The organism is Pseudomonas sp. MWU12-2037 (genome assembly GCF_023242345.1).
GTDB lineage: Bacteria > Pseudomonadota > Gammaproteobacteria > Pseudomonadales > Pseudomonadaceae > Aquipseudomonas > Aquipseudomonas gingeri_D.
In genome coordinates, this window is sequence record NZ_JALLIZ010000030.1 from 1 (window position 1) to 49,676 (window position 49,676).

Below are 49,676 nucleotides of genomic sequence, written 5' to 3' on the forward strand. Positions count from 1 at the left end.
GCCGTCGGCGCCTTTCAAACCTTCGAGTTTGCCCTCGACCACCAGCACTTTCAGGTTGCCCGTGGACAGGTCCTGCTGCGGCAGGTAGGCGCGGCTGGTGACCAGGCCTTTCTCGATGTAGCGATCGGTGATGACCTTGAGCAACTCATTGAGCTGCGGCACGCCCAGGCACTGGCCAATGTAAGGCTTGAGCAGGCGTTCGCGCTCGCCCGCGGACAGGGCGTCGGCACCTTGCAGGTCAACGCTTTTGATCGGGAAACAGCGAGTATCGGCCGGGGCCGTTGGTGCTACCGGAGCCGCCGCTTTACCGGGCAGTTCCTTGAGTTCTTCGAGACGGCGCCGCTGCTCTTCCAGCAGACGGTCCTGGCGATCACGGATCAGGTCGGTGTCACCCGGAGTGGGTGCCGCATGGGCTGCGCCGAAAGTGCCCAGACAAAATACAGCGGACAGCAGACCACGCCTCGTCCTGAGCGCCAAACCCCACATCACAGATCCCTCTAAATGGCCTTATGCCATCAACGGGGCGCGATCATAGGGTGGCCATTTAATGGCGTCAATTAAATGTATCAAATCATTTCTATTTAGACACAAACAATCAGACCTTGGTGGTCGAGGCCCCAACTGGGTTGCATGTTCATGACCGGGCCTCCCGTAGAGAGCCCCCCCTCCCAACCCAACCCATTGGTAAAGCCCCACAAACACAAACCCCGCCTTTTCAGCGGGGTTCGTTGTTTTCAACCGGTTACCACATCAGATCGTCAGGAATCTGGTAGGCCGCGTACGGATCATCCTCGTCCGGCACCTGGGCTTCGCTCAGGATGTTGAGCTGGACGATACGCTCAGGGGCCCGCTCCTGGATCTTCAGCGCCGCTTCACGGGGGATCACCTCGTAACCGCCACCGTGATGGACGATCGCCAGGGAGCCGTTGCTCAGCTTGTTGCGCATCAAGGTGTTGACCGACAGGCGCTTGACCTTCTTGTCGTCGACGAAGTTGTAGTAGTCCTCGGTGGTCAGCTTGGGCAGGCGCGAGGTTTCGATCAATTGCTTGACCTGGGCCGCGCGGGCCTTGGCCTCGACCTTTTCCTGCTGCTGGCGGTTCAGCTCCTGGTCGCGCTTGACCTTCTCGGCCTGCGCTTCCTGGGCCAGGCGCGCCTGGGTGTCGTCAGCCTCGATCTGGCCCTTGTGGACCAGGCGCTGCTGCTTCTGTTTCTCTTTGCCGACCTGTTTGGCCTGCTTCTGGTTGACCAGTCCTGCTTTGAGCAACTGGTCGCGAAGGGAAAGACTCATGGTGCTTACTCACTTGGGCAACGGCTCAGCCGCAGCTGGGCCTATTCTTTTCCTGACGTTTGGCTTCGCCCCACAAGGCGTCCAACTCTTCGAGGGTGCAATCTTCCATGGGACGGTGGGTGTCGCGCAATGCCTGTTCGATAAAACGGAAACGTCTGTCGAATTTGCCATTGGCGCCCCGCAAGGCATTTTCCGGGTCGACCTTGAGGTGCCGGGCCAGGTTGACCACCGCAAACAGCAGGTCGCCGACTTCATCGGTGATCGCCGCCGGGTCGTTGTCGGCCATGGCTTCGAGCACTTCGTCGAGCTCTTCGCGAATCTTGTCCACCACCGGCAAGGCGTCCGACCAGTCGAAACCGACCGTGGCCGCGCGCTTCTGCAATTTCGCCGCCCGGGACAGCGCCGGCAAGGCAGCCGGGACATCGTCGAGCAGGGACAGTTGCTCGGGCGCGCGGTGGTTCTCCGCACGCTCCTGGGCCTTGATCTCGTCCCAGCGCAACTTGACCTGCTCCTCGCTCAAGCGCGGCAGGTCCACGGGTGCGTAGAGATCACCGGTGGGAAAGACGTGGGGGTGACGACGGATCAGCTTGCGGGTGATGCTGTCGACCACGCCGTCGAATTCGAAACGCCCTTCTTCCCGCGCCAGCTGGCTGTAATAGACCACCTGGAACAGCAAATCGCCCAGTTCACCCTGCAAGTGCTCGAAGTCGCTGCGCTCGATGGCGTCGGCGACTTCGTAGGCCTCTTCCAGGGTGTAGGGGACAATCGTCGCGTAGGTCTGCTTGATATCCCAGGGGCAGCCGTATTGCGGGTCGCGCAGACGGGCCATAAGGTGGAGCAGGTCTTGAAGGCTGTACATCAGTGATCTCGTTCGGTTCTGTCACGACCTGGGAAACACCGCGAACTTGTAGGAGCGGCCGGTCGACGCTCGATTGCCCGCGAAGCTTTTGGCGCCCTCAAGGACGCCTTCGCGGGCAAGCCCTGCTCCTACAGTTTTGCAGCGCATTCAAGGCCGCGGATGATCAAGGGGTGCGGTTACGCCGGGTTTCGATAATGTTCGGCAACTGGGAAATCCGCCCCAGCAACCGTCCCAATGCATCCAACCCCGGGATCTCGATGGTCAGGGACATCAACGCGGTGTTGTCTTCCTTGTTCGAGCGGGTATTGACCGCCAGGACGTTGATCCGCTCGTTGAGCAGCACCTGGGACACGTCACGCAGCAGGCCGGAACGGTCGTAGGCGCGGATGATGATATCCACCGGATACGTCAGCACCGGCACCGGCCCCCAGCTGACCTGGATGATCCGCTCCGGCTCGCGCCCAGCGAGTTGCAGCACCGCGGCACAGTCCTGGCGGTGAATGCTCACGCCACGGCCCTGGGTGATATAGCCGACGATGGCATCCCCCGGCAGCGGTTGGCAGCAGCCGGCCATCTGGGTCATCAGGTTGCCGACGCCCTGGATCTGGATATCGCCACGCTTGCCCGGCTTGTAGCCGGTGGCCTTGCGCGGAATCAGTTCCAGCTGTTCGTTGCCGCGCTCCGGCTCCACCAGTTGCTGGGCGGCATTGACCAGTTGCGCCAGGCGAAGATCACCCGCGCCGAGGGCGGCGAACATGTCCTCGGCGGTTTTCATGTTGGCCTTGTCGGCCAGCTTGTCGAAATCCACCTGTGGCAGGCCAAGGCGTGCCAACTCGCGTTCGAGCAGGGTCTTGCCGGCCGCGACGTTCTGGTCGCGGGCCTGCAACTTGAACCAGTGGACGATCTTCGCCCGTGCCCGGGACGTGGTGATGTAGCCCAGGTTCGGGTTCAGCCAGTCACGGCTCGGCGTACCGTGCTTGCTGGTGATGATCTCCACCTGCTCGCCGGTCTGCAGGCTGTAGTTGAGCGGCACGATCCGCCCGTTGATCTTCGCGCCCCGGCAGTTGTGGCCGATCTCGGTGTGCACCCGGTAGGCGAAGTCCAGCGGTGTCGCGCCCTTGGGCAAGTCGATGGCATGGCCGTCAGGGGTGAAGATATAGACCCGGTCCGGCTCGATATCGACCCGCAACTGCTCGGCCAACCCACCGATATCCCCCAGCTCTTCGTGCCACTCGAGGACCTGACGCAGCCAGGAGATTTTCTCTTCGTAGTGATTGGAGCCGGATTTGACGTCGGTGCCTTTGTACTTCCAGTGCGCGCAGACCCCCAGCTCAGCCTCTTCGTGCATGGCATGGGTGCGGATCTGCACTTCCAGGACCTTGCCTTCCGGACCGATCACCGCCGTGTGCAACGAGCGGTAGCCGTTCTCTTTCGGGTTGGCGATGTAGTCGTCGAACTCTTTCGGGATATGTCGCCACAAGGTGTGGACGATGCCGAGCGCGGTGTAGCAGTCGCGCATTTCCGGCACCAGCACACGGACCGCGCGCACGTCATAGATCTGGCTGAATTCCAGGCCCTTGCGCTGCATTTTGCGCCAGATCGAATAGATGTGCTTGGCCCGGCCGCTGATATCGGCCTTGACCCCGGTGGCCAGCAATTCGTTTTCCAGCTGGTTCATCACCTCGCTGATAAAACGCTCACGGTCCAGCCGCCGCTCGTGCAGCAACTTGGCGATCTGCTTGTACTGGTCGGGCTCCAGGTAACGGAACGACAGGTCTTCCAGTTCCCACTTGATATGGCCGATGCCCAGGCGGTGGGCCAGGGGCGCGTAGATATCGAAGACTTCGCGGGCGACACGGTTGCGCTTCTCGTCGTCGGCGGTCTTCACCGCACGGATCGCGCAGGTGCGCTCGGCCAGCTTGATCAAGGCCACGCGGACATCGTCGACCATGGCGACCAGCATCTTGCGCAGGTTTTCCACCTGGGTCTGGCTGCCCAGTACCTGGGACTGGCGTGGACTGAGGCTGGCACTGATGGCGGCCATGCGCAGCACGCCGTCGATCAGCTTGGCCACCACCGGGCCGAATTTCTGGCTGACCGCGGTCAGGGGAATCTGCCCCTCGCGCACGCAGCGATACAGCACCGCCGCCACCAGCGAATCCTGGTCCAGCTTGAGGTCGGCGAGGATCTCGGCGATCTCCAGGCCAGTGCTGAAACTGGAACCGCCTTCGGGCCAGAGGTTCTGCGCCGCGTTGGTCTGTTGTTCGGCAAGCCGTGCGTATTCGCAGGCTTGTTTCAAGGCCTCACGGTCCAACGCCAGATCGACGCTCACCGTATGATCGAGCCATGCCTCGAGATTGATACTGCCGTCGGTGTTGATCGGCTGGTGTGCTCTCACCTGTACCATCTTGCTTACCTTCCCTACGACGCAGATTCTATGCGTCAAAATCGCTGACCTGTTGTAGCCCCCGCAGTCTGGCTGGGCTGGCAGAATACGGCGGCAGTCAGTCGGACCAGACGAGCATCCTAGCTCGCTTCAAATAACGCCATGGCCTCGACATGCGCGGTCTGCGGAAACATGTCGAGGATCCCGGCACGTTTTAACCGGTAGCCCTGCTTGATCAATTCAACCGTGTCCCGCGCCAGCGTCGCCGGATTGCAGGACACGTACACCAACCGTTCGGCCCCCAGGGCGGCGAGCTTGCCCACCACCTCGAACGCACCGTCACGGGGTGGGTCCAAGAGTACCGCAGAAAAGCCGTCTTTGGCCCAACCGGCATCACTCAAAGGCTGGGACAAATCGGCCTGAAAAAAATGCGCGTTATGCAGATTATTGCTCAAGGCATTGGCGGCGGCCCGTTCGACCATGGTCGCCACGCCTTCCACCGCCACCACTTCGCGCACCTGACGAGCCAGGGGCAACGCAAAGTTGCCGAGCCCGCAGAACAGATCCAGGACCCGCTCATCGGCTGCCGGCTTCAACCAGTCCAGCGCCTGGGCGACCATGGCCTCGTTGACCCCGGCATTGACCTGGACGAAATCCCCCGGCCGATACGCCAACTCCAGGTCCCAGGTCTCCAGGCGATAGCCCAGGGACAACGACGGGTCCACCGGCTGCGGGCCGTCTTCGCCATGCAACCAGAGTTGCGCATCATGGGTGACACAGAAATCCTGAAGGACTTGCAGGTCCTGCTCCGACAACGGCGCCATATGCCGCAACAACACCGCCACCGCCGAACCGCTGAACAATTCCACATGGCCGAGGGCCTGGGGTTTGCTCAAGCGCCGCAGCATAGCTGGTAATTCGCGCATCAGCGGTTGCAAGGCCTGTACCAGCACCGGGCAGTCATCGATGGCGACGATATCCTGGCTGGAGGCGGCGCGAAAACCGACTTCAAGGGTCTTGCCCTTGGCGTCCCAACGCACGGCCACACGGGCCCGTCGCCGATAGCCGAATTCCGGACCGGTCAGGGGCGCCGCCCACTCCAGGGGTTCGACGCCCGCGACACGGGACAGTTGCTCGGCGAGCATGCCCTGTTTCAGGGCGAGTTGGTCGTCGTGGGGCATATGCTGCACGCTGCAACCGCCGCAACGGCCGGCATGGGCGCAGGGCGCAGGGCGACGCCGATCACTGGCGAGGAACACCCGTTCGGTGCGTGCCTCGACCACCTTGCCATGGGCAGCCAGCACCCGCGCTTCGACTTCTTCACCGGCGAGGGCACCGGCGACGAACCAGGTGCGGCCTTCAATAAAGGCAATGCCCCGGCCGTCGTTGGACAGCCGCTCGATGGTCAGGCGCTGCTTCTTGCCCGTCGGCACTTGTGGTGCCCGGCTACCGCCAGTGGGCTGGAAGCGCAGGCCGCGTTCATGCTTGGCCATCAGTTGAGCGCGTCGTAGATGCCGGTCGACAGGTAGCGGTCGCCTCGGTCACAGATGATTGCCACCATCACCGCGTTCTCGACTTCGCGGGACAGGCGCAACATCGCCGCCACCGCACCGCCCGAAGACACACCACAGAAGATCCCTTCTTCACGGGCGAGACGACGCATCACGTCCTCCGCCTCTTCCTGGCCCATGTCGACGATACGGTCGACACGGTCGGCCTGGAAAATCTTCGGCAGGTACTCATGGGGCCAGCGGCGGATGCCCGGAATCGAGGCGCCTTCCATCGGTTGCAGACCGACGATCTGCACCTCGGGGTTCTGCTCTTTCAGGTAGCGCGACACGCCCATGATGGTCCCGGTGGTGCCCATGGAACTGATGAAATGGGTGATGGTGCCCTGGGTCTGGCGCCAGATTTCCGGGCCGGTGCTGGTGTAGTGGGCCTCGGGGTTGTCGCCATTGGCGAACTGGTCGAGCACCTTGCCACGGCCTTCGACCTGCATGCGCTCGGCCAGGTCACGGGCCCCCTCCATGCCTTCCTCGCGGGTCACCAGGATCAGCTCGGCGCCATAGGCGGTCATCGCCGCCTTGCGTTCGGCGGTGGAGTTGTCCGGCATGATCAGGATCATCTTGTAACCCTTGATCGCGGCGGCCATGGCCAGGGCGATCCCGGTGTTGCCCGAGGTGGCTTCGATCAGGGTGTCGCCGGCCTGGATCTGCCCACGCAATTCGGCGCGGGTGATCATCGACAGTGCCGGACGATCCTTGACGGAGCCCGCTGGGTTGTTCCCTTCAAGCTTGAGCAGCAGGGTATTGCTGGTGGCGCCGGGCAGGCGCTGCAAGCGGACCAGGGGCGTGTTGCCGACGCAATCGGCGATGGTAGGGTACTGCAAGGTCATGGCGTATTCGCAATCCAGACTGCGGGGGCTGACATCATACCGACAAACGTCGACGCTCCATATCACGCAAAGTATTGTGCTTATGGCTTATAGGTATAAGCCATAAGCAGCCTGTCACCTTCGATTGCCAGAATACCCGGAGAACCATCGGCCACGGACTGTTCCCCGAAGACGCGCGGCCAGTGAGGTTCAGGAGAACTTTGCGAGATTTACCCCGCCGCAAATGGCTACACTGCGCAGGTGGAGCGGGCGCAGGATGCGCGCGCCGATAATCGAAGATGGGCGTATCTGCCGGACGCTGTATCTGACGGAGACTGTTGCGTGCTTAAAAACCTGGGCATCAAAGGCCGCGTACTGCTGCTCACCCTGCTGCCAACCACGCTGATGGCGTTGGTGCTGGGCGGCTATTTCACCTGGCTGCAACAGTCGGACCTGCAGACCCAACTGCTGCAACGCGGCGAGATGATCGCCGAACAGCTCGCGCCGCTGGTCGCGCCGGCCCTGGGCCATAACGATGTCGACCTGCTGGAGCGCATCGCCACCCAGTCCCTGGAACAGGCCGACGTGCGCGCCGTGTCCTTTCTCGGCGCCAACCGCGAGCAACTGGCCCATGCCGGCCCGAGCATGCTCAACCAGCCGCCCATCGGTAACAGCAGCCACCTGCTGCAACGCACCGGCAACGATGCCACCCGCTATCTATTGCCGGTCTTCGGCCGCCACCGCAATATTTCCGGCGACGTGATCCCGGAGGAAGCGGATCGCCTGCTGGGCTGGGTCGAGCTGGAACTGTCCCATAACAATATGTTGCTGCGCGGCTATCGCAGCCTGTTCGCCAGCCTGTTGCTGATTGCCACCGGCCTGCTCGGCACCGCCTTGCTGGCCCTGCGCATGAGCCGCACGATCAACGCGCCGCTCGGCAAGATCAAGCAAGCCGTGGCCCAGCTCAAGGAAGGCAATCTGGAAACCCGCCTGCCGCCACTTGGCAGCCAGGAGCTGGATCAATTGGCCTCGGGCATCAACCGCATGGCCGAGACCCTGCAGAATGCCCAGGAAGAATTGCAGCACAGCATCGACCAGGCCACCGAAGACGTACGGCAGAACCTGGAAACCATCGAGATCCAGAACATCGAGCTGGACCTGGCGCGCAAGGAGGCCCTGGAGGCCAGCCGGATCAAGTCCGAATTCCTCGCCAATATGAGCCACGAGATCCGCACCCCGCTCAATGGCATCCTCGGCTTCACCCACCTGTTGCAGAAAAGCGAACTGACCCCGCGCCAGCTCGACTACCTGGGCACCATCGAGAAGTCCGCCGACAGCCTGTTGGGGATCATCAACGAAATTCTCGACTTCTCGAAGATCGAGGCCGGCAAGCTGGTGCTCGACAGCATTCCGTTCAATCTGCGCGACCTGCTCCAGGACACCCTGACCATCCTCGCCCCGGCGGCCCATGCCAAGCAGCTGGAACTGGTCAGCCTGGTCTATCGCGATACCCCGCTGTCGCTGATCGGCGACCCGCTACGGCTCAAGCAGATCCTCACCAACCTGGTGAGCAACGCGATCAAGTTCACCCGCGAAGGCACCATCGTCGCCCGGGCCATGCTCGAGGAAGAACACGAAGACAGCGTGCAGTTGCGCATCAGCGTGCAGGACACCGGTATCGGTTTGTCGAGCCAGGATGTCCGGGCGCTGTTCCAGGCCTTCAGCCAGGCCGACAACTCGCTGTCGCGGCAACCCGGCGGCACCGGCCTGGGCCTGGTGATCTCCAAGCGCCTGATCGAACAGATGGGCGGCGAGATCGGCGTCGACAGCACCCCGGGCGAAGGCTCGGAATTCTGGATCAGCCTGAGCCTGCCCAAGACCCGCGACGATATCGAAGACCTGCCCGCCGCACCGTTGCTCGGGCGCCGCGTGGCGGTGCTGGAAAATCACGAGTTGTCACGTCAGGCTCTCCAGCACCAGCTGGAGGATTGCGGCCTGGAAGTGACCCCGTTCAACAGCCTGCAAAACCTCGCCAATGGGGTGACCGGGGCGCACCAGACCGACCAGGCCATCGACCTCGCGGTCCTCGGCGTCACCGCCCAGGAAATGCCGCCGGAACGCCTGAGCCAGCATATCTGGGACCTCGAACACCTCGGCTGCAAAGTGCTGGTGCTGTGCCCGACCACCGAGCAGACGCTGTTCCAGCTCTGCGTGCCCAACCCCCACGGCCAGCTCCAGGCCAAGCCGGCCTGTACGCGCAAACTGCGTCGGGCCCTGGCGGAACTGATCACCCCGCGCCCGGCACGCCTGGAGCCCGTCGAGCCCCTCGGCAGCCGGGCACCGCGAGTGCTTTGCGTCGACGACAACCCGGCCAACCTGCTGCTGGTGCAGACCCTGCTCGAAGACATGGGCGCCTGGGTGCTGGCGGTGGACAGCGGTTACGCGGCCATCGACGCCGTGCAACGCGAAGCCTTCGACCTGGTGTTGATGGATGTGCAGATGCCGGGCATGGATGGCCGGCAAAGCACCGAGGCGATTCGCCAATGGGAGCATGAGCGGCAAAGCACTCCGCTGCCCATCGTCGCCCTCACCGCCCACGCCATGGCCAACGAAAAACGCGCCCTGCTGCAAAGCGGCATGGACGACTACCTGACCAAGCCCATCAGCGAGCGGCAACTGGCCCAGGTGGTGCTCAAATGGACCGGCCTGGCCCTGCGCAACCAGGGGCCGGAACGGGCCGGCGAACAGGGCCGCGTCGGCAGCGAGCTGCTGGTGCTCGACCCGGACGAAGGCCTGCGCCTGGCCGCCGGCAAGCCCGATCTCGCCGCCGATATGCTGGCGATGCTGCTGGCCTCCCTGGAAGCCGACCGCGAAGCGATTCGCCAGGCCCGCAACGCCAACGACCACAACGCCCTGATCGAACGGGTGCACCGCCTCCACGGCGCCACCCGCTACTGTGGCGTGCCGCAATTGCGCGCGGCCTGCCAGCGCAGCGAAACCCTGCTCAAGCAAGACGCGCCCAATGCCCGCCAAGCCTTGGACGAACTGGACGTCGCCATCGCTCGCCTCGCCGCCGAGGCCCGTGTCAGTGCCTGATCCATGGCAAGGGCCGGGCACGGCCCGCGTACCATGATCGTCAGCGCCCCCCCGTCACCGGATCGAAGGTCATACACCCCTGCCATTTGCGCGGCGTCTGCGTGCTAGCATACCGGCCATAATTTGGAGGACCCATGGTCGAACACGATTTCCGCTACAGCCTGATGAACCCGCAGCACACCCTGACCGAATGCCGCGCCCTGGTGCCGGGACGCTATCAGGTCACCGGCAACGGTGGCTCGATCCGCGCCGACGATGTCCTGCTGGTGACCCTCAAGGGCAGCAAGGACCTGTCCATGCGCCTGACCGTGGACACCGTTCGCCATCTGATCAATCCGCCCGGCCAATGGGTCGCGGTCGCCAAGGGGCCGGTCTTCGGCGAACTGGCGATCCACCAGTGGCAGGTCAACTGCGACAGTTGCGCCAAGGAACTGAACTTCGAATTCGCGGTGGACGCCAAGCTCGGCACCCCCGCGCAAAAACCAGCCGCCACGGCGCGTATCGCCGAGCTGGGCTGGAAGACACAGGGCGAGAAACATCTGTGCCCGAGATGCCAGGAGGCAAAGTAATGAAACGTGTGGTGATTCTGGGAATGTTGGGCGCCGGCCTGTACGGCTGCGCCGGCGAACAGGTGCACTTGCAGCAGGATCACAGCTACGTGCTGGAGTGGATCGGCGAACGTCCGTTGATCGACAACAGCCATCTGACCGTCACCCTCGGCGACGATGGCCGGGCCTATGGCACCGGCGGCTGCAACCACTGGTTCGCGCCCTACACCCTGGAGGGCGGGAACCTGAGCTTCGGCAAAGTCGGCAGCACTCGCAAACTCTGCGCACCGGCGTTGATGGAGCAGGAAAAACGCTTCCTCCAGGCGCTGGAGAATGTCCAGCGCTGGGATATCTCGCCCATCGAGCAGGTGCGTTTCTGGCCGCAGGAAGGCCAGCCGCTGCGGCTGTGGTCGGAAGAAGGCTGAAGCTCAGCCGCGCAAGGCCTTGAGCTTGGCCAATACGCCTGCCGCGGTCTGCTCGCCCATCAACTGCTCGCGAACCTTGCCCTTGTCATCGATGATGTAGGTCACCGGCAAGGCTTCGCTGCGTGGCAGGTCGAAGAAGTCCGCCGGATCCTGGGCCAGCACCGTGAAACGGATGCCCAGGGTTTCGCCGGCCTTGCGCAGGTCTTCGCCCTGCAAACCGTCGAAGTTCACCCCGAACACTTCGGTCGCCTGGCCCTTGAGCTGCTCGGACAACTTGTTCAGCTCGGGGATTTCAGTGCGGCACGGGCCACACCATTCAGCCCAGTAGTTGACCACCTTCCACTGTTTGTCCAGGCGCTCGGACGCGACCTTCTGGCCGTTCTGGTCGACGCCGTAATCGTTGCCGCAACCGCTCAGCAGCAACGCCCCCATCATCGCCAATGCGGCGGCCAATCGCCTTGCCATGTGCACAATCCCCCATCAAATACGTTATCGACTGCGACCCTTTACCTCACAAGGTTCAGGAGCGCTCGCCAGGCAGGTAGAATACCCGCCACCTTACGCAAGATGCGACCCGCACATGACCGATCTGACGCTTTATCACAACCCGCGCTGCTCGAAATCCCGCGGTGCGCTGGAACTGCTCCAGGGCCGTGGCCTCACGCCCACCGTCGTGCACTACCTGGAAACCCCGCTGGACGCCGCGCAGCTCAAGGCGTTGCTGGGCAAGCTCGGCATCGGCGCGCGGCAATTGCTGCGCACCGGCGAGGATGAGTACAAGCAGTTGAGCCTGGCCGACAGCCAGCTCAGCGAAGAACAACTGATCGCCGCCATCGCCGCACACCCCAAGCTGATGGAGCGGCCGATCCTGGTGGTCGGTGACAAGACGGTCATCGGTCGTCCACCGGAGAATGTGCTGGAGATCCTGCCGTGAGTGCACCTTACGTTCTGGTGTTGTTCTACAGCCGTAACGGTTCCACCCGCGAAATGGCCCGGCAGATTGCCCGCGGCGTCGAGCAGGCCGGACTGGAAGCGCGCCTGCGCACCGTACCGGCGATTTCCAGCCAGTGCGAAGCCGTGGCGCCGGAGATTCCCGAGGAAGGCGCGCTGTATGCCAGCCTCGATGATCTGAAAAACTGCGCGGCCCTGGCCCTCGGCAGCCCGACCCGTTTCGGCAATATGGCGGCGCCGCTGAAGTACTTTATCGACGGCACCAGCAACCTGTGGCTGACCGGTGCCCTGGTGGGCAAGCCGGCCGGGGTCTTTACCTCGACGTCGAGCCTGCATGGCGGCCAGGAAAGCACCTTGTTGTCGATGCTGCTGCCGCTGTTGCACCACGGCATGCTGGTCACCGGCCTGCCCTACAGCGAGTCGGCCTTGCTCGACACCCGTGGTGGTGGCACACCCTATGGCGCCAGCCACCATACCGGCGTCGACGGCAAGCGCGCGTTGGACGAACATGAAATCGCCTTGTGCCGGGCACTCGGCCTGCGTCTGGCGAAGACCGCCCTGAGCCTGGAGAACGGCCGTGGCTAGGAAGCCCAAGGTGTTGCCGCCCCAGGCCTGGCTGGAGCCGCGCGTGCGTTGGAGCCGTGGCCTGGCGCTGGCGTGCTTTCTCGGCCTGATGGCCTTTCTGAGCATCTATTACCTGATGTTCGCCGACCTGCACGGTGCGCGGCCCTGGGTGATCCTGTTGATCGAACTGGTGCCGTTGTTACTCTTGCTGCCGGGCATGTTGCTGGGTAGCGCGCGTGGACATTCGTTCACCTGCTATGTGGTGAACCTGTACTTCATCAAGGGCGCGTTGGCGGCGTTCGATCCCAATCGACAACTGTTCGGGGTGCTGGAGATGGCCGCGAGCGTGGCGGTGTTCTGCAGCGCGATGGTCTATGTGCGCTGGTGTCATCAGTTGAATCGGCGGTTGGCCGGAGAAGGCCAGGCTCAAGCCGTGTAGCGCCTGGACTGACGTTTTCGCGGGCAAGCCCTGCTCCTACAGGATTGTGGTGGATACAAGATTTGTGTTCGACGCAGAACTGTAGGAGCAGGGCTTGCCCGCGAAGAACGATAACGCGGTCTATCGCCCGAACCGAAATCAATGTTCTTCAATGATTGGTGGTGTACGCCAACATCATCGACAGCTGGCACATCGGCCGGCCACTCTCGGCATGCCACTGGTTGAAGGCGTCCTGCACGATCGCCAGATCCCGCAGGCTGGTGGGCACCTTGTCGACGATCTTCTGCGCATTCAGCGCCGCCACCACGTCATAGGTCGGAACGAAGGTGTCCTTGCCGACCATCCGCAGAAAACGTGGCGCCGATAGCCCGCCCAACTGATGGCCGTGCTTGGCCAGGTACTTCCACAGCCCGGTGATTTCAGTGACCGGCCAATCGGCGATCAATGCACCGAAACTGCCCTTCTCCCTAGCCACGTCCAACACCATCTGCGCATTGCGCGGCACGCTCTTGAGCTTGCCCAGGTGACGAATGATTCGCGCATCCTGCATCAGGCGCTCCAGATGCTCGGCGCCCATCAACACCACTTTCTCCGGATCGAAGCCGAAAAACACCTGCTCGAACACCGGCCACTTGGCGTCCACCAGGCTGTGCTTGAGGCCGGCGCGAAAGACCCGCAAGGCGATCATCGACAGATAACGGTCGTCCGGCAGTTCACGCAGTTGCTGCGAACTGGCCGGCACCGGTAATTCAGCCTCCAGCGCGGCGGCCGAACCAAAGCGGTTCAGGCAGTACTCATGCAACCATTTGTAATCGCGCATTCAGAGGTTCACTACGTTGACGAAGCGTGATGCGGCGGTCTCATCGATTCGAAGGTGGGTAAAGTCGAACAGGTTGCGGTCGGCCAGCTGCGATGGCACGACATTCTGCAAACCACGGAAGATGCTTTCGGTACGCCCGGGAGTCTTGCGTTCCCACTCCTGGAGCATGTCCTTGACCACCTGGCGTTGCAGGTTTTCCTGGGAGCCGCAGAGGTTGCAGGGAATGATCGGGAATTGCTTGAGGTCCGAGTAGGCCTGGATGTCCTTCTCGCTGCAATAGGCCAGCGGCCGGATCACCACGTTACGCCCGTCGTCGGCCCGCAGCTTGGGCGGCATGGCCTTGAGCGAGCCGTTGTAGAACATATTGAGGAAAAAGGTTTCGACGATATCGTCGCGGTGATGCCCCAAGGCCATCTTGGTCGCGCCGATCTCGTCGGCGAAGGTGTACAGCGTGCCGCGACGCAGGCGCGAACACAGGGAGCAGGTGGTCTTGCCTTCGGGGATCAGTTCCTTGACCACCGAGTAGGTATCCTTCTCGACGATGTGATACTCCACGCCCAGCGCTTTCAGGTAGGCGGGCAGTACATGTTCGGGGAAACCGGGCTGCTTCTGGTCCATGTTCACGGCGACGATGTCGAACTTGATCGGCGCCACTTTCTGCAAGTGCATCAGAACGTCGAGCATGGTGTAGCTGTCCTTGCCGCCGGACAGGCAGACCATGACCTTGTCACCCTCTTCAATCATGTTGAAGTCGGCGATCGCCTCACCCGCTTGGCGGCGCAGGCGTTTCTGCAGTTTGTTCTGATTGACCGAAAGAGTGCCCATAGCTCTTGCCCTAACCCTTGAAATCCGCGCGAGGTGTGTCGAAAAGCCGATTATTTTACCTATAAACCGGCGTGGGGCGAAGATGGCGCAACAGCCTCTGTTCAAGCTGGGGGTTCACAACCAAATACGACAATGCGATTACAGTCCCGCCCGACAGTTCGATTTGCTCTAAAGCGTGCGGCTCGCCCTCCCTATACTGCGATATAAGGTCGCATATAAATCCAGACCTGACTTCGGCCACTTGGCCCGCAGGCGCTCCACCGGGGGGCGATGGCAATAACAAAAGGAGTGACTGGCATGATCCATCACGTAGTCGGACTGTTCACCCACCCTGATCAGGAATGGCGACAAATCCGTGGCGACGCAGAGGAAAGCATCGGCCATATGTACCTCACCCACACCCTGATCCTGGCCGCTATCCCGGCCATTTCGGCCTTTATCGGCACCACCCGGATCGGCTGGGTCATCGGCAACCGCGCGCCGGTGATGCTGACCCAGGACAGCGCCATCTGGATGACCCTCATGTCCTATATCGCCATGCTCGGCGGTGTGGCGGTGATGGGCGCATTTATCCACTGGATGGCCCGCACCTACGACGCCAATCCGAGCCTGGCCCGTTGCGTGGCCTTTGCCACCTACACCGCCACACCGCTGTTCATCGGCGGCCTGGCGGCGCTCTACCCGCATATGTGGCTGGGGATGATCGTCGGCACGGCGGCCATCTGCTACACCGTCTATCTGCTGTACGTCGGCCTGCCGACCTTTATGAACATCCCTTCGGACGAAGGCTTCCTGTTCTCCAGCTCCGTCCTGGCCGTCGGCCTAGTGGTGCTGGTGGCGATCATGGCCTTTACCGTGATCGTCTGGGGGCTGGGCGTCGGCCCGGTGTACACCAACTGAATAAAACAAAGCCATAACTGCCAACACAGGCCGCCGCAAGGCGGCCTTTTAACGCGCCACGACCATTCGGCGCCTGGCGGATTCGGAAATCCCCGGGTTTACGGCATACTCGACGCCTCTGGAGATCCGTACAGCATGCCCGAGCAACTCAAGACCCGCGTCGAAGACTGTTTCCAACAAGCCGAATCCTTTTTCAAACGACCTTTCAAGCGTCCTGTGGTCAGCCTCAAGCTGCGTGGCCAGAAGGCTGGCGTGGCGCATTTGCATGAAAACCTGCTGCGTTTCAATCCGCAGCTGTACCGGGAAAACAGCGAAGACTTCCTCAAGCAGACCGTGGCCCACGAGGTCGCGCACCTGATCGCCCACCAGCTGTTCGGCGAACGTATCCAGCCCCATGGCGAGGAATGGCAGTTAATCATGCGCGGGGTCTACGAACTGCCGCCCAATCGTTGCCACACCTATGAGGTCCAGCGCCGCCGGGTGACTCGGTATATCTACCGCTGCCCATGCGCTGAAAGCGACTTTGCGTTTTCGGCCCAGCGCCATCGGTTGGTGAGCGAGGGCCGGCGCTATCTGTGCCGGCGTTGTCAGCATACCCTGGTGTTCAGTGGTGAAATGCGGGTGGAGTAAGTTTTTTACGTGATGGTGGCCTTACCGGCCTCTTCGCGGGCAAGCCCTGCTCCTACAGTTCTGTGGGGAACGCAGGATTTGTGTTCGACACCGAACTGTAGGAGCAGGGCTTGCCCGCGAAAGCGATAGAACAGGCGCAACAGCATCAGGCCATGACACCAGCCTCTCGCAACACCGCTATCCGCTCTTCGCTGTACCCCAGTTCGCGTAACACCTCTTCGCCATGTTCACCCAACCGTGCGCCGATATGCCTCGGCGTCGGCAACCCCTGGGAAAATTTCAACGGACAGGCCATCTGCGCCTGCGTGCTGCCATCGCCGCGGGGCACCTGCACCACCACCTCCCGGGCCTGCAACTGCGGATGCCCGACCGCCTCGCCCAAGCTGAGCACCGGCTCGACGCAAGCATCCAGCCCGGCAAACAAAGCGCACAACTCATCGAAATCACGTTGTTCAAACTCGATCTGCAACGCCTGCTTCAACGCCTGTTGCACCTCAGGCTCGGACGACAGCCCTTGAACCGCCAACTCCGCTCGCCCCAATGCCACGCACAACTGCTGCATAAACGCCGGTTCCAGACTCCCCACGGCAAACCAGCGCCCTTCCCGACTACGGTAATAGTCGTAGAAGCTGCCGCCATTGAGCATCTGCCCCTCGGGCGCAGGCGCGACCCCGCAAGCGAGAAACCCCGCCCCAGCCATGGCATTCAGGCTGAAGGCACAGTCGGTCATGCTGACATCGACGTATTGCCCCAACCCCGTCTGCTGCCGGGCGATCACCGCCGCCAGCAAGCCGATCACTCCGTGCAACGAACCGCCCGCCACATCCGCCACCTGCATCGCCAGGGGCAGCGGCCCACCCTCCCGGCGCCCGGTGTAGCTGGCCAACCCCGACAACGCCAGGTAGTTGATGTCATGGCCGGCACGATCACGGTAAGGACCGGTCTGCCCGTAGCCGGTGATCGACACATAGATCAAGCGCGGATTGATCGCCTTCAGGGCTTCATAACCCAGCCCCAGCCGATCCATCACCCCGGGACGGAACTGCTCCAGGACGATGTCATGCTCGCGCACCAGGTCATGGATCACCGCCACCGCTCCGGCCTGCTTCAAATCCAGGGCCAGGCTGCGCTTGTTGCGATTGAGCCAAGCGTGGCTGGCGGAAATGTCACGGTCGTGGGGCGGCCATAGCCGCAGCAGGTCCAGGCGCGCGGGTGATTCGATGCGTAACACCTCGGCACCCATGTCCGCCAGCAACAACGAGGCGAACGGCCCCGGCAGCAATGTCGAGAAATCCAGCAGCTTGAGTGACGCCAACGGACCTTGCATGGGCTTTCCATTTTCCAGATCGACGGATCTCCAGACTAGGCAGCCCACCACTCGGCGGCAAGCACCACAACGCTCAGAAAACCTGACACAAACGCCCAGGCATAAAAAAACCCATCCGAAGATGGGTTTTCTCAACTTACCGCTGAAGCTTACTTGACGCTTGGCGCCGAGCCTTCGGCTACGCCCAGGTCGTCCAGTGCGCGTTCGTCTTCAATACCGCGACCACCGGAAGCCAGTTCCGTGTGCAGTTGGTCTTCGTCCAGTTCCTTGACCCACTTGGCCACCACCAGGGTCGCCACGGCGTTGCCCACCAGGTTGGTCAGGGCACGGGCTTCGGACATGAAGCGGTCGATACCGAGGATCAGTGCCAGGCCGGCCACCGGCAGGTGACCTACGGCCGACAGGGTCGCCGCCAGTACGATGAAACCACTACCGGTCACGCCCGCCGCACCCTTGGAGGACAGCAGCAGCACCAGCAACAGGGTGATCTGGTGGGTAATGTCCATGTGGGTGTCAGTCGCTTGAGCGATGAACACGGCCGCCATGGTCAGGTAGATCGAGGTACCGTCGAGGTTGAAGGAGTAGCCGGTCGGGATCACCAGGCCGACGACCGATTTCTTCGCGCCCAGGCGCTCCATCTTGACCAGCATGCGTGGCAGGGCCGATTCCGAAGAGGAAGTCCCCAGTACGATCAGCAGCTCTTCACGGATATAACGAATCAGCTTCAACACGCTGAAACCGTGTGCACGGCAGATGGCGCCCAGCACCACCACCACGAACAGGATGCAGGTGATGTAGAAGCAGATCATCAACTGGCCCAGTTGCACCAGGGAGCTCACACCGTAGGCACCGATGGTGAAGGCCATGGCACCCAGCGCACCCAGGGGCGCCAGCTTCATGATCATGTTGATGATGTTGAACATCACGTGGGCGAAACGATCGATGAACTCCAGCAGCGGCTTGCCATAGGCACCCAGGCGATGCAGGGCGAAACCGAAGATCACCGAGAACATCAGCACTTGCAGGATATCGCCGTTGGCGAAGGCACCGACGATGGTGTTCGGGATCACGTTGAGGATGAAGCCAACCACGCTCTGGTCTGCGCCAGCGGTGACGTAGGCCGCGACTTTCGAAGCGTCCAGGGTGGCCACGTCGATGTGCATGCCGTTACCCGGCTGGATCACGTTGACCACGACCAGGCCGATCAGCAGGGCGATGGTCGAAACCACTTCGAAGTACAGCAGCGCGTAGCCGCCGGTCTTGCCGACCGCTTTCATGCTCTGCATGCCGGCGATGCCGCTGACAACGGTGCAGAAGATGATCGGGGCAATGACCATTTTGATCAGCTTGATGAAGCCGTCACCCAGTGGCTTGAGGGCCACGGCGGTCTGTGGGTAGAAATGGCCGAGCAGGATGCCGATAGCGATAGCTACGACCACCTGGAAATACAGGGATTTGTACAGTGGCTGACGAGTCGTCATTGCAAAGTTCCTCAAGAGATCACACGCCCGTTATCCATCAGCGGCCATGGGACCTGAAGCACGAACCCTCCTGCACCGGAGGGATTTTTGTTTTTTGTCGAACTGCGTGGGCAGACCTCTTATCTCTTCGCAAAGCCCGTGCCACTTTTACAAAATCGCGGCAAAGCCTTTAGCCATCATCCCTTGCGGGGGTTATCGCGCTCCGCCCCTATAGCATAGATGGCGGATTTCCGCCCATCCACCCCAAAGCACCCGAGGTTTTGGCGGATATCCGCCTTGTCCCTGCGTCATTTCCATGACTAACATCGGCCACCCAATGGACGGAAGCGCCCCATGCGTGAACGCAGCATCGCCAGCCACTTCGCCCGCGCCGCCCTGGAAGGGGCACGTCGGCAGGGTCACGACTGCGCGCCGCTGCTGCAACGCCTGGGCATCGCCGCGCAGTGGCTCGACGAGCCGCGGGCGCGCCTGGCGCCGGAGCAGTTCACCCAGTTGCTGCAAGGGCTCTGGCTGGAGCTGGACGACGAATACCTGGGGTTCGGCCAGAGCCGCTGCCGACGCGGCACCTTCGCCATGATGATGCATGCGCTGATTCATTGTCCGACGTTGGAAAAGGCCCTGGACCGTGGCCTGCGGTTCTACGGCCTGTTCCCCGACGCCCCACGCCTGCAGCTCAGCCGCGAAGGCGACTGCACGCGCCTGAGCCTGGATGCCTCGAACCTGTGGGACCCGGATCACTTTCTCAGCGAATGCCTGCTGGTGGTCTGGCACCGCCTGGGCAGTTGGCTGATCGGCCAGCGTATTCGCCTGCTCGAGGCCGACTTCGGTTACCCGAGGCCCGACCACGCCAGTGAATACGACCTGTTGTTTCCCTGTCCCCTGACCTTCGACGCCGCCAGCAGCAGCCTGCTGTTCAGCAGCCGTTACCTGAGCCTGCCGTTGCAACAGGATGAACGCACGCTCAAGCAGTTCCTCGGTCGCGCCCCCGCCGACCTGCTGGCCCGTCCTGACGACGGCGACAGCCTGAGCAGCCAACTGCGGCGCCTGCTCAGTCGGGATGCCAGTCGCTGGCCGGACCTGGAGGCGGTCGCCCAGCACCTGCATATCAGCCCGCAAACCCTGCGGCGGCACCTGCGCGAGGAAGGCACGAGTTTTCAGGAACTCAAGGATCAACTGCGGCGGGACATCGCCATCTACCACCTGGGCCGCAGCGAACTGTCATTGCAACAGATCGCCGAACAGCTGGGTTTTTCCGAGCCCTCGGCCTTTCACCGGGCCTTCAAGAAATGGACCGGCCTGACCCCCGGGGCCTATCGCGCCCAGGAACTGTAGAGGCGCGCCCGGCGGTTATTGCGGCGGGAAATGAATGCGGAACGATGCGCCCCCCAGGGTCGAATCCCCCAGGGTCATCTCGGCGTCGTAGCTCTGGATGATGTCCTGGACCACCGCCAGGCCGATGCCCTGCCCCGGGTGCTGGCGGTCCAGGCGCTCGCCACGTTGCAGAACACGCGCCCGCTGGTCGGGTGGCACCCCCGGCCCGTCGTCCTCGACATACACCTCGATGCCCTGCAAACCTCGGCGCAGGCTGACCCGCACCTTGCCCAGACACAGGCGGTAGGCGTTCTCCAACAGGTTGCCCAACAGTTCCAGCAACGCCCCCTGCTCGATCGGCACATGACTGAACTGCGGCACATCGATGGCGACCACCACCTGTTTGTCGCGATAGACCTTGTCCAGGGTGCTGCACAGACTGTCGAGCACCGGGCGCAGTTCGACCTGATGCCGGACCAGACCGCTCTTGCGCAGGCTGGCGCGCTGCAACTGATAGCTGATCTGCTGGTTCATCCGTTCGATCTGGCTCTGCAGGACCCGGGCCTGATCGCGATCCTGGGGCCGCTGCGCCATCCCCTCGCTGACCCCTTGCAGAACCGCCAGGGGAGTTTTCAGGCTGTGGGCCAGATCGTCCAGGGAATCGCGATAACGGCTGCGCTGTTCGCGCTCGCTGCGCAACAAGCGGTTGAGGGAACCGGTCAGGCGCAGCAGTTCCCGCGGATGCTCCTCGCTGAGGCTTTCCAGTTCGCCGCTCTCGATCTGGTCCAGTTCCTGGCTCAACCGCCGCAACGCGCGCAGGCCCCAGGTCAGGCCGAGCCAGAGCAGGGCCAGCAGCACGGACAAGGCCGCGCCGAAGCCCAGGTAGAGTTTTTCCCGCAGGCCGGCCAGGGTCATGTTGTATTCGCGCATCGGCTGCAGGGCGACAAAGCTGTAGGCGGCGCTCTTGCCGCCGAGCAACTTGACCTCGACGTCGTAGACGAAGAACTCGTTGCCGTTGTCCTCGCGGATTTTCGCGAACTCGTTGCCGCGCCCGTCATACCGCGGACGGTAGTTGATATGCTCTTCCTGGGTTGCCCGCGAACGCCAGACCAGGCGCCCGTCGCGGTCGAAGATATAACCCAGCAGGCGGCTATCGGGCAGGTTGAATCGCTCGTCGGGGAGCAGATCGGGCATCTGCAGTTTCTGTTTTTCGATGCGCGCCGCGGAAATCAGCGTGGTCACATCAGAAGCCAGGCGTTGCTCGATGGAATCCTGCAGGGCCAGGCTGAACGCCCCCTGCATCGCCGGCAACAAGGCCAACATGAACAATATCGCCAGGATGGTGGCGGCCAGCATCAGCCGCACCCGTAGCGAACGAATCACCGGCAGCGCTCGTTGAACAGGTAGCCCAGGCCCCGCACGGTATCGATAGGTTTGAACCCGACCGGCCCTTCCAGCTTGCGCCGCAAGCGCCCGACCAGTACCTCGATCACATTCGGATCACGCTCGTCGTCGTCCGGGTACAACTGCTCCATCAGGCGATCCTTGGCCACCACCTGCTGGTGGTGACGCATCAGGTATTCGAGAATCCGGTATTCGTAGGCCGTCAGCGCCAGGGGCTGGTCGTCGAGGGAGGCCTGCTTGCGATTGAGGTCCAGCAGCAGGGGGCCGGCGGTGATGGTCGACTGGGTGAAACCGCTGGAGCGCCGCAGCAAGGCATTCATCCGCGCCTCCAGTTCCTCGAACTGGAAGGGCTTGACCAGATAGTCGTCGGCACCGGCGGCCAGGCCTTCGACCTTGTCCTGCCAGTTGCCACGCGCGGTGAGGATCAGGATCGGGAAAACCTTGCCGCGCGAGCGCAGTTGGCGGATCAGGTCCAGTCCGCCCATGCCCGGCAGGCCGAGATCGATCACCGCTAGGTCATGATGGAACTGCTCGGTCTGGTACAGCGCCTCTTCGGCATTGCCCACCGCCTCGACCACATGACCACTGTCGCTCAAGCGGGTCTGCAAGTGATGGCGCAACAACGCCTCGTCTTCTACCACCAGCAATTTCATAATGCTCTCCCAACGCTACCGGCATCGCTTCGCCCATAACGGTAACTCAGTTCAGCCAAAGTGTTTCATGAAAGACACGGCCGACCGGCCAGGAGCAGATTTGCGCATCATCATTGTTACAGAGTAAACAAGTGGCCCTGAACTCCCCCTGAACACATTTGGATGGACCAGGGAATCGGCTCTGGAAAGCACCGTTCCAACCCGGCAAAATGCCCACCATGAACAACCTCCCCGCCCTGCCCGTTTGCTGCACGCCCCTCGACGCCCATTGGCCGTTGCCCGAGGCTCTGGCCCATAGCGTCTTGCTCAGCACCCGATTCAACCCGTCGCAGCTCGCCGCGGACGACTTCCAGCGCAGCCGCATCGATCCGCCGGCCAGTATTCAGCGCTCGGTGGCCAAGCGCCAGGCCGAATTCCTCGCCGGGCGCCTCTGTGCCCGCGCCGCCCTGCGGCAGTTGGACGGTACCGACAGCGTTCCGGCCATCGGTGAGGACCGTGCGCCGATCTGGCCGGCCCATATCACCGGCTCCATCACCCATGGCACCGGCCGCGCCGCCGCCATCGTCGCGCCTAAATCCCACTGGCGGGGCCTGGGGATAGACCTGGAAGACCTGCTGAGCGCAGAACGAGCCGAGCGACTGGCCGGCGAAATCCTGATTCCGGCGGAAATGCAGCGCATGGCCGCAGGTTCCGCCGAGCAGATCGCCCTGCTGGTGACCCTGACCTTCTCGGTCAAGGAAAGCCTGTTCAAGGCGCTCTACCCGCTGGTGCACAAACGCTTTTACTTCGAGCACGCCGAAGTGCTGGAGTGGGATATCAGTGGGCAGGTGCGTTTGCGCCTGCTGACCGACCTGTCCAGTGAATGGTGCCATGGCACAGAGTTGCAGGCGCAGTTCGGCCTGCATGACGGGCAATTGCTGAGCCTGGTCGCCATCCCGGTGTGAACCGCCGCGTCAGGCCTTGTCCTGATAACGCGGCCAGCTCAGGCTGAAGCACGCGCCATCAAGCAACTGGCTCTTGCCGATCAGCGCCCGGCCGTCGTGCCAGTGGATGATCCGACGCACGATGGACAACCCCAGGCCATGCCCGCCCGAAGCCCGGGTCCGGCTGTCATCCAGGCGCATGAACGGCGTGAAGATCCGCTCCCAGGCACTTTCCGGCACGCCGGGGCCGTCATCCTCGACATCCACCCGACAACGCAAGGGCCCGACCTGGTAGCTGATGCAGACCTGCGACTGCGCATGGCGCATCGCGTTGCTGACCAGGTTCTGCAAGGCCCGGTGCAGGTAACGCGGCTCGGCCTCGACCCACACCTCGTCCCCGGCGGCCAACGGAAAGCACAGCCCGCGCGTCACCCGCACCTCCACCCGCAACGGTGCCAGCTCGCCGATCACCTGGTCGACCAGGGCACTGAGGTCGATCCGCTGGAAACTCAACGCCGGGGTGCCTTGCTCCAGCCGGGCGTAGGTCAGCATCTCGTCCACCAGCCGGTCGAGGTCCTGGATATCGCCGTCCATGCCTTCCATATACTTGTGCCGCGCCTCGGGCGTCTGCGCATCGCCAATCATTTCCAGGCCGAAACGCAGGCGCGCCACCGGCGTGCGCAGTTCGTGGGACACCGCTCGCACCAATTCGCGCTGGATCATCAGCGAGCGTTGCAAGTGCTCGGCCATGCCATTAAATGCCGCGGCCAGGCGTCCGATGGAGTCCGCGCCAGCGGCCGGCACGCGGGTTTCCAGATTGCCCTGGGCCAGCCGCGTGGCCGCCGACTCCACTGCGCGCAGGCGCCGTTCCAACTGTCGCACCAGCAGGTAGACGATCAGGCCGATCAGGCTCAAGCCGAGCACGGCAATCAACACCAGCCATTGCGCCGGATAGGGGTTCATCTGGTAAAGCGGACCGATTTCCAGGACCCAGGGCGTACCGGACAGTCCGGCAAACACCCGGATCGAATCGCCGCCCTTGCCCAGGGCCATGACCGTGTCGCCTTCGCTGATCCGCCGGCGCTGGTCTTCATCCATATCGGCCTGGTCCGGGGTGACCAGCTTCATGTCGAAACCAAAGCCCTTGTCACGTTTGAGCGCCGCCAGGCGTGCCGGCTGCTCGGCATCGGGGTAGCGCACCAGTTCGTCGGCCAACAGGTAGATGGTCGCCCGGGCCAACTGCTCGCTGATCTGCTGGACCTCGCCTGTTAATACCAACTGCTCCGAGTCACTGAGCAATCGATAGATCTTCGCCGCATAAGGCCCGGTCTGTTCCACCAGGGCCTGGCCGCGCAGCACCCGGGTGCGCTGGCCGAGATCCAGGTGCACATCGGCCAGCGGCTGCAAGGACAGTGGAATACCCAGCAGTCGCTCCCATATCGCCAGGGCCCGACGGCGCTCGATTTCGTCCATCGGCCGCAGGTTGTCGGCCATCAGCGAGAAGGTGCCATGGGCCAGGTGCTCGCGGTATTGCTCGCCGCGCACCTGGTTGAGCAGGTGCAGGGCCAGCACCCCGAGCAACGCCACCAGCACCAGGGCGGCACACATGCCACCGTAGATGCGCAGGAAGATCGAGTTCACGACGGCAGGTCTGCGAACGCTTCAGGGACAAATAGATAGCCTTTGCTGCGAACGGTCTTGATCAGCCGCGGGTGCTCGGGGTCATCGCCGATTTTCGGGCGGATGCGCGAAATACGCACATCGATGGAGCGGTCCTGGCCGTCATAACCGATGCCGCGCAAGGCGGTGAAGATTTCTTCCCGCGAGAGGATCCGCCCGGCATTCGCCACCAGCAGCCAGAGCAGATCGAACTCGGCACTGGTCAGCTCGATCCCCGCCCCGCTCAGCCAGGCCTCGCGCAAGGCGTTGTCGATCAGCAGCGGGCCGAACCGCAGGCGCCGGACCTTTTCCTCGGCCGCGCCCTGGAGCGGCTCGCCGCGCCGCAGCAGCGCGCGGATCCGTGCCAGCAACAGGCGCGGGCGCACCGGCTTGCAGACATAATCATCGGCCCCCAGGTCCAACCCCTGGATCTGGTCGAGGTCGTCGGTGCGCGCGGTCAGCATCAGGATCACCCCGTCGTAGCGCTCGCGCACCTTGCGGCAGATGCTCAGGCCATCCTCGCCGGGCAGCATCAGGTCGAGAATCACCAGGTCGGGCTGCTCGGCGATAATCCGCGCGGCGGCCCGGGCACCGTTGCCCTCGATGGAGACCCGCAAGCCGTTGCTCTCCAGATACTCGCGAGTCAACTCGGCCAGACGCTGGTCATCCTCGACTATCAATACCTGCCAGGCTTGCTCCACGGGCGACCTCTGCGTGCAAATGTTCAGCGTTGAAAGGCTCCGCCCGTCTTTTTGTCATGATTCAGGCGGATATAGAAAGGGTAAGGCCGGCCGATTGTAGCAACGACCGGGTCATCGCACACACGTCAGGATTCGCGCTCGGTCATGGGCTTTTTTTGTGATAGGGTTCGCGCCCGCAAAAATCCACGCACGTGGTCCGCAGCGGTAAAAAACAATGACAGGCGGCGTAATCCCGGCCTGCCGCGGCCTACGCGCGGTTTCAGGCTTTCATACACAAATTACGCACAGATTTATCCACAGGCAGTACATTGCAATCATCCCCCAAAACGCATTATCTTGTATCTCGGCAGCAAAAAAACCCAACATGTAGGGTTTTCGCCCAAAATCCCCAACCACATTTCGCGTCAGGAACTCAAGCTCTTTTCTTGCATCCGCGGGGTTGAACTAAACACCGATTTGAAAGCCCAAACCGCATACGCGGATGGCAGCCGTTCTTCCTTCTTGCGTGGGAAAACGGTACGGGTGTTGCAGGACAAAACTGTCACCCATCAGGAATACCGTTTCGGGTCAGCGACCCGCAGCGTTGCAAACTTCGGCAAGGAAGCGGCGCCCGAAAGCCCTCTTCCCCTGTCCCGAAGTGGTTATGCCCGACATCGTTCGGTTGTAGTGCTTCAGGACAGAACGGTGGGCACCTTCATGGTGCCCAAACAAACATAGAGAACGTGGAGACACCCATGCAAACCGACACAACTCGCGAGAACCCGCAAGGCACCGTGCCGCAGGCCGCCGATTCGAATCTGGATCTGTCCGCCACCGCGCCGGGCCAACTGCGCGTGATCAAGCGTAACGGCACTGTCGTTCCTTATACCGATGACAAGATCACCGTCGCCATCACCAAAGCGTTCCTCGCAGTTGAAGGCGGCACCGCCGCCGCCTCGTCGCGCATCCACGACACCGTTGCCCGCCTGACCGAACAGGTCACCGCGACCTTCAAACGGCGCATGCCTTCGGGCGGCACCATCCACATCGAAGAAATCCAGGACCAGGTCGAACTGGCCCTGATGCGTGCCGGCGAACAGAAAGTCGCCCGTGACTATGTGATCTACCGTGATTCGCGGGCCAAGGAACGCGCCATCCGCGCCCCTTCCGAAGAGCCGGTCAACGCTCACCCGTCGATCCGCATCACCCGCGCCGACGGCAGCGTCGCGCCACTGGACATGGGTCGCCTGAACACCATCGTCACTGAAGCCTGCGAAGGTCTGGAAGAAGTCGACGGCGACCTGATCCAGCGCGAAACCCTGAAGAACCTCTACGACGGCGTAGCCCTGAAAGACGTCAACACCGCCCTGGTGATGACCGCCCGGACCCTGGTGGAGCGCGAGCCGAACTACTCCTTCGTGACCGCTCGCCTGCTGATGGACACCCTGCGTGCCGAAGGCCTGAGCTTCCTCGAAGTCGCCGACAGCGCCACCCACCACGAAATGGCCGAGCTGTACGCCAAGGCCCTGCCGTCCTACATCGCCAAGGGTATCGAATTCGAACTGCTGAACCCGGTCCTGGCCGAGTTCGACCTGGAAAAGCTCGGCAAGGCGATCAACCACGAGCGCGACCAGCAGTTCACCTACCTGGGCCTGCAGACCCTGTACGACCGTTACTTCATCCACAAGGACGGCGTGCGTTTCGAACTGCCACAGATCTTCTTCATGCGCGTGGCCATGGGCCTGGCGATCGAAGAGAAACAACGTGAAGAGCGTGCCATCGAGTTCTACAACCTGTTGTCGTCCTTCGACTACATGGCATCGACCCCGACCCTGTTCAACGCCGGCACCCTGCGTCCACAGCTGTCGAGCTGCTACCTGACCACCGTGCCGGACGACCTGTCGGGCATCTACCACGCGATCCACGACAACGCCATGCTGTCGAAATTCGCCGGTGGCCTGGGCAACGACTGGACGCCGGTGCGCGCACTGGGTTCGTACATCAAGGGCACCAACGGCAAATCCCAGGGCGTCGTGCCGTTCCTCAAAGTGGTCAACGACACCGCCGTAGCGGTCAACCAGGGCGGCAAGCGCAAGGGCGCGGTCTGTGCCTACCTGGAAACCTGGCACATGGACATTGAAGAGTTCATCGAGCTGCGCAAGAACACCGGTGATGATCGTCGTCGTACCCACGACATGAACACCGCCAACTGGATCCCTGACCTGTTCATGAAGCGCGTCTTCGATGACGGCAAGTGGACCCTGTTCTCGCCATCGGAAGTGCCGGACCTGCACGACCTGACCGGCAAGGCTTTCGAAGAGCGCTACGAGTACTACGAAGCCCTGACCGAGTACAACAAGATCAAGTTGTTCAAGGTCGTCCAGGCCAAGGACCTGTGGCGCAAGATGCTGTCCATGTTGTTCGAAACCGGCCACCCATGGCTGACCTTCAAGGACCCGTGCAACCTGCGCAGCCCGCAGCAACACGTGGGCGTGGTGCACAGCTCGAACCTGTGCACCGAGATCACCTTGAACACCAACAAGGACGAGATCGCCGTCTGCAACCTGGGCTCGATCAACCTGCCGAACCACATCGTCAACGGCCAGCTGGACAAGGCCAAGCTGCAACGCACCGTGAACACCGCCGTGCGCATGCTCGACAACGTGATCGACATCAACTACTACTCGGTGCCGCAAGCGAAGAACTCCAACTTCAAGCACCGTCCGGTCGGCCTGGGCATCATGGGTTTCCAGGATGCGCTGTACCTGCAGCACATCCCTTACGGTTCGGATGCCGCCGTCGACTTCGCCGACAAGTCCATGGAAGCGGTCAGCTACTTCGCGATCCAGGCGTCCTGCGACCTGGCCGACGAGCGTGGCGCCTACGAGACGTTCCAGGGTTCGCTGTGGTCCAAGGGCGTCCTGCCGCTGGATTCGCAACAGATCCTGATCGAGTCCCGTGGCCAGAAGTACATCGATGTCGACCTGACCGAAAGCCTGGACTGGGCACCGGTTCGCGCCCGTGTACAGAAAGGCATTCGTAACTCCAACATCATGGCCATCGCACCGACCGCGACCATCGCCAACATCACTGGCGTTTCGCAGTCGATCGAACCGACCTACCAGAACCTGTATGTGAAATCGAACCTGTCGGGCGAATTCACCGTGATCAACCCGTACCTGGTTCGCGACCTGAAGGCTCGCGGTCTGTGGGACTCGGTCATGATCAACGACCTGAAGTACTACGACGGTTCCGTGCAGCAGATCGAACGCATTCCGCAAGAGCTCAAAGAGCTGTATGCGACCGCGTTCGAAGTGGAAACCAAGTGGATCGTCGATGCCGCCAGCCGTCGCCAGAAGTGGATCGACCAGGCGCAGTCGCTGAACCTGTACATCGCCGGTGCTTCGGGCAAGAAACTCGACGTGACCTACCGCATGGCCTGGTACCGTGGTCTGAAGACCACCTACTACCTCCGTGCCCTGGCCGCGACCAGCACCGAGAAGTCGACCATCAACACCGGCAAGCTGAACGCTGTTTCCAGCGGCGGCAACCACGGCGACGATTCGGTCCTGGCGGCACCTACCGCGCCAGCCGGCCCGGCGCCAGTGCCAAAGGCCTGTGCGATCGACGAGCCGGATTGCGAAGCTTGCCAATAAGCTGAGCCAGACCCGCGCCTTACCGCGCGGGTTGAGAAACCCCCGTCAGGCCCTGGGCCTGGCGGGGGTTTTCTTTTGTCTGCCTTTTTGTAGGAGCCAGCTTGCCGGCAATGGTGCCCTCACGGCCGCCAAAAGCTTTCACGGGCAAGATCGCAGGCACAAAAAAGCCCCATTCAAGGGGCTTTCTTGCCAAGCGTTTTCAGCTAAGCCGCATCACGCCATCTGGATAATGGTCTGCATGATGGAGCTCTGGGTGGAGATGGTCTTGGCGTTCGCCTGGTAGTAGCTCTGGCCCTTGATCAGGTCCACCAGCTCGCTGGTGAGGTTCACGTTCGAGGCTTCCAGGGAACCGGAAAGGATCGAACCGTTGGTGCCGACCGCACCGCCGTCAAAGGCTGGCTGGCCGGACGAGAACGTCTGTTTCCAACTGGTACCACCGACCGCCTGCAGACCTTGCTCATTGGTGAAGGTAGCCAGGGCCACCTGGCCGATCGCCTTGTGCTGCTGGTTACTGAAGTTGGCGGAGATCACACCAGAGGCATCGATGGTGACGTCGGTGATCTGGCCAGTGGCATAACCGTCGTTGGTGATGTTGTTACGAGCTGTATCAGCATTGAACTGGGTGGTTTTCGAAAAGTCGACGGCAATGCCGGCGGCATTGGCTGACGCACCGTTCGGTGTGAAGACGCCCGCGGTCACTGTGCCAGGCACCCAACCGGTCACCGTGATGCTGGTCGCGGTGGCGCTACCGCCGATGCTTGCCAACTTGCCCGAAGAGTCAAAGGTCACAGCCACCGGGACAGGGTCAGTTGCTGCCGGCGGAACGGTAGGCGGAACGGTTGCAATCGTCGGCGCCGTACCGTTCGGGTTGCGACCGTCGATCAACGAATAGACGTTCCAGGTATTGGCACCGGTCTTGACCGCATACTGGTCCAGGGAGTGGGAGTTACCCTGGGTGTCATAGATAGTGGTGCTGAACGGCTTGGTATAGGTCGAAGTCGTCGCGGGATCAAATGGTACGCTGATCACTGCCGACTTGGAGTCAAGGTTGATCGTCGAACCGATCTGGGTAGTGGTCTGCGGCGACAGGTTGGAGGTGTCGATCCGCAAGTTGGTCAGCACACCCGGAATGATGTTGCCGTTGGCATCGGCGGCAAAACCTTGCAGTTTCGCGGTGCCGTCGGTGTTGGTGACGTAGCCGTCCTTGTCGGTCTTGAAGGTACCGGCACGGGTGTAGCTCAGCGAGCCGTTGCTGCTCAGGACGAAGAAGCCGTTGCCCTGCACGCCCATGTCCAGCACGTTGCCGGTGCTGTCCATGCCGCCGTTGCCGAAGTTCTGCGAGACGTTGGCCAGGTTCACACCGTTACCGACGCTCTTGGAGCCCGTACCCAGCTTGGTCGCCGAGTACACGTCGGCAAATTCCGCACGGGACGACTTGAAGCCGGTGGTGTTGACGTTGGCAATGTTGTTGCCGGTGACGTCAAGTTGCTTGCTGGCCGCAGAGAGACCGCTCAAACCGATATTGAAAGACATGGTTCACTCCTTACTTCGTGTTGGTCGGCTCTTACAGGCCAATGGTCTGGACTTTGGACAGAGCAATACTGCCCAGGCCCGCCAGGTTGAGCATCATTTCGCCGCCGTTCTGACCCAGGGTCACGCTGCTGACCGTCGCCGGCAGGTTGGTCGTGAGCGCCGTGGCCGTGCCACTGATCGGCGCGGTGGCAGCAAAGGTGTAGGTACCGCTGGAGAGCAAGGTGCCGGAATCGTCCTTGCCGTCCCAGGCAAAGGCGGCATTACCGGCCGCCTGCGAGCCCATGTCGATGGTGCGGACCACTTTGCCAGTGGAATCGCTGATCTTCAGGGTCACATCGCTGACCGAGCTCGGAACTGTTGCCGTCCCCGTGAAGGTCTTGCTGGTATCGACCACCGCCTGGCTGGTCGGCACGATGACCGAACGCCCGACCATCGACGAGGCCTGCAGCGCCTGGGACGAGGTGAAGGAGCTGGCAATATTGTTCACGCTGGTGTTGAGCGTCTGGATACCTTCCAGGCTGCTGAACTGGGCCAACTGCGCGACGAAGGCGCTGTTGTCCTGGGGGTTGAGCGGGTCCTGGTTCTTCAACTGGGTGACCAGCAATTGCAGGAACGCGTCCTTGCCCAGGGCCTGGCCGCCGGCGGCGCTGCTGATGGCATTGCCCAACGCATCCGTACTGCCAGTGTTCGCCGTCTGGGAGTTGGAAATGATCGTATCAAGTGCAGAGTTGCCACTTGAGGGGGTGCTGGAAACCGTCATAGGAATCGCCCTTTATCACTGACCGAGGGTCAGGACCTTCTGCATCATGGTTTTGGCGGTGGTCATAATGTCCGCGTTGGTCTGGAACGAGCGGCTGGCGGAAATCATGTCGGCCATTTCCTGAACCACGTTGACGTTGGGGTAGTAGACATACCCATTGGCGTCAGCGGCCGGATGGTTCGGCTCATAACGGGCTTCAAGGTTGCTGGGGTCCTCGACCACGCCCGTGACCTGCACGCCGGCACCCGCCCCGTCCTGGTTCTGGAACAGCGAGTTGTCAGTCTGGCCCTGGCCGTTCTGGAACATGGTGGCGAACACCGGATGCCGGGCGCGATAGGTCTGGTCCATGCTCGAGGAGACGGTATCGGCGTTGGCGATGTTACTGGCGACGGTGTTCAGGCGAGTGGTCTGGGCACTCATGCCGGTACCGGCAATGTTGAAAACACTGGCTAGGGACATGACTTATTCTCCACGCAGGGCTGAAACCAGCCCTTTGAATCGTGCGTTCAGCAGGGTGAAGCTGGCCTGGAAATCGACCGAGTTCTGCGCATAGTTCGATTGCTCGATCTGCGCATCCACGGTGTTCTGGTCCAGCGACGGCTGCGTCGGTGTGCGGTATTGCAATGCGGCGTCGCCGTTGCTCAGGCCTTCAGCTTCGATATGGCGGCTGTTGGTGGTGTTCAACGCAAAACTGCCGTTCTTGGCCTTGTCACTCTGTTCAGCGAGCACCGAGGAAAAGTCCATGTCCCGCGCCTTGTAGTTCGGGGTATCGGCGTTGACGATGTTGTTCGCCAGAACTTCGGCGCGCTGGGCGCGGAAGGCCAGTGCTTGCTCATGAATGCCGAGCGCTTTATCGAAGTTGATGCTCATGTCGGGAAACCTTTAGCGGGTTGACCTGATTTTGTGGAACAGGCTTTTCGTTGCAAGAGACAAAGCAAGGCCCATGCCAATTTCTCGATGCAAGCAAATCAAGGGCTTGCGGGCAGGTGGCGGGCGGCAATGCCAGAAAAGCGGCAAGGCATTTCCGCCGGATGCCGGTAAAGCGGCAAAAGCGCCGTAAAAAAAACGGGAACCCCATTGGGGTTCCCGTTTTGTGTGAGGCTTGGCGCCTTACTTGGCCTGGTAGATGATCCCCGGACTGCATTGCACCATCTGGTAATGGTCCGGCAGACCGTTCAGGGCTTCCGAGGCCCCGAGGTACAAATAGCCACCCGGCTTCAGGGTGCCGTGGATACGCAGCAGGATGTCTTTTTTCACTTCGGCGGAAAAGTAGATCAATACGTTGCGACAGAACACGATGTCGAACTTGCCCAGGCTCGCATAGCTGTCCAACAGGTTGAACGAACGAAACTCCACGCGACTGCGGATCGGCGCCTTGATCGCCCAGCGTCCCGGCCCCTTGGGGTCGAAGAAGCGTTGCAGGCGCTCGGGCGACAGGCCGCGGCCAATCGCCAGGCTGTCGTACTCACCGCTTTTGCAGTTGGTGAGCATCAGTCCGGACAGGTCGGTGGCGACAATCTGCGCACCGCCCTTGAGCTGGCCCATGTTGGTCCGCTCGAACTCATCGATCGACATCGAGATCGAATAGGGTTCCTGCCCCGACGAACACGCCGCCGACCAGATCCGCAGACGCTGGCCGGGACTGGCCTTGATCATTTCCGGCAACACCTTGTTCTTCAGGACCTCGAAGGGGTAGGTGTCGCGAAACCACAAGGTTTCGTTGGTGGTCATGGCATCCACCACCTGCTCGCGCAAACCGCTGCGAGGCTGGGTCTGGATGCGCTGGACCAGCTCGCCAAGGGATTTGAGCCCTTGCTGCTCCATCAGTTTATTGAGACGGCTGGAAACCAGATACTGCTTGTTTTCACCCAGCAGGATGCCACAGGCCTTTTCCAGGAAGACCCGGAACTGTTCGAAATCCAAATTACCCGTAGACAAATGATGCCGCCTCTACAATCGTTCGTACCGCCAGGAACGGAGGTCCCTGATCGCTTATTCTGCTGCCTTGATCCGCCCCACTACCCGGGCTGCCAGGTCATCGGGTCGGAACTTGGCCAGGAAATCATCGGCGCCGACCTTCTTGACCATTGCCTGATTAAAGACCCCTGACAAGGAAGTATGCAGGATGATGTGAAGTTTTTGCATGCGTGGGTCGTTGCGGATCTCGGCCGTCAGAGTGTAGCCATCCATTTCAGGCATTTCGATGTCGGAAATCATCATCAGAAATTCCTCTTCCGGCTTCTTGCCCTCCTCGACCAGCTTACGCAGGTAATCAAGCGCCTGCCGGCCGTCGTTCAACGCCACCACTTCCACGCCCACGGTCTGCAGGCAACGCGTAACCTGCTTGCGCGCCACCGAGGAGTCATCCACCGTCAGCACCCGCATGGAAATCGCCTTGGCCTGGGTCTCGACATCGACCACCCCGTGGGAGATGGATTCGGAAGTCGGCGAGACTTCGGCGAGGATTTTCTCCACGTCGATGATTTCCACCAACTGGTTGTCGATCCGGGTCACCGCGGTCAGGTAGTGATCGCGTCCGGTGCCCTTGGGCGGCGGATGGATCTCTTCCCAGTTCATGTTGACGATGCGCTCCACCGACTTCACCAGGAAACCCTGGGTCTTGGTGTTGTACTCGGTAATGATCACAAACGGATTACTTTGATCCTTGAGACCGCCCGCCCCGGTGGCCATCGCCAGATCCAGGATGGGAATGGTTGCCCCACGGATATTCGCCACGCCACAGACCACCGGGCTGGATTTGGGCATCAGGGTCAGCTTGGGGCACTGCAGCACCTCCCGCACCTTGAACACGTTGATCCCATACAACTGCTGACCGTCCAGACGAAACAACAACAACTCGAGGCGATTCTGCCCGACCAGTTGCGTACGCTGGTTCACCGAATCCATTACACCCGCCATGCCAGCCACCTCTCACACAAGCTTCATGATCCGACGCCTATTCAGCATTAAACGGCACGAGCCTTGCTTTTTATACTGTTATGAAAGCACAAACGACATTTTTTCGACGCCTGACATCACAGTACCGCAGATTGCTCTGGGTCTTGGCGGTTTTATGCAGTCTGAACCCCGGCGGCCCTGCCTTTGCCGACTCGGCGACCCTGCCTGATCAGCTTATCGGCGTGACCCAAGGCTTTCTTGAGTTCACGGTAGAAGACTATCTGGCTACCAGTCAAACCGAAGGACGCTACGAAATCCAGGTCAACCAGCTCGACCCGCGCCTGCGCATGGCGGCTTGCGACAAGGAATTGACAGCCAACCTGGAAAGCCCGGCCACGCCGATTGGCCGGGTCACGGTCAAGGTCCGCTGTGAAGGCAGCTCGCCCTGGACCGTGTTCGTGCCGGCCCAGGTCAAGCTGTTCCGCAATGTGGTGGTCACCACGCGCCCGTTGAAACGCGCCGGAATCATTGAGCCCGGCGATGTCACCCTGCGCGAGCGCGACATCAGCCTGGCCGGCCAGGGCTTCCTGACGTCCACGGATGAGGCCATCGGGCAGAAACTTGTCCGACCAATGGTCATGGATCAGGTCATCACCCTGGTTCATCTGGAGCAGGCCGAGGTGGTTCGCAAGGGCGATCAGGTGGTCATCAGCGCGACAAGCGGTGGCCTGGTGGTCAAGATGCCGGGTGAGGCCTTGTCCAATGGCGGCCTGAACGAACAGATCAGGATCAAGAACCTGAACTCCCAACGGGTGATCAAGGCACGGGTGACCGGGCCGGGACAGGTGGAAGTCGCGTTGTAGAGAACTGGCGCTAAGCCGCAGCTTTTCCTAAACTGTGCTGCACCAAGGCGCACCGCCAACACGTGCCGGCTCATTCTTATCTGAGCCTAAAGTTTTTCCGGGTATGGCCGAAAACAAGGCAAGCGTCCAAATACCCAGAGGTTTTTTTCATCATGGTCATCGATTTCAGTCGTTTGAATAACCCCCCGTCACTGACAGGCAGTACGCGCACCAGCGCCAGCAAGGAAGCCGACGGCTCCGGCAAATCCGCGTCCGTGAGTACTCCGGCCGCCTCCGTCAGCCAGAGCGGGGAATCGGTACACCTCAGTAATGAGGCTCAGCAGTTGCAACAAGTCACTGACAAGCTGCGCGACCAACCTGTTGTCAACAGCGCCCGCGTGGCCGAGTTGAAGCAGGCGGTTGCCGATGGCAGCTACAAAGTCGACAGCAACCGCGTCGCCAGCAAATTGCTCAACTTCGAAGCCCAACGCTAGGCTCCGGCCTGCGTCAGGCTTTTGGACGCTTAAAAACCAAGGCCAGCCATGCACGACACCACTCTGCTGCAACTGATCACCGATGATTTTGCCCCCGCTCAAGACCTGCTTGAGTTGCTGCGCGCCGAATCCCTGGCGCTCCATGGTCGCAATATGCTCGAGCTGGAAGAAATTCTGGCGCGCAAGCAAGCGCTGATCGTTCTGCTGGAACAGCATGGCCGCAAGCGTAGCCAGCTACTCGCCGGCCTCAATTTGCCCACCAACCGTGCAGGCCTGGAACAACTCGCCGCGCAGTCCAGTATTGGTGAGCAATTGCTGAGTCAGAGCGATGTGTTGACCCAGTTGCTGGCCGATTGCCAGACCGCCAACGAGCTCAACGGTCGTAATATCCAGGTTCAGCAAGCAACCACCGCAAACCAGTTGAAGATCCTGACCGGCGGTGAAACACCCGCCCTCTATGATGCGCGCGGCTCAACGGCCAGGTCCATGAAACCGCGCCCGCTCAGTCAGGCTTGAACCGGGCCTTGCGCGTGCTCTATCAAGGCGCGCAACATGCTGGCAAAATGCTAGCTCTTGCGTGCAGTTGTATTTTGTCTGGAGATTGATGAACCGTGTCCAATGCCCCAAGCGCGGATGATGCTCCGCAGCCACCCAAGGTGCTTAGCACGCCTCTGGAAATTTCCGCCAACCTGCGGATGCTGCAGGAAAGTCACGACCCGCTGATCATCACCTTTCATGAGCGCAGCCAGCGCTTCCAGAGTTTTGTGATCGACGTCAACCGCGAAGCCGGCACCCTGGCCCTGGACGAAATGATGCCGCGCGACGGCGAGCGCTTCCTGTTGGCCGGCGAGCCATTCCGGGTCGAAGGTTTCCATGAGGGCGTGCGAATCGCCTGGGAACAGCCGCAACCCATGACCATCGACGAGACCAATGGTTGCTACCGTGGCTCGATGCCCGATGAAGTGGTCTATCACCAACGTCGCAATGCCTTCCGTGCCGCCCTGAAGCTGGCCGCGCTGGTCAATGTCGAGCTGGGTGGCGAAAAGCTCAAGGCGCCGTTGACCGGCAAACTGCTGGACATCTCCGCCACCGGTTGCAAACTGCGTTTCGACGGCGATATTTCCGACCGCCTGCAACTGGGCCAGGTCTACGAGCGCTTTATTGCCGCCCTGCCCTTCGGCCCGATGACCGCCCCCGTGGAACTGCGCCACCTGCACTTCGAGGAAAGGATCAACACCACCTTCGCCGGCGTGCGCTTCCACAACATGAGCGGTCTGGTCCAGCGCCAGGTCGAGCGCTTCGTCTATCAGTTGCAGCGTGAAGCGCGGCGCTTCGATAAAGACGACGACTTCTGATCCAGCAGTCGCCATAAAAAACGGGCCACCCTTATCAGGTGGCCCGTTTTTTTTCGTTCAACGTTTCAGTTGCTCGACTTGTGCGCCGGCTCCGGGTCCGACTCGTCCACCTCGGGCACGACCTCAGCCTCGGAGGGTGTCGGCACGACGCTGTCACACATCTGATCCAGCACGATCTGCTCATCGACCCGTGGGTCAAGCGCCGCGCCAAGGGGCGACATGGCTTCCGGCATGACCACGTGTTGCAGCGGCGCATCCTCGACCTGATGCAGGTTGGTCACCGCCTTCGGTCGGATCCGCCACACCAGCATCAAGGCGAAGAAGCTGAAAAACGCGTAGAGCATCTGGCTACCGAACAGTTTCATCAGCACACCCGCCACCAAGGGCCCGATACTGGCGCCTATGCCATAGGTCATCAGCAGCATGGCCGTCAGCGAGACCCGGCGATCGCCTTCGATATGATCGTTGGAAAAGGCCACTGCCAGCGGATACAGGCAGAACTGCAGCAAGGAGACCATGAACCCCGAGGCGAACAGCACTTCCAGCGGCGCATGGGACATGATTGCCAGGGGCAATGAGGCCAACGCCAGCAAGAAGGCAATGCTGCGAATCAGCACCGCCCGGTCATAACGATCCGAGATCCAGCCCAGCGGCCACTGCACCAGGAAACCGGCGAAAATGCAGCAGCCCATGAACAGACCCACCTGCTCAGTGGTAAGCCCCTGCTGGGACGCATACAAGGGGGCCAGGCCGTAAAAGGAGCCGACGATGATCCCGGCGCCCAGGACGGTGGTCAGCGACTGCGGCACCCGCTTCATGAAGAAACGCGGCTCCAGCGGCGCCGGATGCAGCGGTGCAGGGTGAATCCGCCGGGTCATCGCCACGGGCACCAGGCACAGGGCAAAGCACATTGCCACTGCCATCAGCAGTTCCAGGCCCAGGGCCGGATGCAGGACCAGGATCATCTGCCCGAGGATCAGCCCCAGGTAGGAGGCAATCATGTAGCCGCTGAAGACCACGCCGCGCTGCTTGGCTTCCGCCTGCTCGTTGAGCCAGCTCTCGATGACCATGTACTGGCACATCATCCCCAGGCCCACGATCATCCGCAGGAACAGCCAGGCCGGCAACCAGTCGATCAAGCCATGGCCGAGCACCGCCGCACCGACAATACCGGCACAGGTGGCATAGGCGCGGATATGGCCGACCCGGGCAATCAACCGGTGGCCGATCTTGCCGCCCAGCACCAGGCCGAAGTAGTTGGCGGCCATCAAGGCACCCACCCACAGGCTGTCGACATGTTCGGCGGCCAGGCGCAGGGCCAGGTAGGTACTCAGCAGGCCGGAGCCGATCAACATCATCAGCGAGGCGAAATACAGTGCTCGAAAGGGTTTCCAGATTTGGCGCATCGGCGTTCCGAGCGGCTCCTTGAATAGGGTATCGGGCTATCCGACAAGATAGCCCGAACGGGACGACTACAGCTATGCCTGAGAGGCCAGAACACGACGCTCCCAGGGGGTAATTTCATCCAGGAAACTGGTCAGCTCCATGCTCTTGGAAGCGATATAGCCTTCGATGAACACGCTGCCGAACAACTCCCTGGCCAACGGACTACGTTTCAGACGTTCGAGCGCGGCATGCAAGGTACATGGCAACGACAAAGAATCCGGAACTTCGAATTCACCCTGGATAGCCGGCGTCGGTTCCAGCTCGTGCTCGATCCCGTAAAGGCCCGCCGCCAGGCTCGCGGCAATCGCCAGATAGGGATTCGCATCGGCTCCCGGCAAGCGGTTTTCTACCCGCCGCGCCACTGGAGCGCTGGCCGGAATACGCAAACCGGCCGAGCGGTTGTCATGGGACCAGCAAGCGTTGTTCGGCGAGGCAAAGGGATGGCACAGCCGCTGGTAGGAATTCACGTTCGGTGCGAACAGCGCGGTGAAGTCCGCCAGGCAGGCCTGCTGCCCACCGATGAAATGCCGGAAGGTCGCGGTCGGCTCGCCGTTGGCATCGCTGAACACATTGCGCCCGCTGTCGGCCGCCACCACGCTCTGATGAATATGCATGGAACTGCCAGGGGTGTGAGCCAGCGGCTTGGCCATGCAGACCACGGTCAGGCCGTGCTTGAGGGCGACTTCCTTGAGCAGGTGCTTGAACAGGAAAGTCTGGTCGGCCAGCAGCAACGGATCGCCATGCAGCAGGTTGATCTCGAACTGGCTGACGCCCATTTCGTGCATGAAGGTATCCCGGGGCAGTCCCAGGGCGGCCATGCATTCGTAGACTTCGCTGAAGAAGGGGCGCAAGCCGTTGTTGGAACTGACGCTGAACGCCGAATGGCCCTCCTCGCGTCGACCGTCCAGGCCCACTGGCGGCAGGAAGGCCTGGGTCGGGTCGGGGTTCGGGGCAAAGACGAAGAACTCCAGCTCGGTCGCGACCACTGGCGCCAGGCCACGGGCCGCATAACGCGCGATCACCGCCTTGAGCTGGCCACGGGTCGAAAGGCTGGAGCTTTCGCCACTCAGTTCGTCCGCATCACAAATGGCCAGGGCACGGGGTTGCCGGCTCCAGGGCAAGCGGTGAATCTGCTGGGGATCGGCGTTGAGCGCCAGGTCGCCGTCGTCACTGCCGTAGAAACGTGCCGGCGGGTAACCGCCCATGATGCATTGCAGCAAGACCCCGCGAGCCATCTGCAGGCGCCGCCCTTCGAGAAAGCCCTCGGCGGTCATCACCTTGCCGCGGGGTACGCCATTGAGGTCCGGGGTGACACACTCAATCTCATCAATGCCGGTCAGTCGCTGGGCGAGTGAACGCTGGCCATCGGTCGTCATGACTCAATCCTTGTTGTTGTACGGGCCGCTAACGGCGTCCTGTACAAAATACGCATCACCCGTTCAGGATTTCAAGCAGGGAATACAGAAAAGACTGACCGAACAATCAGGGTACGCCCTGGCGATTGCACTCACGGCAGATAAAGACTGAACAAGGCCCCGCCCAAGGTCCCGCCATTGGCGATCTCGATCCGCCCGCGCACGCCGTTGCGCTCGTGCAGCCCGGCAATCCGCGCAGCGAAATACAACCCCAGGCCGGTACTGCCGGTCGCCGGGTTGATGCCCTGGACATAATCGGCCTGGCGCTCGACCATCTGTTCCGGGTAACCGGGACCGTCATCATTGATGGTCAGCACCAATTGCTCGCCCTCTTCGCGGACACTGATCAACAGCGCATGACAGGCGTAGCCGATGGCATTGGTGACGATATTGCCGACCACCGAACCGATCAGTTCCCGGTCGAAGAAACCCAGCGGACTGAAATCACCGACCTCACAGCTGGCGACGATCCCACGGCTGCTCAGCAGCTCCTGGCGCCCAGCCAGTTGCGCGCCGATAAAATCGTCCATCTCATGGTAATCCGGGCGCAGCGGCAGCTGATTGACCCCTAGCTTGTACAGTCCGAGCAGTTGCACCAGCATGGTATTGAGATGCGCGAACTCATACTCGATCACACTGTGCTCGGGGGTTTCGCGCTGGGCATCGGGCAAGCGCGCCAACCACTGGCCATGGGCCTGTGTCAGCATCGCCAGGGAGTTCTTCATGTCATGCACGGTGGAGGCAATCACCGTGGAAAAATCCAGCCCCTCGTGAGTCTCACTCATTCGCCAAATGCCCGGGTGCGCAATTTCTGATACCTCTCATAACGGGGGTCGCTGTCCGGCATCTTGCCGACCATTTTCAGACAGCCGCGACACTCCTCGAGCACTGCGGCATCGCCGCCCTTCTGGGCAATGACGAGCAGCGCCTGGGCCGCGTTCAAGGCAATACTGATGTTCTTCGGTTGCAGCGCCAAAGCCCGGCGGAACAGATCCACGGCCTCGTCCAGGTTGCCGCCCTTGTAGCTGCGCACGCCCTGCACGTTGAGATCGATGGCCGCCTTGCCGCCGCCAAGGATCTCCGGGTCGGAGGTCAGCTTGGCGATCCCCTTCATCACCGTCGGATCGTCGCCGTAGATTTCCACGCAGTTCTTCAGCATCGAAGCGCCAGCATCAGCCTGGCCCAGTTGCTGCAGCTGCTTGGCCACCAGCAGCGCGGCCTCGGCGCTCATGAAGTTCTCCATGCCGTCCAGGCGCGACATCGCCTGCTCGGTGAGCTTGTCGGCGGTTTCGGCATCGTTGAGCAGCAGGCTGGTGGCCTTCATCAAGCGCGCCCGCACCTGCAAGCCCTGGTCGTTGGCGTTTTCCTTGGCGACCGCGCTCAGAGTCTGGTTGATCTCCAGCCGGGTACGGGTGTCCAGGCCACGCTCGCTGCCCTTGCTGATCAGCGCATGGGCCAGGCCGAGGTTGCTCTCAGGGTCCTTGAAACGCGATTGCTCGCCCTGGTACACGGCCTGGCGATAAGCTCGGGAAGCACTTTCAAAATCTTCATTGGCCAAGGCCAGCTTGCCCAGCATCGACTGTCGGCGCACCGCCAGCGGCGAGAGGCGTACAGCCTCTTCCAACACGCTCTGTGCACGCCGGGTATCGCCTTCCTGCACCAGCACCTCGGCCAGGCCGTCATAGAGCGCCGGCATCATCGGAAACGCCTTGAGCGCGGTCTCATAGAGCGCCTTGGCCTGGACGACCTGGTTGCGTTTGAACAGCAACTGCCCCATACGCGCATAAGCCCAGGGCAACGGACGGTCGGCGAGGATGCCGGTGAGAAAACGTTCCAGGGGTTCGAACTGATTCAGGTTCCACATCGCGTCGGCGCGGTAGCGCAGGCACAACGGAGCGAAACGGCTGTCCTGCTGGGTCAGGCGGGTGCAGGCGGCCAGCACCTCGGCCGGCTTGTCGCGGTCCAACGCCTCCATGATCGGCTTGAGCAGGTTCTTGCGCTGCACCAGCTTTTCCAGGCGCTGGGCCAGGCTGGCACGGTTGAACGGCTTGGTCAGGTAGGCATCGGGCTCGTGTTCGAGGGCCGAGAGCACCATGGCCTGGCTGCTTTCGGCGGTGACCATGACAAACACGCTTTCATGGCTGATCAGCTTGTCGGTCATCAGGTCTTCGAGCACCTGCTGGCCGTTCTTCTTGCCATCGCCCAGGTGGTAGTCATGCAGCACGAAATCGTAACGTTTCTGGGCGCACATGCGCAGCGCCTGTTCCCCGGTGTCGGCGGTGTCCACTTCCTTGACCCCCAACTCCCGCAGCATGGACCGGACTGAACTGCGGAAATCGGAGAAATCATCGACGATAAGAAAGTTTTTTTGGTGATACGCCAGCATCGAGATTCCTGTCATGGGAAATAGAAGATGAGCCCGTGGGCAATCACCAGAGCGGGTTCAGCTTCCCTGCTACCTTCGCGCGCAGATAATAACTAACAGCATTTTGCCATCAAGCGACTTTACAGCATCGTACAAAATCCCAGGCAAAAAGCGACCTTTTGCCAAGCGTAGCGGCAAAAGCTATAGAGGCTTGATCAACCAGTTGAGACACACCCTCAGCCCACGGCAGCGGATTCTACGGTTGTCTTCAACAGGGTATCGTCAGGCGCCGCGAAAACCTGAGACTCGGACGAAGGGTTGTCAGCATCGACCACGGCAAGTAGGCAACCCGTTAACGACCCACCTGGCGTATTTCCAGCAGCGCAAACAGCTGGATACCGGCCAGCATGGCCAGCACGAACACGATGGCCTGCCAATGCCCGGTCAGCAGAATCGCCACCGCCGGTCCCGGGCAGATGCCAGCGATTCCCCAGCCCACGCCAAACAGCAGGCTGCCGCCCACCAGGCGGACATCCAACCCGCGTTTGAGCGGTATCTGCATGGCCGCTCCCAACAGGGAGTGCTTGTGTTTGCCGGCCCATCGGAATGGCAAGGCCGCCACGACCACGGCCCCCAGCATGACCAGTCCCAGGGAAGGATCCCAGGCCCCCGCCAGATCAAGAAACCCCAACACCTTGGCCGGGTTGGCCATACCGGCCAGCAGCAGGCCGATGCCGAATATCAGACCGCCCAAAAAAGCCGTCAGCTTGGTCATAGCCAGACTCCCAACACATGGCGAAGAACATGGACCGTGGCAAATCCCGCGGCCATGAAGCACAGCGTGGCCACAATGGAGCGTGGCGACAGCCGTGAAATGCCACACACACCGTGCCCGCTGGTGCACCCCGAGCCATAACGGGTTCCCAATCCCACCAGCAGGCCCGCCAGCACCAAGCCGGGGACTCCGGTCTCGAAGCGGATCGTCGGCAGCGCATGGAACGCCCCCCACAACAACGGCGCCAGCAGCAGACCCAGTAGAAACAAGGCCTTCTCGCCCCACCCTTCGCTGCCGCGCTGAAGCAGGCTGCCGAGTAAGCCGCTGATGCCGGCAATACGGCCGTTGGCGAGGATGAACAGAGCCGCCGCCAGCCCGATCAGCGCGCCTCCAGCCAGTGCCGACCACGGCGTAAAGTCAAGCCAGTCGATAGTCATATCGCCCCGTCCGCTGAATAAAGAGAGTATGCATGGTCGTGAGTGCAGTCGACCTGCGTCAATGTTTCGGCCCCCATGGGCGGATATGGTCACAACAGTAGCGACTCTCCTTGAAAAAACCGACTCACGGAGCTGAACAATCATGCCAGTGAGTCGATATAAAAAAACATAACAAGCTTGCTCCTCGACCCGGGATTTCCTATGAAGTGGAAAATACGCAACAAGGTTCTGCTGCTATCTGTGATTCCTGCCCTCCTGCTGGCTTTGATTATTCAACTGCTGGCCTTTTCCGAGCAGCAGGCCATGGGCGAGCGAAGTATCGAGGAGACGCGCCAGACCTTGATAAAAACCCGCAAGGACGAGCTGGTGCATTACCTCGATCTGGCCTACAGCGCCATCAAGCCGCTTTATGAAGGGGCCGATGCCATGAGCCCCGCCACCCAGGAAGAGGCCAAGCGTCGACTGCGCGACCTTCACTATGGGCAAGACGGCTATTTCTTCGGCTACAACGACAAGGGCGACAGGATTTTCCTGGCCGCCGGCAAGGACGATGGAAAAAATTTCTGGGACCTGAAAGACAGCCACGGCACTTACCTGATCCGAGAACTGATCGGTGCCGCCAAGCGCGGCGGTGATTTCGTCACCTACTACTTCCCCAAGCCCGGTAATGACGACACCGCCTACCCCAAGCTGTCCTACGCCATTTACCTGGACAAATGGAACTGGATCGTCGGCGCCGGGTTTTATGTCGACGGCCTGGACGCCCTGATCGCCACGCAAACGCAACACCAGCAGCAGGCCATGGATGCCCTGCGCTGGAAGCAATGGGGCATCATGGGGGTGCTGCTGATCGTGCTCAGCCTCGTCGCAGCCTATGTCGCTCGCAGCATCGTCAGACCACTCGGCCTGCTGACCCGCAGCTTGCAGGACTTGGCCAGCGAAGACGGCGACCTCACCCGTCAGCTGCCCATCGATGGCAATGAGGAAACCGCCGAGCTGGCCGGTGCCTTCAATCAGTTCGCCGGAAAAATCCGCCATATGGTGCTGGAGCTGGCCCGCTGCGCCCAGCAGTTGCAGGAGCGCAACGAACAACTCAAGCAAAGTGCCCAGCATGCCGCCGATGCGCTGACACGCCAGACCCGTGACGCCGAGCAGGTCACCCACGCCATGGAGCAGATGGCCCTGGCCACCCACAACGTGGCGGAGTCGGCGCAGAATGCCGCCCAGGCGACCCGCAATACCGATGAGCAGGCCCAGGCCATGCAAACCAACGTGAGCGACACCGTCAATGCCATTGGCGGTCTGGCGCGGGATATCGAAAAAGCCGCCCAGGATATCCAGACCCTGGGCAGCGATGTGGAGTCCATCGGCTCCATCCTCGATGTGATCCGCGGCATTGCCGAGCAAACCAATCTGCTGGCCCTCAACGCCGCCATCGAAGCCGCCCGCGCGGGAGAACAGGGGCGTGGGTTTGCCGTGGTCGCCGACGAAGTCCGCTCGCTGGCCCAGCGTACCCAGCAAAGCACCCAGGAAATACAGGCCAAGATCACTCAACTGCAACAAGGCGCCCGAGCGGCGGTCAGCACCATGCAGAGCAGCCTCGGTGGCAGCGAGCTGGCAGTGACCAAGGTCAACGGTACCGGCCAGATCCTGGCCCAGGTCAGCAATGCGGTGTCCGAGATCAACGGCATGAACAACCAGATCGCGACCGCCGCGGAAGAACAGTCGAGCATTGGCGCCGAGGTGAACCAGAGCCTGGCGCAAATCAGCCAGCACATCAACGACACCCAGGCCATCACCACGCGCAACAACGAAATGTGTGTCGAGCTGGATCAGCTGTCGCGGGAATTGGGACTACTGGTCAAGCGTTTCAGGGTCTGACGGTTCGAAAAGGGCGCTGTCCATCCTGACGCGCCCAAGGGAACCGAGACAAATGAATGATTCTTCATTTCAAAATATTACTAAAAATCACACTACAGTCATCAGACAGAAATATTTCAGGAATTAAATCGTAACGTCTCTTTATAGGTGGGTCACTCCACTTAACCCTTTCATTGAGGTGTTTGATGTTGCTGACTAAAAAAGGCCTGTCTGTCCTGCTGGCTTCTCTGTGCCTGAGCGGTGTCGCTCACGCGACCGATGTGACCGGCGCTGGCTCCAGCTTTGTCTATCCGGTCCTGTCCAAGTGGTCCCAGGACTACAGCAAAGACTCCAGCAATCGCATCAACTACCAGTCGATCGGCTCGGGTGGCGGTATTGCCCAGATCAAGGCGGCGACCGTGGACTTCGGCGCTTCCGACGCCCCACTGTCGGCGGACGACCTCAAGGCTGGCGGCCTGGGTCAATTCCCTAGCGTGATTGGCGGCATCGTGCCGGTGATGAACATCGACGGCGTCGCAGCGGGCCAATTGAAGCTCGACGGCGAAACCCTGGCGAAAATCTTCCTGGGTGAAATCACCGAGTGGACCGACCCGGCCATCGTTGCCCTGAACCCGGGCGTGAAACTGCCTGGCGGTAAAATCACCGTGGTTCACCGTTCTGACGGCTCGGGTACCTCGTACAACTTCACCAACTACCTCGCTAAAGTGAGCGATGGCTGGAAATCCAAAATCGGCTTCGGTACCACCGTGCCTTGGCCAGTCGGCGTCGGCGGCAAAGGCAACGAAGGTGTCTCCGCCTACGTGAAGCAGATCAAGAACTCCATCGGTTATGTCGAGTACGCTTACGCTCTGCAGAACAAGATGACTCACGCACAGCTGAAAAACGCCGCCGGCAAGTTCATCCAGCCTAACGCCAAAGCGTTTGCGGCGGCTGCCGACACCGCCGACTGGGCCAACGCCAAAGACTTCAACCTGATCATGACCAACGCTCCTGGCGATGGCGCATGGCCGATCACGGCGACCACCTGGATCATCATGTACAAACAACCGAAGAATGCCGAGCAGAGCCAGGCAGCCTTCAACTTCTTCAAATGGTCGCTGGAAAATGGCCAACAACAGGCCTCGGCGCTGGACTATGTGGCTTTGCCTGACTCCCTCGTCAAGCGCATCGAAGGTTATTGGAAGTCTGACTTCGCCCATTGATCCAGCAATAGCTAAAACACCCCTTCCTCGGGCAGTCTTTGCCGAGTGAAGGGGTTTGTTTGTGAGCAGACTTCTGATGAACGATATAGTGCAACCTCCGACCATGACCATTTACGCTGGCGAAGTGGCGAGTGATGCGCGTGCGACTCGCGATCATCGTCATGATCTCTGGTTCAAGCGCTCGATGATGGGCGCCGCGATGCTGGTGCTGCTACTCCTGGCAAGCATCGCAGCGTCGACACTCTGGGGCGGCAGTCTTGCGCTCAAGACCTTCGGTTTCGGTTTTCTTACCAGCACTGAGTGGGATGCGGTCAATAACCACTTTGGTGCCCTGGTGCCGATTTACGGCACCCTGGTGACGTCCTTCCTGGCGTTGCTGATTGCGGTTCCCGTCAGCTTCGGCATTGCGATTTTTCTGACTGAGGTCGCACCACCTTGGCTACGGATGCCCGTCGCCTCGGCGGTTGAATTGCTCGCGGGGATTCCATCGATCATCTACGGCATGTGGGGCCTGTTCGTATTCGGCCCGTTCATGGCTGAACATCTGTCTCCCTGGATCAACGATTACCTGGGTTCGCTACCTTTGGTCGGTTCGCTGTTTCAGGGGCCGCCCCTGGGTATCGGCATGCTGACCGCCGGCATCGTCCTGGCAATCATGATCATGCCCTTCATCACCTCGGTCATGCAGGAAGTGTTTCGTAGCGTTCCCACGCCACTCAAAGAGTCTGCCTATGCGTTGGGCGGCACTACCTGGGAAGTGGTCTGGGACATCGTCCTGCCTTACACCCGCTCTGCGGTGGTCGGCGGCATTTTCCTCGGACTGGGACGGGCATTGGGCGAAACCATGGCGGTGACTTTCGTACTGGGTAACGCTCAACAGTTCTCGGCCTCCTTGCTGATGCCAAGCAGCTCCATCGCTTCGGTCATCGCCAACGAGTTCAGCGAAGCCTATACCGACCTGCATCGTTCGGCGCTGATTGCCCTGGGCTTCTTGCTGTTTATCGTCACCTTTATCGTATTGGCGCTGGCGCGACTCCTGCTGATGCGGCTTTCACGCAAGGAGGGTGTATGACCGGTAACGAACGCCTCTACCGAATCCGTGCCTTCAAGAATCAGTTGGCGATGGTGCTCAGTTGTGGCGCCACGGTCTTCGGCCTGGTCTGGTTGGTGTGGATCCTGCTGACCACGATCATCAACGGCTTTCAGGCGCTCAATCTTCGCCTCTTCACCCAGATGACACCGCCACCGGGTGTGGAAGGCGGCCTGGCCAACGCGTTCTATGGTAGCGCCCTGATGTCGGCGATCGCCCTGCTGATCGGCACGCCGATCGGCTTGATGGCGGGCATCTGGCTGGCGGAGTTCGCCCGTCACTCGCGCCTGGGCAACGTCGTTCGTTTCATCAACGACATCCTGCTCTCGGCGCCGTCGATTGTGCTGGGCTTGTTCGTCTACACGGCGGTGATCCTGCCATTGAACCTGCTGACCAATCACCAGTCCGGTTTCTCCGCGATCGCCGGGGCCCTGGCCTTGGCGCTCCTGGTGATTCCAGTGGTGGTCAGGACCACCGACGAGATGCTTCAACTGCAACCCACCACCTTGCGCGAGGCTGCTCTGGCATTGGGTGTCCCGCAGTGGAAATTGACGCTGCAAATCGTCCTGCGCGCGGCGAAAGCCGGTGTGCTGACCGGTATCTTGCTGGCGCTGGCCAGGATCACCGGTGAAACGGCACCACTGCTGTTTACCGCTTTCGGCAACCAGTTCTGGAGCAGCAATCTGCTCAAGCCGATTGCCAGCGTCCCCGTGGTGATCTTCCAGTACGCCATGAGTCCTTTCGAGGACTGGCATTCCCTGGCCTGGGCGGGCGCATTGGTACTGACCTTGTTCGTACTGATCCTCAGCCTTCTGTCCCGTTTGATCCTTTTGCGCAATAGGTTGACTTGATGAATAGCCGTGACCTTGGCAACGAAAAAACCAAAATTCGCGTTCGTGGCCTGGAGTTTTTTTACAACAACCAGCGCTCACTGAAGTCCATCGACATGGATATTCCAGAGAAACGCATCACTGCGATCATCGGGCCTTCAGGTTGCGGTAAATCGACACTGCTGCGGGTATTCAACCGGATCTACTCCATGTATCCGAAGCAGGAGGCGCGTGGCGAGGTACTGCTCAACGGCGAGAACATTCTCGCGCCGGGCTACTCGATGAACCGCCTGCGCAGTCATGTCGGCATGGTCTTCCAGAAGCCGGTACCGTTTCCGATGTCGATCTACGACAACGTGGCCTATGCCGTGCGCCACCATGAGCAGCTATCCCGCCATGAGATGGACGAGCGTGTCGAGCAGGCCTTGAGTGGTGCCGCGCTGTGGGATGAGGTCAAGGATAAGCTCAAGCAAAGCGCACAGGGCCTCTCGGGCGGTCAACAGCAACGTCTGTGTATTGCGCGGACGATTGCCTTGCGGCCACAGGTCTTGCTCCTGGATGAGCCGACCTCCGCACTTGACCCGATTTCCACCGGGCGCATCGAGCAGTTGATCACTGAACTGAAAGAGCAGTACACCATCATCATCGTGACCCACAACATGCAGCAAGCGGCACGGGTATCGGACTACACCGCGTTCATGTTCATGGGTGAGCTGATCGAGCATGCGATGAGCGACACCATCTTCACCAATCCGAAGAAAAAGCAGACCGAAGACTACGTTACTGGTCGCTTTGGCTGATTCGGACGCGAATAGAGAGACCACCTGCAGAGGTGGTTTTTTTATGCCTGGGATTTAGTGGCTATGCATGGCTGTAGGGAGGGGGTTGCTGCCGAGGATGCCCGCGAGCCTTGTATCGCTCATATGGCCGTCATCGCCGGCAAGCCGGCTCCTACAAGAGCCAGGCACGGCGATGTCCCTGAGGTGGAACACCGAGCTGTGGGAGCTGGCTTGCCGGCGATGAGGCCCGCAAGCCTTGCAGCGCCTGAACCGGCCTCTTCGCGGGCAAGCCCGGCTCCTACAGTCCTGTGCCGTACACAAGATCGGTGAACGACACCACACTGTAGGAGCCGGGCTTGTCGGATCGCCGCACCG

At 61.3% G+C, this 49,676-nt stretch carries 48 protein-coding genes; 21 read left to right on the forward strand and 27 right to left on the reverse strand.

The features are described from left to right. From M5B42_RS30760 to cysM, 6 genes are all read right to left on the reverse strand, one after another. The coding region (locus M5B42_RS30760; protein ID WP_283099879.1) for a POTRA domain-containing protein at window positions 1-486 on the reverse strand (486 nt) is incomplete at its 3' end. 256 nt (window positions 487-742) lie between these two features. Next, window positions 743-1,288, reverse strand: coding sequence for a DUF2058 domain-containing protein (locus M5B42_RS30765; RefSeq protein ID WP_218227728.1), 546 nt, complete (start codon window positions 1,286-1,288; stop codon window positions 743-745). A 25-nt stretch (window positions 1,289-1,313) separates the two neighbouring features. Continuing rightward, complete coding sequence (gene mazG / locus M5B42_RS30770; protein WP_177102111.1) at window positions 1,314-2,147, reverse strand: nucleoside triphosphate pyrophosphohydrolase; 834 nt, start codon at window positions 2,145-2,147, stop codon at window positions 1,314-1,316. Window positions 2,148-2,310: 163 nt separating this feature from the next. Further along, complete coding sequence (relA, locus tag M5B42_RS30775; protein ID WP_103497273.1) at window positions 2,311-4,554, reverse strand: GTP diphosphokinase; 2,244 nt, start codon at window positions 4,552-4,554, stop codon at window positions 2,311-2,313. Window positions 4,555-4,673: 119 nt separating this feature from the next. Further along, the gene (rlmD, locus tag M5B42_RS30780; protein WP_248747947.1) at window positions 4,674-6,026 is read right to left on the reverse strand and encodes a 23S rRNA (uracil(1939)-C(5))-methyltransferase RlmD; all 1,353 of its coding nucleotides are present in this window, start codon (window positions 6,024-6,026) and stop codon (window positions 4,674-4,676) included. After that, on the reverse strand, window positions 6,026-6,928 hold the full coding sequence (gene cysM / locus M5B42_RS30785) for a cysteine synthase CysM (protein ID WP_248747948.1): 903 nt from the start codon (window positions 6,926-6,928) through the stop codon (window positions 6,026-6,028). The genes rlmD and cysM overlap by 1 nt, the downstream gene beginning before the upstream one ends. Before the next feature lie 321 nt (window positions 6,929-7,249). Between cysM and M5B42_RS30790 the strand changes: the two genes are divergently transcribed. The 3 genes from M5B42_RS30790 (at window position 7,250) to M5B42_RS30800 (ending at window position 10,976) form a co-directional block, all read left to right on the forward strand. Beyond that, window positions 7,250-10,003 (forward strand): response regulator, encoded by a 2,754-nt coding sequence (locus tag M5B42_RS30790; RefSeq protein WP_103497271.1) that lies wholly within the window; start codon window positions 7,250-7,252, stop codon window positions 10,001-10,003. A gap of 134 nt (window positions 10,004-10,137) precedes the next feature. Beyond that, on the forward strand, window positions 10,138-10,572 hold the full coding sequence (locus M5B42_RS30795) for a hypothetical protein (RefSeq protein ID WP_103497270.1): 435 nt from the start codon (window positions 10,138-10,140) through the stop codon (window positions 10,570-10,572). Then, a complete protein-coding gene (locus tag M5B42_RS30800) occupies window positions 10,572-10,976 on the forward strand; it encodes an META domain-containing protein (RefSeq protein ID WP_103497269.1) in 405 nt (134 codons plus the stop codon). The genes M5B42_RS30795 and M5B42_RS30800 overlap by 1 nt, the downstream gene beginning before the upstream one ends. A 3-nt stretch (window positions 10,977-10,979) precedes the next feature. Here M5B42_RS30800 and M5B42_RS30805 read toward each other — a convergent pair whose 3' ends face one another. Then, window positions 10,980-11,441, reverse strand: a complete 462-nt coding sequence (locus M5B42_RS30805; protein WP_103497268.1) for a TlpA disulfide reductase family protein — start codon at window positions 11,439-11,441, stop codon at window positions 10,980-10,982. A gap of 115 nt (window positions 11,442-11,556) precedes the next feature. On the opposite strand from M5B42_RS30805, the gene arsC reads away from it, so the two are divergent. The 3 genes from arsC to M5B42_RS30820 are packed head-to-tail and all read left to right on the forward strand — an operon-like array spanning window position 11,557 to window position 12,930. Beyond that, window positions 11,557-11,910 (forward strand): arsenate reductase (glutaredoxin), encoded by a 354-nt coding sequence (arsC, locus tag M5B42_RS30810; RefSeq protein ID WP_248747949.1) that lies wholly within the window; start codon window positions 11,557-11,559, stop codon window positions 11,908-11,910. Further along, window positions 11,907-12,512, forward strand: coding sequence for an NAD(P)H:quinone oxidoreductase (wrbA, locus tag M5B42_RS30815; protein ID WP_177102105.1), 606 nt, complete (start codon window positions 11,907-11,909; stop codon window positions 12,510-12,512). The genes arsC and wrbA overlap by 4 nt, the downstream gene beginning before the upstream one ends. Beyond that, window positions 12,505-12,930, forward strand: coding sequence for a DUF2069 domain-containing protein (locus tag M5B42_RS30820; RefSeq protein ID WP_177102103.1), 426 nt, complete (start codon window positions 12,505-12,507; stop codon window positions 12,928-12,930). Before wrbA ends, M5B42_RS30820 begins: the two co-directional genes overlap by 8 nt. 148 nt (window positions 12,931-13,078) lie before the next feature. On the opposite strand, the gene M5B42_RS30825 is transcribed toward M5B42_RS30820, so the two are convergent. Together M5B42_RS30825 and ttcA are read right to left on the reverse strand one after the other, a co-directional pair. Next, entirely contained in the window at window positions 13,079-13,750 is a 672-nt protein-coding gene (locus tag M5B42_RS30825) for a DNA-3-methyladenine glycosylase I (protein WP_152741516.1), read from the reverse strand. Next, window positions 13,751-14,575 carry a tRNA 2-thiocytidine(32) synthetase TtcA gene (ttcA, locus tag M5B42_RS30830; RefSeq protein WP_100944198.1) on the reverse strand — a complete coding sequence of 275 codons (825 nt, stop codon included), beginning with the start codon at window positions 14,573-14,575 and terminating at the stop codon, window positions 13,751-13,753. A 297-nt stretch (window positions 14,576-14,872) separates the two neighbouring features. Here ttcA and M5B42_RS30835 point away from each other — a divergent pair, with 297 nt between their 5' ends. After that, entirely contained in the window at window positions 14,873-15,475 is a 603-nt protein-coding gene (locus M5B42_RS30835; protein ID WP_100944199.1) for a Yip1 family protein, read from the forward strand. 135 nt (window positions 15,476-15,610) lie between these two features. Further along, a complete protein-coding gene (locus tag M5B42_RS30840; RefSeq protein ID WP_248747950.1) occupies window positions 15,611-16,105 on the forward strand; it encodes a SprT family zinc-dependent metalloprotease in 495 nt (164 codons plus the stop codon). Between the two features lie 145 nt (window positions 16,106-16,250). Here the strand turns inward: M5B42_RS30840 and M5B42_RS30845 are convergent, their stop codons facing one another. Both M5B42_RS30845 and M5B42_RS30850 read right to left on the reverse strand, forming a co-directional pair. Further along, entirely contained in the window at window positions 16,251-17,432 is a 1,182-nt protein-coding gene (locus M5B42_RS30845; protein ID WP_248747951.1) for a CaiB/BaiF CoA-transferase family protein, read from the reverse strand. A gap of 149 nt (window positions 17,433-17,581) precedes the next feature. Next, window positions 17,582-18,913 carry a dicarboxylate/amino acid:cation symporter gene (locus M5B42_RS30850; RefSeq protein ID WP_103497260.1) on the reverse strand — a complete coding sequence of 444 codons (1,332 nt, stop codon included), beginning with the start codon at window positions 18,911-18,913 and terminating at the stop codon, window positions 17,582-17,584. Between the two features lie 333 nt (window positions 18,914-19,246). On the opposite strand from M5B42_RS30850, the gene M5B42_RS30855 reads away from it, so the two are divergent. Then, window positions 19,247-20,245: an AraC family transcriptional regulator gene (locus M5B42_RS30855; protein WP_248747952.1), complete on the forward strand. Its 999-nt coding sequence runs from the start codon at window positions 19,247-19,249 to the stop codon at window positions 20,243-20,245. Window positions 20,246-20,260: 15 nt separating this feature from the next. Here M5B42_RS30855 and M5B42_RS30860 read toward each other — a convergent pair whose 3' ends face one another. Next, the gene (locus M5B42_RS30860) at window positions 20,261-21,607 is read right to left on the reverse strand and encodes an ATP-binding protein (protein WP_103497258.1); all 1,347 of its coding nucleotides are present in this window, start codon (window positions 21,605-21,607) and stop codon (window positions 20,261-20,263) included. Next, a complete protein-coding gene (locus M5B42_RS30865; RefSeq protein ID WP_100944205.1) occupies window positions 21,604-22,281 on the reverse strand; it encodes a response regulator in 678 nt (225 codons plus the stop codon). The genes M5B42_RS30860 and M5B42_RS30865 overlap by 4 nt, the downstream gene beginning before the upstream one ends. A 218-nt stretch (window positions 22,282-22,499) precedes the next feature. Here M5B42_RS30865 and M5B42_RS30870 point away from each other — a divergent pair, with 218 nt between their 5' ends. Then, a complete protein-coding gene (locus tag M5B42_RS30870; RefSeq protein ID WP_248747953.1) occupies window positions 22,500-23,225 on the forward strand; it encodes a 4'-phosphopantetheinyl transferase in 726 nt (241 codons plus the stop codon). A 9-nt stretch (window positions 23,226-23,234) separates the two neighbouring features. Here the strand turns inward: M5B42_RS30870 and M5B42_RS30875 are convergent, their stop codons facing one another. After that, a complete protein-coding gene (locus M5B42_RS30875; RefSeq protein ID WP_103497256.1) occupies window positions 23,235-24,845 on the reverse strand; it encodes an ATP-binding protein in 1,611 nt (536 codons plus the stop codon). After that, entirely contained in the window at window positions 24,842-25,564 is a 723-nt protein-coding gene (locus tag M5B42_RS30880) for a response regulator (protein ID WP_248747954.1), read from the reverse strand. Before M5B42_RS30880 ends, M5B42_RS30875 begins: the two co-directional genes overlap by 4 nt. A gap of 144 nt (window positions 25,565-25,708) precedes the next feature. Here M5B42_RS30880 and M5B42_RS30885 point away from each other — a divergent pair, with 144 nt between their 5' ends. Both M5B42_RS30885 and M5B42_RS30890 read left to right on the forward strand, forming a co-directional pair. Then, window positions 25,709-26,281, forward strand: a complete 573-nt coding sequence (locus tag M5B42_RS30885) for a hypothetical protein (protein WP_177102087.1) — start codon at window positions 25,709-25,711, stop codon at window positions 26,279-26,281. Between the two features lie 17 nt (window positions 26,282-26,298). Continuing rightward, window positions 26,299-29,199, forward strand: a complete 2,901-nt coding sequence (locus tag M5B42_RS30890; RefSeq protein ID WP_103497254.1) for a ribonucleoside-diphosphate reductase subunit alpha — start codon at window positions 26,299-26,301, stop codon at window positions 29,197-29,199. Window positions 29,200-29,412: 213 nt separating this feature from the next. On the opposite strand, the gene flgE is transcribed toward M5B42_RS30890, so the two are convergent. From flgE to M5B42_RS30920, 6 genes are all read right to left on the reverse strand, one after another. Beyond that, complete coding sequence (gene flgE, locus M5B42_RS30895; RefSeq protein WP_103497253.1) at window positions 29,413-30,732, reverse strand: flagellar hook protein FlgE; 1,320 nt, start codon at window positions 30,730-30,732, stop codon at window positions 29,413-29,415. Window positions 30,733-30,763: 31 nt separating this feature from the next. After that, complete coding sequence (gene flgD / locus M5B42_RS30900) at window positions 30,764-31,492, reverse strand: flagellar hook assembly protein FlgD (RefSeq protein ID WP_152741523.1); 729 nt, start codon at window positions 31,490-31,492, stop codon at window positions 30,764-30,766. Window positions 31,493-31,507: 15 nt separating this feature from the next. Continuing rightward, entirely contained in the window at window positions 31,508-31,951 is a 444-nt protein-coding gene (gene flgC / locus M5B42_RS30905) for a flagellar basal body rod protein FlgC (RefSeq protein ID WP_103497251.1), read from the reverse strand. A gap of 3 nt (window positions 31,952-31,954) precedes the next feature. After that, window positions 31,955-32,362: a flagellar basal body rod protein FlgB gene (gene flgB / locus M5B42_RS30910; protein ID WP_103497250.1), complete on the reverse strand. Its 408-nt coding sequence runs from the start codon at window positions 32,360-32,362 to the stop codon at window positions 31,955-31,957. Window positions 32,363-32,602: 240 nt separating this feature from the next. After that, entirely contained in the window at window positions 32,603-33,430 is an 828-nt protein-coding gene (gene cheR, locus M5B42_RS30915) for a protein-glutamate O-methyltransferase CheR (protein WP_152741524.1), read from the reverse strand. A gap of 54 nt (window positions 33,431-33,484) precedes the next feature. Then, window positions 33,485-34,411: a chemotaxis protein CheV gene (locus M5B42_RS30920; protein WP_103497248.1), complete on the reverse strand. Its 927-nt coding sequence runs from the start codon at window positions 34,409-34,411 to the stop codon at window positions 33,485-33,487. Between the two features lie 80 nt (window positions 34,412-34,491). Between M5B42_RS30920 and flgA the strand changes: the two genes are divergently transcribed. The 4 genes from flgA to M5B42_RS30940 all read left to right on the forward strand — a co-directional run bounded on the left by flgA (window position 34,492) and on the right by M5B42_RS30940 (window position 37,081). Beyond that, window positions 34,492-35,253 (forward strand): flagellar basal body P-ring formation chaperone FlgA, encoded by a 762-nt coding sequence (gene flgA, locus M5B42_RS30925; RefSeq protein ID WP_152741525.1) that lies wholly within the window; start codon window positions 34,492-34,494, stop codon window positions 35,251-35,253. A 152-nt stretch (window positions 35,254-35,405) separates the two neighbouring features. Beyond that, complete coding sequence (flgM, locus tag M5B42_RS30930) at window positions 35,406-35,726, forward strand: flagellar biosynthesis anti-sigma factor FlgM (RefSeq protein ID WP_103497246.1); 321 nt, start codon at window positions 35,406-35,408, stop codon at window positions 35,724-35,726. Between the two features lie 48 nt (window positions 35,727-35,774). Beyond that, on the forward strand, window positions 35,775-36,242 hold the full coding sequence (locus M5B42_RS30935) for a flagellar protein FlgN (RefSeq protein ID WP_103497245.1): 468 nt from the start codon (window positions 35,775-35,777) through the stop codon (window positions 36,240-36,242). Window positions 36,243-36,337: 95 nt separating this feature from the next. Continuing rightward, window positions 36,338-37,081 carry a flagellar brake protein gene (locus M5B42_RS30940; RefSeq protein ID WP_103497244.1) on the forward strand — a complete coding sequence of 248 codons (744 nt, stop codon included), beginning with the start codon at window positions 36,338-36,340 and terminating at the stop codon, window positions 37,079-37,081. 65 nt (window positions 37,082-37,146) lie between these two features. Here the strand turns inward: M5B42_RS30940 and M5B42_RS30945 are convergent, their stop codons facing one another. The 6 genes from M5B42_RS30945 to M5B42_RS30970 all read right to left on the reverse strand — a co-directional run bounded on the left by M5B42_RS30945 (window position 37,147) and on the right by M5B42_RS30970 (window position 43,519). After that, complete coding sequence (locus M5B42_RS30945) at window positions 37,147-38,487, reverse strand: MFS transporter (protein WP_248747955.1); 1,341 nt, start codon at window positions 38,485-38,487, stop codon at window positions 37,147-37,149. Between the two features lie 72 nt (window positions 38,488-38,559). Further along, a complete protein-coding gene (locus M5B42_RS30950; RefSeq protein ID WP_248747959.1) occupies window positions 38,560-39,801 on the reverse strand; it encodes a glutamine synthetase family protein in 1,242 nt (413 codons plus the stop codon). Window positions 39,802-40,034: 233 nt separating this feature from the next. Beyond that, window positions 40,035-40,727, reverse strand: a complete 693-nt coding sequence (locus tag M5B42_RS30955) for a HAMP domain-containing sensor histidine kinase (RefSeq protein WP_100944222.1) — start codon at window positions 40,725-40,727, stop codon at window positions 40,035-40,037. Then, on the reverse strand, window positions 40,724-42,328 hold the full coding sequence (locus tag M5B42_RS30960) for a tetratricopeptide repeat-containing response regulator (protein ID WP_248747956.1): 1,605 nt from the start codon (window positions 42,326-42,328) through the stop codon (window positions 40,724-40,726). Before M5B42_RS30960 ends, M5B42_RS30955 begins: the two co-directional genes overlap by 4 nt. Before the next feature lie 331 nt (window positions 42,329-42,659). Beyond that, the gene (locus tag M5B42_RS30965) at window positions 42,660-43,082 is read right to left on the reverse strand and encodes a DUF6691 family protein (protein ID WP_248747957.1); all 423 of its coding nucleotides are present in this window, start codon (window positions 43,080-43,082) and stop codon (window positions 42,660-42,662) included. After that, entirely contained in the window at window positions 43,079-43,519 is a 441-nt protein-coding gene (locus M5B42_RS30970; RefSeq protein ID WP_103497238.1) for a YeeE/YedE, read from the reverse strand. Before M5B42_RS30970 ends, M5B42_RS30965 begins: the two co-directional genes overlap by 4 nt. A 201-nt stretch (window positions 43,520-43,720) precedes the next feature. On the opposite strand from M5B42_RS30970, the gene M5B42_RS30975 reads away from it, so the two are divergent. From M5B42_RS30975 to pstB, 5 genes are all read left to right on the forward strand, one after another. After that, a complete protein-coding gene (locus M5B42_RS30975; protein WP_248747958.1) occupies window positions 43,721-45,400 on the forward strand; it encodes a methyl-accepting chemotaxis protein in 1,680 nt (559 codons plus the stop codon). 185 nt (window positions 45,401-45,585) lie between these two features. Beyond that, window positions 45,586-46,602: a phosphate ABC transporter substrate-binding protein PstS gene (gene pstS / locus M5B42_RS30980; protein WP_177102045.1), complete on the forward strand. Its 1,017-nt coding sequence runs from the start codon at window positions 45,586-45,588 to the stop codon at window positions 46,600-46,602. A 76-nt stretch (window positions 46,603-46,678) separates the two neighbouring features. Further along, the gene (gene pstC, locus M5B42_RS30985; RefSeq protein ID WP_103497236.1) at window positions 46,679-47,674 is read left to right on the forward strand and encodes a phosphate ABC transporter permease subunit PstC; all 996 of its coding nucleotides are present in this window, start codon (window positions 46,679-46,681) and stop codon (window positions 47,672-47,674) included. After that, a complete protein-coding gene (gene pstA, locus M5B42_RS30990) occupies window positions 47,671-48,543 on the forward strand; it encodes a phosphate ABC transporter permease PstA (protein WP_103497235.1) in 873 nt (290 codons plus the stop codon). Before pstC ends, pstA begins: the two co-directional genes overlap by 4 nt. Then, complete coding sequence (gene pstB, locus M5B42_RS30995) at window positions 48,543-49,322, forward strand: phosphate ABC transporter ATP-binding protein PstB (protein ID WP_100944227.1); 780 nt, start codon at window positions 48,543-48,545, stop codon at window positions 49,320-49,322. Before pstA ends, pstB begins: the two co-directional genes overlap by 1 nt. Window positions 49,323-49,676 lie beyond the last annotated feature (354 nt).

Coding starts and splice junctions, on each gene's coding strand:
- M5B42_RS30870 (WP_248747953.1), top strand. CDS start 22,500: ATGAACAACCTCCCCGCCCTGCCCGTTTGCTGCACGCCCCTCGACGCC.
- rlmD (WP_248747947.1), bottom strand. CDS start 6,026: ATGGCCAAGCATGAACGCGGCCTGCGCTTCCAGCCCACTGGCGGTAGC.
- pstS (WP_177102045.1), top strand. CDS start 45,586: ATGTTGCTGACTAAAAAAGGCCTGTCTGTCCTGCTGGCTTCTCTGTGC.
- flgB (WP_103497250.1), bottom strand. CDS start 32,362: ATGAGCATCAACTTCGATAAAGCGCTCGGCATTCATGAGCAAGCACTG.
- M5B42_RS30800 (WP_103497269.1), top strand. CDS start 10,572: ATGAAACGTGTGGTGATTCTGGGAATGTTGGGCGCCGGCCTGTACGGC.
- arsC (WP_248747949.1), top strand. CDS start 11,557: ATGACCGATCTGACGCTTTATCACAACCCGCGCTGCTCGAAATCCCGC.
- M5B42_RS30765 (WP_218227728.1), bottom strand. CDS start 1,288: ATGAGTCTTTCCCTTCGCGACCAGTTGCTCAAAGCAGGACTGGTCAAC.
- M5B42_RS30855 (WP_248747952.1), top strand. CDS start 19,247: ATGCGTGAACGCAGCATCGCCAGCCACTTCGCCCGCGCCGCCCTGGAA.
- pstB (WP_100944227.1), top strand. CDS start 48,543: ATGAATAGCCGTGACCTTGGCAACGAAAAAACCAAAATTCGCGTTCGT.
- ttcA (WP_100944198.1), bottom strand. CDS start 14,575: ATGGGCACTCTTTCGGTCAATCAGAACAAACTGCAGAAACGCCTGCGC.
- M5B42_RS30965 (WP_248747957.1), bottom strand. CDS start 43,082: ATGACCAAGCTGACGGCTTTTTTGGGCGGTCTGATATTCGGCATCGGC.
- M5B42_RS30805 (WP_103497268.1), bottom strand. CDS start 11,441: ATGGCAAGGCGATTGGCCGCCGCATTGGCGATGATGGGGGCGTTGCTG.
- relA (WP_103497273.1), bottom strand. CDS start 4,554: ATGGTACAGGTGAGAGCACACCAGCCGATCAACACCGACGGCAGTATC.
- pstA (WP_103497235.1), top strand. CDS start 47,671: ATGACCGGTAACGAACGCCTCTACCGAATCCGTGCCTTCAAGAATCAG.
- M5B42_RS30885 (WP_177102087.1), top strand. CDS start 25,709: ATGGGCTTTTTTTGTGATAGGGTTCGCGCCCGCAAAAATCCACGCACG.
- M5B42_RS30890 (WP_103497254.1), top strand. CDS start 26,299: ATGCAAACCGACACAACTCGCGAGAACCCGCAAGGCACCGTGCCGCAG.
- flgE (WP_103497253.1), bottom strand. CDS start 30,732: ATGTCTTTCAATATCGGTTTGAGCGGTCTCTCTGCGGCCAGCAAGCAA.
- flgA (WP_152741525.1), top strand. CDS start 34,492: ATGAAAGCACAAACGACATTTTTTCGACGCCTGACATCACAGTACCGC.
- M5B42_RS30955 (WP_100944222.1), bottom strand. CDS start 40,727: ATGAGTGAGACTCACGAGGGGCTGGATTTTTCCACGGTGATTGCCTCC.
- pstC (WP_103497236.1), top strand. CDS start 46,679: ATGAACGATATAGTGCAACCTCCGACCATGACCATTTACGCTGGCGAA.
- M5B42_RS30935 (WP_103497245.1), top strand. CDS start 35,775: ATGCACGACACCACTCTGCTGCAACTGATCACCGATGATTTTGCCCCC.
- M5B42_RS30825 (WP_152741516.1), bottom strand. CDS start 13,750: ATGCGCGATTACAAATGGTTGCATGAGTACTGCCTGAACCGCTTTGGT.
- M5B42_RS30970 (WP_103497238.1), bottom strand. CDS start 43,519: ATGACTATCGACTGGCTTGACTTTACGCCGTGGTCGGCACTGGCTGGA.
- M5B42_RS30920 (WP_103497248.1), bottom strand. CDS start 34,411: ATGGCGGGTGTAATGGATTCGGTGAACCAGCGTACGCAACTGGTCGGG.
- M5B42_RS30865 (WP_100944205.1), bottom strand. CDS start 22,281: ATGAAATTGCTGGTGGTAGAAGACGAGGCGTTGTTGCGCCATCACTTG.
- flgM (WP_103497246.1), top strand. CDS start 35,406: ATGGTCATCGATTTCAGTCGTTTGAATAACCCCCCGTCACTGACAGGC.
- M5B42_RS30795 (WP_103497270.1), top strand. CDS start 10,138: ATGGTCGAACACGATTTCCGCTACAGCCTGATGAACCCGCAGCACACC.
- flgC (WP_103497251.1), bottom strand. CDS start 31,951: ATGTCCCTAGCCAGTGTTTTCAACATTGCCGGTACCGGCATGAGTGCC.
- M5B42_RS30960 (WP_248747956.1), bottom strand. CDS start 42,328: ATGCTGGCGTATCACCAAAAAAACTTTCTTATCGTCGATGATTTCTCC.
- M5B42_RS30945 (WP_248747955.1), bottom strand. CDS start 38,487: ATGCGCCAAATCTGGAAACCCTTTCGAGCACTGTATTTCGCCTCGCTG.
- M5B42_RS30975 (WP_248747958.1), top strand. CDS start 43,721: ATGAAGTGGAAAATACGCAACAAGGTTCTGCTGCTATCTGTGATTCCT.
- M5B42_RS30950 (WP_248747959.1), bottom strand. CDS start 39,801: ATGACCGCCGAGGGCTTTCTCGAAGGGCGGCGCCTGCAGATGGCTCGC.
- mazG (WP_177102111.1), bottom strand. CDS start 2,147: ATGTACAGCCTTCAAGACCTGCTCCACCTTATGGCCCGTCTGCGCGAC.
- flgD (WP_152741523.1), bottom strand. CDS start 31,492: ATGACGGTTTCCAGCACCCCCTCAAGTGGCAACTCTGCACTTGATACG.
- M5B42_RS30835 (WP_100944199.1), top strand. CDS start 14,873: ATGATCCATCACGTAGTCGGACTGTTCACCCACCCTGATCAGGAATGG.
- M5B42_RS30845 (WP_248747951.1), bottom strand. CDS start 17,432: ATGCAAGGTCCGTTGGCGTCACTCAAGCTGCTGGATTTCTCGACATTG.
- M5B42_RS30840 (WP_248747950.1), top strand. CDS start 15,611: ATGCCCGAGCAACTCAAGACCCGCGTCGAAGACTGTTTCCAACAAGCC.
- cysM (WP_248747948.1), bottom strand. CDS start 6,928: ATGACCTTGCAGTACCCTACCATCGCCGATTGCGTCGGCAACACGCCC.
- M5B42_RS30850 (WP_103497260.1), bottom strand. CDS start 18,913: ATGACGACTCGTCAGCCACTGTACAAATCCCTGTATTTCCAGGTGGTC.